The organism is Mesorhizobium sp. M2D.F.Ca.ET.226.01.1.1, from assembly GCF_004022705.2.
Classification (GTDB): domain Bacteria; phylum Pseudomonadota; class Alphaproteobacteria; order Rhizobiales; family Rhizobiaceae; genus Mesorhizobium.
This window is the reverse complement of sequence record NZ_RZOY02000010.1, coordinates 266699-313349: the sequence shown is the minus strand read 5'-3', so window position 1 is coordinate 313349 and position 46651 is coordinate 266699. Positions and strand designations below refer to the sequence as shown.

Sequence of the window (46651 nt, the reverse complement as noted above, 5' to 3'; positions counted from 1 at the left end):
ACCTGCAAGCTTCTGGCCCAAAAATGCTTCCGCCAGGCTCAACTGACCAGTCTGCTTCACCGCCATTGCGATTCCCTCCGAGCTTCCGTCTCAGAGAATCACAACCAGCCAATTACGCAACAGGCCCCTTGTGGGAGAAGGTGGCCTCGCTAAGCGAGGTCTGATGAGGGGTGTTGGAAGGATCACCGCGCGGCAAGATTAAACGCTTGAAGCATTTATTCTTTTTCGCCACATTCCTTCCGACACCCCTCATCCGTCTCGGCGCCGACGCGCCGATCCACCTTCTCCCACAAGGGGAGAAGCGAAGATGAAAATCTCCCCTTGACCTCAACCTATCTTGAGCTTGCAAACCGTCTCCGAGCCACCTGCCGGGCAAACCCCTTCCAAATGGAGATGGACAAGAAATGAGCACTGAAAATCACCATACTGGCAGCGTGTTCAGGGTCGATAAGTTCGTCGTGCCGGCCGAGGCGCGTGACGAAATCCTGAGCAGGGTCTTCATGACGCATGAATTGCTGCGCCAGCAAGAAGGTTTCGTGCAGGATTTCCTGCTCGAGCAGATCTCCGGCCCCGGCGAGTTCAACATCGTCACCATGGTGGAATGGGAAAGCCAGGCCGCGGTCGACAAGGTGGTGCCAATCATCAAGGCGGCGCATGAGCGCATCGCCTTCAACGCGCAGGAAACCATCGCGCGCCTCGGCGTCAAGGCCGACATCGCCAACTATCAGCGCGTGCCGGAGGTGTAAGAAGGCCATCCGGCTCCCGGCGCGGATACGGCGATGCTCAGCACCTGACCGGTGCGGGCGTCGCTCACCATGTTTTCGAACCCGCGCCATTCGGCGGCGAGGACGAACAGCGTCCTGCCGTCGGCACCGCCCAGCATGCAGGCAAAGCAACCGCGATCGACCTCGACCCGGTCGATTTTCTCGCCGCCTTCGCGCACCCTGACACAGTGCCGGTTCGGCACATCGGCATACCAGACGCAGCCTTCGGCATCGATGCAGATGCCGTCGGGATAGTCGTTGCCGAGATCGGCCCAGACGCGCCGGTTGGAAAGGCCGCCTTCTTCTGCAATGTCGAACGCGGTCAGCCGCCTGGCGTGGGATTCGGCGACGATCAAAGTCCGGTTGTCCGGCGTCGCGGCCATGCCGTTGGCGAAGGCAATATTGTCGGCCACTTGCCGTATCGCGCCGTCCGGCATGATCAGCACGATCGTGCCCGGTCCGAAATGCTCGCCCGGCGCCGGCGCCGGCCCTCCGCCATTGACGTAGATATTGCCGTGTCCATCGACGACGATTTCGTTCCAGGGACTCTTCGACAGTCGCCTGAGATCGGCATGGGTGACGAGCGTTCCGTCCGCTTCCTGCCTGAGCAGAAGGCCCTCCCGGCCGGAAACGACAAGCAATCGTCCATCCGGCAGCCAGTCGATCGAATAGGGCAGGACGGCCGGCACCCTGAGCATGACCTCGCTTTTGCCGCGCTCGTCCACGGCGACGACTTCGCCGGTGCCCCAGTTGCACAGCCAGACCCGACCATCATGCCAGCGCGGCGACTCGCCAAAGGCAAGGCCTTCTGCGATGAGATCGGCTTTCCTGCCGTTGCTGGATGACGACATCTGGCTGGCTCCCTAGGTGTTGTCCGGCATAGGACGAACGAGCGAATGGAATGCCGACATGGTCTTCAGACAATTTGAGTGGAGCTTATCGCGCAGCCGGGACCAACAAACCTGGCTATATTCGTGTTGGTTTCAAATCCATAGTCTGATGATATTGTCGCGTCGCAATTAACCACCTGCTTTTAGGGCGATGCGACGCCGCTGCAGGTAACGCCGCCGCTGGCGGTTGTGGTCGGTCGTTCAACAGTCGAACAGGCAAGCGACAGCCCCCTTGACCTCGTCATTGCCGTTGAGACGTTTGTCCATACTATGACCTCCGACGGGCTCTACCGCTTTCCGGAGATCAGCCAGAGGGCGATGCAGGTTTCTCATGCAAGCACGTACTCGGCTGAAGTGATGAATGGGGGCCATAGTCAATTCATCTACAATGCGGCCGAAGAAATCGATGACATGATTGCCAACGCCCGAGCGGGACTCATCGCTTGCGGTGCGAAGGGGCATTTGGTCACTCTCGAAAAGATGTCGGCCTGGATTGCCGAGCATCCTAATAAAGCCGCGGAACAAACAGGTTTCGAGGGTGGCCGCGATGACTTTCTGGATACGCTCGACGATGCCTTCTCCAAGGCCGATGAAGTTGAGCCGATGGAGAATTTTTTGGCGCGGTGGATTACGTCATGGCCAGATCTGCAGATCGTCGATGATGACGACTACAGCGATGTCATACACCGGCTGGTGATGGTCAACCCTCAACGCGAACGCAGGCTTCTTCATCGTTCGGTTAGCAAGCTGGTGAGCCAGATGATCGACTGGCGCACCGTCGGGATTGATCTCGCTTGTGCCAAGATATCGCCACCCGAGCTCAGAGTGGGGTTCGGAATAGCTAGGATGCTGCCCGTCGAGGGTGAGATGCAGATGGTTTTCCAACTGCGCACCACCGCGGAGCAGCCTCGGCTATGCGTCGCAACCCAGACGCACGCCGATATCTACATGACGCCTGCAGACCCACCGGATTCAGGTCAGAGTGACAATTCGATGGAAACTTCTGCACCACGAATTGGCATCCGGCTTGGTCGCGCCGAAGAGTCTGAGATAAAAACGGTTTTCGAACTGGCCGCAAAATACAATGCTCCGGTCGCTGTCGACCTTCTCTTGCGTAAAGCCGGATTCGATCCCACGCGCGCCATCGTTTCAGCCAATTCAGTAGTGCAACGGCGAACGGGCCGGCGGTGAATTGGGTAGTGCTGGCTTCTGGCGAGGACTTCCTCTTACGGTCCTCGGCGAATGGCAGTGTGCTCTTGCGTCGGAAAGATGACGAGAAGCTCGACGAGGCTACAACGCCTGAATTGGACGAGCACTTTGATCGCTACGCAGCAGCAGGCTAGTCCAACCTGCCTCCGACAATGGCATCCTCAGCAACCCGCCCCGTTCCTCCCCCATTGTTGCGTTGCGGGGAGGGGGGCTTTCCGCTATTGAGGCGCAACCTGAAACAGGACCGCCCCAAGCCCCATGACGCTTCTCGACTCGGTCAAGAATACGTTCGTTCCGATCCACCGCGAAGGCTATCCCTTTATCGCCGCCTTCGCCGCGGCGACGCTGTTTCTCGGCTATTTCTCCTCGATCCTGTTCTGGATCGGGCTGATCCTCACCGCTTGGTGCGTCTATTTCTACCGCGATCCCGAGCGCGTCACGCCGGTCGACGACCGGCTGGTGGTGAGCCCGGCCGACGGGGTGATCTCGGCGGTCGGGCCCGCCGTGCCGCCGAGCGAGCTTGGCCTGGGTTCCGGCGAGATGACCCGCATTTCGGTGTTCATGAACGTGTTTTCCTGCCACATCAACCGCGCTCCGGTGCGCGGCCGGATCACGCGCATCGAGCACAAGCCCGGCAAATTCCTCAATGCCGAGCTCGACAAGGCAAGTGCGGAAAACGAGCGCAACGGCCTGGTCATCGACAGCCCTAACGGCACGATTGCCGCCGTTCAGATCGCAGGCCTGGTGGCGCGGCGCATCGTCTGCTGGGCAGAGACCGGCGGCACGATCGCGATCGGCGAGCGTTTCGGCCTGATCCGCTTCGGCTCGCGCGTCGATGTCTTCCTGCCGTCGGGCGCCGTGCCGCGCGTCGCGGTCGGCCAGACGGCGGTCGGCGGCGAGACCGTGCTCGCCGAATTCGGCGGCACCGCGGTCACGCCCCTGGTCAGGGTTTCCTGAGCGTTGGGCGCGCCGTTCAAAAAGTTCGAGGCCCATGCCAGCGGCGGCCCGCGCATCCGCGAGATACCGATGCGCATGGTACTGCCCAATCTAGTCACGGTGCTTGCCATCTGCGCCGGCCTGTCCGGCATCCGCTTCGCCTTCGAGAACCGCTTCGAGATCGCCGTGGTCATGGTCCTGCTTGCCGCCTTCCTCGACGGCATCGACGGGCGGCTGGCGCGCATGCTGAAGGCGACCTCGAAATTCGGCGCGCAGATGGATTCGCTGGCCGACATCGTCAATTTCGGTGTCGCGCCCGCACTGGTGCTCTATGCCTTCCTGCTCGACCGCGCCGGCTCGCCGGGCTGGATCGCGGCACTTCTCTTCACCATCGCCTGCGGCATGCGGCTCGCCCGTTTCAACGTGCTGGCCGACGACACCGACCAGCCCGCGTGGCAGTCCGAATATTTCGTCGGTGTGCCGGCCCCGGCCGGCGCCGTGCTGGTCATGCTGCCGCTCTATCTGTATTTTTTGCGGCTCGGGCTGGAGCCGTCGCGGCCTGCCGCCTTCCTGGCCACCGGCTTCACCGTGCTGGTCGCGTTTCTGCTGGTGAGCCGCCTGCCGGTCTATTCGGGCAAAAGCGTCAAGGTGCCGGGCGACAGGGTGCTGGCGGTCATCCTGGCTGTAGTGCTCTATATCCTGCTCTTGATGGCCTATCCCTGGTACACGCTGACCGCCTCGGTTGCCGGCTATCTGCTCTTCCTGCCGTTCTCGGTCCGCGCCTACTCGAAACGGGCCATGCGCGAGGGCGAGAAAGTGCCACCGTCGGATATCGGGTAGCCGGTAATCTCCCCTTGAGGGGGAGATGTCGCCGAAGGCGACAGAGGGGGTCGCTGCGCGTGGAGCGCCAACGCCGCTCGCGGCGCGCAATGGCGTCGGCGTTCTACGCGCTAAGACCCCCTCTGGCCGCTTCGCGGCCATCTCCCCCACAAGGGGGGAGATTGGCGCTGGCGCGCTACGCCGCCACGTCCAGCCCCAGCCTATCAATCGCCAGCTTGCGCGCCGAGGTGTAGTCCGTCTTGCCCGAGCCCAGCACCGGGATCTCGTCCACCTTGATGATGTCGTTCGGGACCATCAGTTCGGCGGCACCCGCCTTCTTTCCGAACTGGCGCAGTTCCTCGGCACTGGCATCGTCGGCGGTGGTCACCAGCACGATACGCTCGCCACGCCTCTTGTCGGGCACGGCCACCGCGGCATGGCGCTCTTCCGGCCACAGCGACTGCACCAGCATTTCGACGGCGCCCAGCGACACCATCTCGCCGGCGATCTTGGCGAAGCGTTTTGCCCGGCCGCGAATGGTGATGAAGCCCTCGCGGTCGATCGAGACAATGTCGCCGGTGTCGTGCCAGCCTTCGAGCGGCTGCAATTCGCCCGGCCGGTCGGCGCTCATATAGCCCATCATCATGTTCGGCCCGTCGAGCCACAGCCGGCCGCCCTCGGCGATACCTTCGACCGGCTCCAGCTTCATGCGGATGGCCGGCAGCGGCCGGCCGACCGTGCCGTCGCGGCTATGGATCGCTGTGTTCACCGCCACCACGGGCGCGGCCTCTGTCAGTCCGAAACCTTCGACGATCGACGCCTGGAAGCGGTCGCGGTAGGTGCGCCGCGTCTCCTGCTTCACCGCCTCGGCGCCGGCCACGACGAAGCGCAGGCTGGAGAAGTCGCCGTCCTTGGCGGTGCGGGCATAATTGGCGAGGAAGGTGTCGGTGCCGAACATCACGGTCGGCTTCACCTTGCGGGCGATCTCCGGAATGATCTTGTAGTGCAGCGGCGAGGGATAGAGGAACAGCTTTATGCCCAGCACCAGCGGCAGGATGGTGCCGCCGGTGAGGCCGAAGGAATGGAACACGGGCAGCACGTTGAGCAGGATATCGGCCGGCGAGACAGAGACGCGCGCCTCGGCCTGCATGACATTGGCAAGCAGATTGCGGTTCGACAGCACCACCGCCTTCGGCGAGCCTTCCGAGCCCGAGGTGAACAGGATCACCGCCGGTTTGCCCGCCTCCTGCGGCTGCAGCGGCAGGCGCCACAAAAGTGCCGCGGCGAGCTTGTCCAGCGTGGTCACGCTGGCGCGCACATCCTCCAGCCACAGCATCTTGGCGCCACCCGCCTCGACCGCGGCGACGATGTCGTCGATGCCCGCCTTCTCGATGAAGGCGCGGGAGGACACCACGGTGCGGATGACGGCGGTGCGGATCGCCGCGGTTACGCTGGCCGGGCCGGCGGTGTAGTTGATCATCGCCGCCACTCTGGCCGCCGAGATCAGGCCGACGAAGGTGAGCACCACGCCATTGGCATTGGGCAAGAGCACGCCGACTGCTTCGCCCGGCGCCGTCACCGCCTCGAAATGGCGGCCGAGCACGCGCGCGCCGATGAACAGCTTGCGATAGCTGAGCGAGCCGGAGATCACATCCTCGATGATCGGATGCGATGGGCCGACGCGGTCGGCGGCGTCGCGCATGGCGAGGAACAGGCCCCGGTCGAGATTGGTGCCGTAGAGGCGTGCTTCGGCGAAACGGTCGAACAGCGCGTTGGTGTTGGAAGCCATGTCGGGATTGCGCGCCACCAGCTCGGCCACGGTCATCGGCTCCAGCACGCTAACCGACAGCCGCGGGAACCAGTGGCGAGGTGCCTTCTCCTTCGGCGTCAGCGACACAGGCAGGTCGCGCGTGCCGGCAACGAAGATCGGCACGATGCGCGCGTCCGCCTGCATGGCGATGCGGGTGATGGCGCGAAACAGCCGGAAGGATTTGACGTCCGGCTCGACATTGTCGGGCAGGTAGACGGCAAGCCGTCCCTTGCCCTTCAGCACACGCACCAGCCGGCGGCTGACGAAGACGTGCTCGGCATTGAAGGCAATGGTACGGGCAAGCTCGCGCCATGGTTCGAGCCAGGGCGAGCGCGCCGAAGCCTCGTCCAGAATATGCAGCGTGTCGTCGGGCAGCAGCGACAGCATCAGCGCCGGCTCGATGCGCGACTGGTGCGAAACCACATAGATGACCGGCGCCTTGGCGCTGCGGGCAATGCGCATGCGGTCGTCGGCGATGCGGTAGGCAAGCTTGAACGGCACATAGAGCAGCGCCTGGGTGAAACGCAGATCGAGCCGGAACCTTTCGATCACGGCGATCAGCAGCCAGGCAAAGACAAGGCCCGCCAGCAGCGCCAGGGTCAGGATCATGCCGCTCTCTCCCAGTCTCCTCCAGGGCGCGGCTCTTGAGCGGCCGCTTTGGTGGCAGAGGGTAGCGGAAGCGCGGGCCAGGTCAATGCGGAGTGATGCACGGCGTCCCCTTCTCCCTTGTGGGAGAAGGTGGCCGAGCGAAGCTCGGACGGATGAGGGGTGCTGGAAGGATCGCTGCGCAGGAGAGTAAGCTCCTCAAAGTATTAAAATTTTTTGAGGCCGTGTTCCTTCCAGTACCCCTCATCCGTCTCGGCGCTGCGCGCCGATCCACCTTCTCCCACAAGGGGAGAAGGGGAAGACGGCGCCTAGGCCGCCTTCAGCCTCCCGCTGATGAACCGGAACTCCTGGCTCTTGCCGCCATAGCCATAGGCCGCCGCCGGTACCTCATGCACGAGGGCATAGCTTTCCTCATGCACGCCGCCGAGCAGCCGGCCGAAAGCCTCGAAGATCGCCTTGAGATAGGCTTCCAGTTCCAGCTTGGTGTTGGTGCCGTCGACGACCTTGATGTCCAGCCAGAATGTGTTGGTGCCGTGCGCGGCCAGCGACTTGCCGCCGGCGAACCAGTGCTGTGGGTCGATGTAGTTGACCGCGACCGCGGTGATTGTCGGGTCCTTGCGCAGCAGCTTCGCGGTGATGTCCGTGGCTTCGCTGGCGATGGCGGCTGACAGCTTGGCGTCCGGCTTGCCTGTGATGCTGACATTGATGATCGGCATTTTTCTCTCCTTCGGGTTTGCGCCTCGCGCTTTCGATGGGAGGACAATGTCACGATGATAACATCAATAAAATCGAATTGTTTTTCACGAACACTTCGATATCATCGAACTATGGAAACGCTCGATCCCGACTTGCTGAAAACCTTCCTCGCTTTCGTCGATGGGGGCTCACTTGCCAAGGCCGCGTCCACTGTCGGCCGCACGCCGTCGGCGGTGACCGCGCAGATGCAGCGGCTCGAAGAGATCGTCGGCGAGCCGTTGCTCACCCCCCAGGGCAGGGGGCGCGGGCTGACACCGGCCGGCGAGGATCTTGTCGGCCATGCCCGGCGCATTCTTGCCGTCCACACCGAGGCCTGGCTGGCGCTGAAGGGCGCGCGCGCCGGCGGCCGCATCGCCATCGGCACGACGCAGGATTTCGCCGACCAGGGCCTGCCGGACCTGCTCAGGGCCTTCGCCGCCAGCCATCCGCGCGTGCGGATCGAACTGCGCGTCGGCCGCTCCCTGGAGCTCGGCTCGGCGCTGCAGGCGGGCCAACTCGACCTCGCAATCACCATGCGCCATGCCGCATCGCCGGACGAAGCGGCCGTGATCAGCGAGCCGATGCTGTGGCTCTGCTCGGAAAAAGGCCTGGCGACGCGGCAGGAAGCGCTGCCGCTGGCGCTGCTCGATCCTTATTGCGGCTTCCGCGAGGCCGCGCTCAACGCGCTCGACGCCGCCGGCCGCCGCTATCGCATCGCCGCCGGCAGCGCCAGCCTCGCCGGCCTGCGCGCCGCGGTCGATGCCGGCATCGCGCTGACGCCGCGCACCCGGCGCTTCGCCCATTCCGGCATCGTGGAAGCGTCTTCAGAGTTAGACCTCCCGCCATTGCCCATGGCCGATTTCGCCATCCGGCTTGGCCGTGAAGCTCCTCGCTCGGCACGCGATCTGGCGGAGCTGCTGGGCAGCGGTCTGGCCTTGCCGTCCTGAACGCCCCGTTTCCAGCAATCCAAAGAAAAAGCCGACCTTTTTGCGGGTCGGCTTCTAGTCGGACGGGTCGAGGGGTTTGGGGGGACTTGGGGGTGACCCGTCGATCTAACAATGCCTGAGTCGGATGATGGTTCCGTGACTGGCAAAATATTTTTACGAACGCGCCGATTTCGCCTTTAGCCAGTCGCGTCCGGCATGGACGAAAACCGCGCAAAGCACGATGGCGCCGCCCACAACGCTGGCCAATGGCGGGGCCTCGCCAAGAAACAGCAAGGCAAACAGGATGGCGAAGGGCACCTCGGCCGAGCCGAGTAGGCCGGCTTCGGCGGATGGGATGAGCCGCGAGCCTTCCGTCCACAGGATCGAGGCCATGGCGAAGGAGCAGCCGAAGGCCCCAAGCAGCACCACGTCGCGGGCCGACACGGCGAGCGGATCGGTGACGAACCAGCCGAGCACGAAAAGCAGGAAGGCTGACACGGCGCCGGCCCAGACGACCGGGGAATCGCGAAAAGCGCGCACCATGATCATGTAGAGCGCACTGCCGGCGGTCATCAAAAGCGCCAGCCCGTCGCCGAATAGGTGCCCGCTGCCGAGGCCGGCGCCCACCATGATGGCGACGCCGCACATCGACACCGCGGCAGCAACCATCGTCTGCAGCCGGATTCTCTCGCGCACCAGAAGGAAGGCAAGAAGCGCGGCGATGAAGGGCGAAGTGGCGTAGATCACCGCGACATTGGCCACATAGGTGAATTTGAAGGCCGAGATGAAGGCGATGCTGGCGGCCGCACCTTCGATCGCCAGCAGCCAGCCGCGCCAACCCAATCTCAGGCTTTCGCGCCCGGCCGAGCGGCGACGGCGCCACAGCACATAGAAGGTAATCAGGATCGAACCGACGAAGCCGCGCCAGCAGGTGATGGTCAGCGGATCGGCTTGGATCGATTTGGTCAGCACGCCGGTGAGCGCGAAGGCGATGGCGGAGGCCGATACCAGGATGATGCCGAGCGTGCGCTCGGCTGCCACGTCGGCGGCGGCAGGCGAGAGCTTTTCCGGCATGTGGAGCGTGTCGGTCATGGCGTCATCCTATGCTGTTGCTCCTGACAGCCTTCCGTCATGAGGCCTGCTCCCGCTTGCGGAAACGCTCGTTGCCGACGACAAGCAAGCCGGCGCCGATGATCAGCGCCGCGCCCATGAACACTTCCGCGCGCGGCACGTCGCCCCAGATGCCGTAGCCCAGCGCGAAGGCCCATACCAGCGAGGTGTATTCGAACGGCGCCACGATCGACACCGGCGCGCGCTTCATGCCTTCGAACAGCATGTATTGCGCCACGCCGCCGAGCGCGCCGACGCTCAGCAGCAACAGCAGTTGCGTTCCGTCAGGCATGCGCCACCAGATCAGCGCCGGCACCGCCGAGAAGAGCAGGAAATAGAAATTATTGAGCACAAGCTGGATCATGGTGCGCTCCTGCATGGCTGTCTTGCGCAAGAGCACCACGGCGATGCCCCACAGCACCGCGGCGGCCAGCACCAGAATCACCGGCACGGAGAGGCCGAGCCGCGTCGGATCGCAGGCGATGAAGACGCCGGCGAAACCGATGAAGACCGCGATCCAGCGCAACAGCGGCACCGTTTCCCCCAGGACTAGCACCGACAGCACGGTGACGATGATCGGCGCGGCGTAATAGATGGTGGTGAGCTCGGCGAGCTGCAGCGAGCGCGCGGCATTGTAGTAGCAAAGCCAGGCGGCCAGCGTGAAGGCGCTGCGCACCAGCATCGGCCTGACGATCGGCGAGGCAATCGTAGCGGCAAACAGCCGCTTCCCGCCGATCGCGCCGCAGGCGACAAGCACCGTGATCGAGCGGAAGAACATGATCTGCCACACGGTCATGCCGGCGACCAGAAGCTTGATCGAGGCATCCTGCGCCGAAAACAGGAAATAGGCGGCAGCGGTGAACAGGATGCCGGCCAGCACCCTTTCGCGGCTTTCGAGGACGACGACATCGGCCATGGTATCGATCTGCTTGCCCGGAGGTGGCCCGTCCGACCGGTACCACACCCGCAGCTATACGAGTGAAAACAAGGGCAGCGCTGCGCCAGCAGGGCGCTTGCGTTGGCGCAGGGATGGCAATCCCTGCACCGGATGATAGCGTGGCGAAGGCTGGGGGAGGGGCATCGGTGAAAGCAGTCTTTGTAGCGGGCGCAATGCTGATCGCGAGCGCGGATATCTCCGGCGCCGAAACCGTTTACAGCTACGAGCACGGCCCTTCGACGATGTGCGGCATCCACGGTGGCGACACGGCGGATTTTCTCAGGCAGGTGCGGGCGAGCCTCCGTCAAGCTCCGGCATCAGACCGCTTCGACTTATTCGTCGCCGGCGACGGGGTGACGCAATGGGTTTTTACAAAGCCCTCCGAGAAGGCCTATCCCGCCGTCACCTGCCGGTGGCTGGACAAGGACCCGCAGGGCCATTGGATCCTAAAACGGAAAATCCGCTGCGAGGCCAACCGCGCCGCCTGTGAAAGGTTGGCCGACGAATTCGCGAGTCTCGACGATCAGCTGCGGCGCTCGCTGGCGGACAAGAAGTAAGGTGTTCGCATGACCTATGACCGCGCCTGGCTCGAAGAAGCCGTCCGCTCCAAATCGCGCCCGCGCCTGCTGTTCTACTGGGGCCACCAGCCCTCGAAGGACGGCAGCATTACCGCATCCTGTTTCAGCCAGTGGTGGCCGGCGCCCTTCATCGTGGCCGGCTCACGCTATGCGACGGCCGAACACTGGATGATGGCGTCCAAGGCGCGCCTGTTCGGCGACGAAGAGATGGTGGCGCGGATATTGGAGGCCGGCAGCCCCAAGCAGGCGAAGGAATTGGGCCGCAAGGTCAAGGGCTTCGACGGCGCGCTGTGGGACCGCGAGAAGAACGATATCGTCGCCGAGGGCAGCTTTCAGAAATTCAGTCAGAACAAGGATTTGGGCGCATTCCTGCTCGCGACAGGCGACAAGGTCCTGGTCGAGGCAAGCCCTGTCGACCGCATCTGGGGCATCGGCCTTGCGGCCGATGACGAGAAGGCCGCCAATCCGTTGCTGTGGCGCGGCGAGAACCTGCTCGGCTTTGCCCTGATGCAGGCGCGAGACCGCCTGCGAGGGAAGGCAGCCTAGCACTCACTGCGTCGCCTGATAGAGCTCCGAGGCCGCGTCCTTCAACGCGCGCCGCCCGTCCGGCCGCAGATACATCATGTGGCCGCCTTCGACGACGTCGAGCCGGATCGGCTTGGCGTCGGCGAGCGAGGGGACCTGGTCCACCAGATAGCGCGAGGCGAGATAGGGCGTGACGAGGTCGGTATAGCCATTGACGATGACGACACCGAGGGCAGGGTTGAGCGAGCGCGCCCGCTGCAAATCGTTCATGACGCCGGCATAGCCCTGGCCCGAGGTGCCGTAGTCCCAGTTGCGGGTGACCTCGCCATTGAGCAGCCGGTAGCTGACATCGGTGCGGTAGTTGAGTTCGTCGCGGGCATAGGCGACGAAGGCCGAGGTCAGCGCCGGAACGCTGCGGTCGAGCACCGGATCGGGGCCGGCGTCGCGCGGGCTTTGCGGCGCGATGTCGGAAGTGCCGATGGAAGCGTCATAGGGGCTGAGCACCTTGCCCGTGGCGCGCTGGAATTCCTTGGCGAAAAGGCCGGTCGGGATGCGGGCAAAGTTGCGCTGGACGAGCTCGAGCGGCAGGCCGGTAATCTCGGAGACGCGTCCGCTGGCGAGCTTGCCGCCTTGCTCCAGCCCGCTGTTCAACGCAGTCAGGTAATCGCCGAGCGCGTAATGCTCGACCTCGGCCAGCCTGTCGCGCAGCGCGTCGCCGCTCACGCCGTCGCCCTTCAGCCGCGTCGCCGCCAGCGACGGCAGCTCGAGCGCCCAGTGCAACTGGTCGAAGTGATCGGGCCGCACCAGCATGAACTCCAGCGCCGGCGAGATCAGCACGATGCCGCTGGGGCTCAGGCCCACATCCTCCTGCAGCGTGCGGGCAAGCAGCGCGGCGCGGAAACCGCCATAGCTTTCGCCGGCGAGGAACAGCGGCGAGCCGGTGCGCCCGTTCTGCGCCAGATAGAGCCGGATAAAGGCGCCGACCGAACTGGCGTCGGCATCGACGCTCCAGAATTCCTTCGGCTCATGCCCCGGCGCTTCACGGCTGTAGCCGGTTCCGACCGGATCGACGAAGACGAGATCGCTCATGTCGAGCCAGCTGTCGGGATTGTCGATGAGCTTTTGCGGCGGCCGCAGGAATTCGCCGTCGGCGGCGGTCTCGACGATGCGCGGCCCGATCGCGCCGAGATGCAGATAGGCCGACGCCGCGCCCGGCCCGCCATTGAAGACGAAGGTGATCGGCCGCTCCTTCGCCGGAGCGGGCGACTGCTGCGTGTAGGCGACATAGAAGATCTCAGCCGTGACTTCGCCCTTGCCCGACAGTAGCGACAGCGTGCCGGCCTTGGCCTGGTAGTCCAGCTTGCGCCCGCCAAGCGTGATCGAATGCTCGGTGACCTGCGGCGCCGGCAGCAGCGACAGCACGCCGCCTTGGGGGGCGGGCCGCTCGGGTGCTTCCGCGGCGAGGGCTGGCTGGGCGAAAGCGGCAAGCGCCAGGAAAGCGAAAGAGATGAGCTTGGATCGCATGAAGGCTCCACGCGGCATGACATCGCAAAGGTATGGCCGGAACGAAGGAAGTCAAAGAAACTATTAGCAAACGTCGAGTTCCTTCGCGCCCCCCTCTGGCCTGCCGGCCATCTCCCCCACGAGGGGGGAGATCAGATGTCGCGTCGGCCTTCGCCAATCTCCGACGTTGACGAAAGGGCGCCGCCGGAGAAGCTGCCAATCTCCCCCCAAGTGGGGGAGATGTCCGGCAGGACAGAGGGGGGCGCTGTCCCGCCAGCACAACAGTGCTATCAAGATGTCAAAGACGTATCGGAAGGACAACCCAATGGACGCCACCGCACTTAAGGCCATGCAGGCGCCGCTGAAGGAAGCCTATCGCGACGATGCGGCACGAGCGCTGATCACGCTCAGAGCCCGAGGCACGCTCGACGATCAGTCGATCGCCTGCAAGGTTGAGACGGGCAGGGCGCTTGCCGTCGCCGGGCTTCATCCGGCCACCGGCGGCTCGGGGCTCGAGCTATGCTCCGGCGATATGCTGCTGGAGGCGCTGGTCGCTTGCGCGGGCGTAACGCTGAAAGCGGTAGCGACGGCGCTGGAGTTCAAGCTCGGGAACGTCACCGTCGAGGCCGAGGACGACCTCGATTTTCGCGGCACGCTCGGTGTCGCCAGGGACGCGCCGGTCGGTTTTCGCGAGATAAGGCTGAAATTCGACCTCGACACCGACGAGCCGCCGGAGCGCATCGATGCGCTGTTGAAGCTCACCGAGCGCTACTGCGTGGTGTTCCAGACGATCAACAACAAGCCGGCGCTGAGCGTGAGCGCCAACTGATCTCCCCTCTTGAGGGGGAGATGTCGCCGAAGGCGACAGAGGGGGGCGCTGCGCGTGAAGCGCCAACGCTTTCGTATGACGAGAGGGGGCCTCGGCGTTCTATGCGAAACGACCCCCTTCTGGCCGCTTCGCGGCCATCTCCCCCTCAAGGGGGGAGATTAGCCCCGCTACTGCGCCGACGGCGTCTCCGCATCGCCCTCATCGGTGAACGGCGAGGCGCTCGGCACGCATTGCACGGCCCAGCCCTGCGGGGTCGGCTGCTTCTGATATTCGGTGATGGCGTTGGTGCACTGTTCGCGGGTGTCGAAGGTGCTGGGCAGCACCACCATGCCGCCCTGCGGGCCGGCGATCACCAGATACCAGACCAACGCTACGCTGGGGGTGGCAGCCATGGATATTCCTCACTTTGCTCAAATGTCGGAGTCGAACTGACTCTAGCAACTCCCTCAGGAAGGCGAAAGCAGGGCGGCGGCACACGCTTCCACCGCCTCGGTCACAGACCCGTGAAAAGAGTGATTGGGCCTTGGCTCACTCGACCGCGCCAGGCGCCCGGGCTTTTATTCCGGCTGCCGGTAGGCGACGAAGCGGTTGTGCTTGGCCTGGAAGATCAGTCCGGTTTCCTTCAGCTCCGGACTTGCCAGGGGCACGATGCGTTTGGCGACCTCGGACGGATGCGGCAGCGTCTCCGGATCCTCGCCGGGCATGGCCTGCGCGCGCATCGCGGTGCGGGTCGCGCCGGGGTCGGCAGCATTGACCCTCAGCGGCAAGGTCTCGGTCTCATGCGCCCAGGATCGCATCATCGTTTCGACCGCGGCCTTCGATGCCGCGTAGGGCGCCCAGAAGGCGCGCGCCGAGTGCGCTGCATTGGACGACAGGATGATGGCGCGGCCGGCATCGGAGAGCCTCAGCAGCGGGTCGACCGAACGGATCATCCGCCAGGTCGAGGTGACGTTGACGGTCATCACCTTCTCGAAGGTCTTGGCCTCGACATGGCCGATCGGCGAGATCACGCCGAGCACGCTGGCGTTCGCCACCAGGATGTCGAGCTTGCCCCAGCGCTCGTGGATGGCGCCGCCCAGCCGGTCGATGCCGGCCATGTCGGTCAGGTCGAGCGGCGCCAGCGTCGCCTGGCCGCGGCCATCGGCCTTGATCTGGTCGTCAAGCTCTTCCAGCCCGCCGACGGTGCGCGCCACCGCGATCACATGCGCGCCGGCCGCCGCCAGTTCTCTGGCGATGAAATAGCCGATGCCGCGCGAGGCGCCGGTAACGACCGCCACGCGGCCGGAAAGGTCGAGGGTCATGTGAAAGCTTCCGTAAGATAGACCGGCTTACGATCCGCTCGACGCCAGCAGCGACAGCGTGCGCACATTGTCGTGGCCTTCGAAGTCGAGCAGCCGGGTGGGGTACTGTCCGGTGAAGCAGGCATCGCAGAATTGCGGCTGGTCGGTGTCGCGGCGCGCTTCGCCGACGGCGCGGTAGAGCCCGTCGATCGACAGGAAGCCGAGCGAGTCGACGCGGATGAACTCGGCCATCTCCTCGACCGACATGCGCGAAGCGAGCAGCTTCGACTTCTCGGGCGTGTCGACGCCGTAGAAGCAGGACGCGCTGGTCGGCGGCGAGGCGATGCGCATATGCACTTCCCTCGCGCCGGCGTCGCGCACCATCTGCACGATCTTCTGGCTGGTGGTGCCGCGCACGATCGAATCGTCGACCAGCACCACGCGCTTGCCCTCGATCATGCGGCGGTTGGCGTTGTGCTTGAGCTTCACGCCCATATGGCGGATGGAATCGCCGGGCTGGATGAAGGTGCGGCCGACATAGTGGTTGCGGATGATGCCGAGTTCGAAGGGAATGCCCGCAGCCTGCGAAAAGCCGATCGCCGCCGGCGTGCCGGAATCCGGCACCGGCACGACGATGTCGGCCTCGACCGGGTTTTCCTGAGCCAGTTCTGCGCCGATGCGCTTGCGCACTTCATAGACGTTGCGGCCCTCGACCGACGAATCCGGGCGCGCGAAATAGACATATTCGAAGATGCAGAAGCGGGTCTTCTGCGGCTCGAACGGGAACAGGCTCTCGATCCCCTTGGAGGTGATGACCACCATCTCGCCGGGCTTGATGTCGCGCACGAAGCGGGCACCGATGATGTCGAGCGCGCAGGTCTCGGATGCCAGGATCCAGGCGCCGTCGAGATCGCCCAGCACCAGCGGCCGAATGCCCAGCGGATCGCGGCAGCCGATCATCTTCTTGGCCGTCATGGCGACCAGCGAGAAGGCGCCTTCGACCTGGCGCACAGCCTCGATGAAGCGGGAATTCAGATCGCGCTCCTTGCTGGTCGCGACCAGGTGCAGCAGCGTCTCGGTGTCGGAGGTCGAGGAGAAGATCGAGCCCTGTTTCTGCAGCGCGCGTTGCACGGTGAGCGCGTTGGTGAGGTTGCCGTTATGGGCGACCGCCAGGCCGCCCTCGGCAAGCTCGGCGAAGAACGGCTGGATGTTGCGCAGGCCGGCGCCGCCGGTGGTGGCGTAGCGTGTGTGGCCGATGGCGCGATTGCCCTGCAGGCTGTCGATGACGCGCTGCTTGGTGAAGGTGTCGCCGATCAGGCCGACATGGCGCTCGACATGGAACTGGCTGCCGTCATAGGAGACGATGCCGGCCGCTTCCTGGCCGCGATGCTGCAGGGCGTGCAGGCCGAGTGTGACGATGGCCGCCGCGTCCTGCCGGCCGAAGATGCCGAACACGCCGCACTCGTCGTGGAAATGATCATCGGCCTCGGCGGAAAGGACTTTGCCTCTATCTGCCGTTGAGTCTGCCATCTGGTGCTCAAGCTCCGCTAAAGCTGCCATATAGGGCCATCGCTCGCCGAACGCAACGCATGCCTTCAGGCGGTAGTGGGTCAGTTTGAAATTCCGGGGCCACGCTGGGAGCGAAGCATAAGGCGGGCGAATTTGGAAATGTAATGACCGACTGCGTAGAACCCGCACAGGAAGATCAGCGAAAAATCAGGGTAGCCGAAGTGCGTGAACCGCAAGAGATCAGCTAACGCGAAAAGACCGATTAGGGCCGCAACGCCACGAAACATGATCCCGAAAATTCGCGCGAAATTGAAGAAAACCCGGAACCAAATCTCTTCCGTCATTGCCCGTACTCCTAACCAATCAAGCCGCACTGCGTTTTTGCGTAAGGACCGCGTTTCCGATCCGCCTGCGCTTCGTTAGCCTCGATCAGCGCGACAATATCACCGATTTCCCAAAGCTTGTCAGTCACGCCAGCGGCCATGGCAGGGGTAACGCGCAGCGCCTTATGGATGCGGACGAAGTTGTAGTACATGAAGTGCAGAGCGACCGCGTTGGCGTGAGCCTCCACCTTTTTCGAAAAGCCGTTGGTCAGACGGGTGAAGCGGCGCATGTGCATCCGCATCGTAAGGTTCTGGCGTTCGGCAAAAGACGTGCTGACGTGCTTGAGGTCGGGATTGCCTTCGATGGTCTCTTTGCGTGCGCCAGTGCATTCGGCGGGACTGTAGCGGCCCTTGGTGCTGTCCGGCGACGTGCCGTAAATCTTGACGAGCATGGCGTAATCAACGTCGCCACCGAAGGCGCCTTCGACCGCTTCAAGATAGGCCCTGTGGCCGTCACTGGTCAGTTGCACGCGGTTGTTGAGACGGCGGGAAAGATCGTCAATGAAGGCCATGGCGTATTCGCTATCACGGCCGCCGACCAGCCACGACATGACAAGCTTGGTGTCGGCATCGATGGCCGTCCAAGTCCAGGTATCGCCAGCCCATTCCGGCGCAGCCTTGGCGGCCCGCACGTTCTTTTCCTTGGCGTAGGTGAAGCTCCATATTTCGTCTACCTGAATGCGCTTGCTGGTCAGGTTGCGCAGGGCTTCGTCCTGATAGGCCGCGCACACCGCGCCAGCATCCGAAAGCAGCTTAGCGACGGTGTTCTTGCTCATGCCCATAACGCGGGTGATGGCACGGATCGACTGGCCTTCGCAGAGCAGGTGCAGGATTTGCGAGCGGGTTTTGGTGTCGAGCTTGTTCATACCCGCACCCTCGCAAACTTCAAATCGACAGTCAAGCATAAGGGTCAGTTTAACGCATGGCGTTCATCCGTTTATTGACGCGTAAGTGTTTGGCGTGTAGAGTGATTCCGCATGAGGATCGTGTTCGCGGACAAAGACCTTGCGCGCATATTGACAGAGGAGGCCCACAAGCTCGGGCTTCCGATCGCTGTCATCAAGGCGGCCCGCAACAAGCTCGTGCAGTTGGAAGCAGCACCGGACGAGCGAACCTTGAGAAACCTTAAAGGGCTTAATTTCAAAAAACGGCAGGGCGTCGATGACGGCGTTCGGTCGATACGTGTCAATGACCAGTATCGCATTCTATTCACGATCTCAGACGGGGATCGTCCACCCGTCGCGACGATCCAGGCAATTGGCGACACGCACTAGAGGAGGTTCGGTATGACCATCGCATCTAGCCTTATTGACGTGCCGCACCCCGGCGAGTTCATCCGCGAGGAGCTTGATGCGCGCGGCTGGTCTCAGCGCGACCTCGCTTACATTCTTGGAGTGCAGGAGCAGGCTATCAACCCGATCATTTCGGGAAAGCGAGGCATCAGCCCCGAGATGGCCAAGGCACTTGGTGACGCGTTCGACGTGTCGGCTGAGTACTTCGCGAATTTGCAGCAAGCATACGAAATGGCGAACGCGCACGCGCCGGACCCCGGTGTGGCACGGCGCGCTCATCTACAAAACGTATATCCGATTAGGGAAATGATCAGGCGGGGATGGTTGGAGGATACCGGTATAGGTCTTCTTGAAGCGCAATTGATGCGGTTCTTTGGTAAGAACGATCTGTCGGACATCCCGTATTTGGATCACGCCGCGAAGAAGGCTGACTATTCCGAAGACACTCCTACGCAAATGGCATGGCTTTTTCGCGTCCGGCAGCTTGCATCGGAAATGGTCGTGGAAGGCTACTCTGAAACCAGGCTGCGAGCGTTGGCGCGTGATCTCTATCGCTTCATGATTGATCCTGAGGATGTCCGGCGAGTTCCCCGCGCGCTTGCGGAATGCGGTGTTCGCTATGTAATCGTCGAGACGCTTCCGAAGGCAAACATTGACGGCGTTTGCTTCTGGCTTGACGACGCGTCTCCCGTGATTGGCATGACAACGCGATTTGATCGGATCGATAATTTCTGGTTCGTCCTACGGCATGAGATTGAGCACGTGCTGAACAGGGACGGGCGCGGCAGTCTTAGGCCAGAGATCGTAGATATCGAACTAGAAGGAGAGCGGGCCGGAACTGGCGAAAATCTCACAAAAGAAGAACGCTTGGCCAATCAGGCGGCAGCCGATGCCTGTGTTCCTTCCAGTGATTTGGAATCCTTCTTCCTTCGGAAGTTCCCCTTCATTTCGGAGCGAGACATGCTCGGGTTCGCCCGTCGAGTGCAGAGGCACCCCGGAATTGTAGTCGGGCAGCTCCAGCGCAAAATGGATCGATATGACTGGCTCGCACGATACAAGGTGAAAATACGGCAGTTTCTGATTGGCAGCGCTTTGATTGATGGGTGGGGAAACGCTGCCCCGTCTACTCTCTAGGAGTTCCCACAATGGCGAAATACAAAGAGACATTACAGCGCATCTGGCACCAATACGAAAACGAGCACGGTCACGTTCCCGCTTCGACCCGTGAAGCGGTGCAGTGGGGCGTTTCGCGTGGAATGATCCAGGCACCGGAAGTGGACCCGCTTGCGAAGCTGGTTGAAGACATGTCCGATGCCCTTCGCGAAGAATATGCTATCGACGCGGAGGGCCGCCGCTATAGAGTGAACCATGCGGTCAGGGTCACCCGTGCCGGGGTGCAGTACACCCTCTGGGGCGTAATGAAGGATGCGCCGCGTGAGCACATGCAGAAGGCGTTCATTCAGCGCCGCGAGCAAATCGTTGGCGATTGCGTGCAGCTAGCGACGGACGTTGACGCCTACAATGCAATGAAGACCGACCAGCCGCGTATTCAGATGGTCTTTGACTTCCGAGATGACATTGCAGAGCGCTTCGCGCTCGACGAACCAAGAGCCGCCTAGCTCTTCTTCCATCGTGCCTCGGCAGCGATCCGCGCTATTTCGGATCGCTGTTGCGGGGTCAAAGCTTTCATCCGAGCTTTGGAGCCTTTCAAACCACCCTTGACCGCACTGGCGAGCGGTTTCTTATCCTCGGCCTCGCCTGTGGCGAGCGAGACAATCGACTTCGCCAACTGGTTAGGATCGCGCGGGCGCTTTGGGTGCTTCGTCATGGCTTGAAGATGGCATGCGCTTCCGCCTATTTCCAGACAGAGCGGAGGCGAAAGCACCTATTGTGATCGGGGCGAAATTTCAAACTGACCCACTACCCTTCAGGCAATAACAAATAGCGCGACGGGCAGGCCGCGAGAGCCTGCCAAATCAGTTTGCCGGCGCAGGTGCTGGCGCTGGCGCCGGAGCGGGCGCAGGCGTGGCCGGCTCGTTGTCGGCCGGAGCCTCGCCCTCGCTGTCGTCGGGCGCCGTCGCGTTGTCGTCGCCGGGTGCCGGCGGCTCCGCCGCGGGCTGGTCGCCCGTTGCCGGCGCGCCGGCCTGCGGCGTGCCCTTATGCGTGTATTTGTTGACCAGTTCCTCGGTGTTTTCCGGCAGCACGCTTTCGAGCTTGGCGCCGATCGACTCGAGCAGCGGCCGCGACTTGGCATTGGCGACCCAGGCGGGAGTCTTGGCGCCGGCCAGCCAGTTGAAGAACAGGAGCGCCACCGCGACCACCAGGATGCCGCGCGCCGCGCCATAGAGGAAGCCGAGCGTGCGGTCGAGCGCGCCGATGCGCGAATCGATGATCCAGTCGGCAAGCTTCATGGTGATGACCGAGACGACGATCAGCGCGATGACGAAGACGACGCCCGCGGAAGCGGCCATCGCGATCTTGTCGTTCTCGATATAGGGCTGAACGTAAGGCAGGACCGGCTTGTAAAAGAAGAACGCCGCCGCAGCCGCCGCTGCCCAGGAAACCACCGACAGAACTTCGCGCGAGAAACCGCGCACCATGGCGAGCATCGCTGAAACCAGGGTGAAGCCGACGAGAATTCCGTCAAGCAGCGTAATCGGCATGTCCTCGCCCCACTTCCTGTCTTACGGCTTGATGAGCCGCGTCACTCATCGTCGCCGGCACGGCCGCGCCGTGAGCCGGCTATGCGCGCCACAAGGTCGGCAAGCTCGGTGGGCTGGAACGCGCCGGCCCCGATCCCCCCGGCAATTTCCTCGCTGCCGAGCGGCAGTACCGCGCTACCGAAACCCAGCTTTTCGGCTTCTTTGAGACGCTGCTGCGCATGCGCAACCGGCCTCACCGCGCCCGATAGGCTGATTTCGCCGAAATAGACGCAATCGGCGGGAAGGGCAAGACCGGTGAGCGATGAAACCAGCGCGGCGGCGACCGCCAGATCGGCCGCCGGTTCCGAGATCCGGTAGCCGCCGGCGACGTTGAGATAGACATCGTGCTGGCCGAAGCGGACGCCGCAATGCGCTTCGAGCACGGCAAGCACCATCGACAGCCGCGCGCCGTCCCAGCCGACGACGGCGCGGCGCGGCGTGCCGAGCGAGGAGGGCGCGACCAGCGCCTGGATCTCGACCAGCACCGGCCTGGTGCCTTCCATGCCGGCGAAAACCGCGGCGCCCGGCGATTTTGCATGGCGTTCGCCAAGGAAAAGCTCGGACGGATTGGAGACTTCGCGCAGGCCCTTGTCCGACATCTCGAAGACGCCGATCTCGTCGGTCGGCCCGAAGCGGTTCTTCACCGTGCGAAGGATGCGGAAGTGATGGTTACCTTCGCCTTCGAAGTAAAGCACGCCGTCGACCATGTGCTCGACCACGCGAGGGCCCGCGATCTGGCCCTCCTTGGTGACATGCCCGACGAGCACGATCGCGGCGCCTGTGGATTTCGCGTAGCGGATCATCGCTTGAGCAGCGGCGCGCACCTGGGTGACGGTGCCCGGTGCCGAATCGGCAAGGTCGGTCCACAGCGTCTGGATGGAATCGAGGATGACGAGGTCCGGCCGCTTGCCGTCGGCGATGGTGGCGAGAATGTCCTCGACATTGGTTTCGGCGGCAAGCTCGACCGGCGTCGAGGCGACGCCGAGGCGCTGCGCCCGCAGCCTGATCTGCGCCACCGCTTCCTCGCCCGAGACATAGACGATGCGATGGCCTTTCGAGGCGAGTGCCGCCGCCGCTTGCGTCAAAAGCGTCGACTTGCCGATGCCGGGATCGCCGCCGACCAGCAGCGCCGAGCCGCGCACGAAGCCGCCGCCGGTGGCGCGGTCGAGCTCGCCGATGCCCGACACGATGCGCGGCGCGTCCTCGATGTCGCCGGAAAGGCTGGTGAGCACCACGGCGCGGCCTTTGCGGGCGTTGCGCGTGTTCGCCGGCCCCGAGCCGATGCCGCCGGACGTGCCTTCCTCGACCAGCGTGTTCCACTCGCCGCAGGCATCGCATTTGCCCGCCCAGCGCTGATGCACCGAGCCGCAATTCTGACAGATGAACTGAACGCGCGATTTGGCCATTAGACGCGGCCCGATATTGGATAGGCTGGCGGGACAGCGCCCCCAGGGGGGCGACGGAGTGAGGCGTTTCCCAAAAGCTACTCAAACCTCTCCGGCAGATGGTGCTCTTCGGCCAGATCGGAGAACCGCGTGAACTCGCCGTGGAAGGCGAGGCTGACGGTGCCGGTCGGTCCGTGGCGCTGCTTGGCGACGATGCACTCGGCCTTGCCGCGCGCCTCGTTCATCTCGTTTTCCCACTTGACGTATTCTTCGGTGCCGAGCTTCGGCTCGCGGTTCTTGAGGTAGTATTCCTCGCGATAGACGAACAGCACCACGTCGGCGTCCTGCTCGATCGAGCCGGATTCGCGAAGGTCGGAGAGCTGCGGGCGCTTGTCGTCGCGGCTTTCGACCTGACGCGACAGCTGCGATAGCGCGATGATCGGCACGCCGAGCTCCTTGGCCAAAGCCTTCAAGCCCGTGGTGATCTCGGTGATTTCCTGCACGCGGTTCTGCGAGGCGCGCGCGCTCGATCCCTGCATCAGCTGGATATAGTCGATGACGATCAGGTCGAGGCCGCGCTGCCGCTTCAGCCGGCGCGCTCGCGCCGAAAGCTGCGCGATCGAGATGCCGCCGGTCTGGTCGATGAACAGTGGGATCTTCTGCATCGTCTGCGAGCAGGCGACGAGTTTTTCGAAATCCATCTCGGTGATCTCGCCGCGGCGGATCTTCGAGGAAGAAATCTCGGTCTGCTCGGAGATGATGCGGGTGGCGAGCTGCTCCGACGACATTTCCAGCGAGAAGAAGCCGACGACGCCGCCATTGGCCGCCTTGAAGGTGCCGTCGGCCTGCTGCGCCGGCCGGTAGGCTTCGGCGATGTTGAAGGCGATGTTGGTGGCCAAGGACGTCTTGCCCATGCCGGGACGTCCGGCGAGCACGATCAGGTCGGAGGGCTGCAGGCCGCCCATGCGGCGGTCGAGGTCGCGCAAGCCGGTGGAGATGCCGGACAGATGGCCGTCGCGCATATAGGCGGCGTTGGCCATGTCGACGGCGGTCTTGACCGCATCGTTGAAGCTTTCGAAGCCGCCGTCATAGCGGCCGGTTTCGGCGAGCTCGAACAGCCGCCGCTCCGCGTCCTCGATCTGGTCGGAGGGCGACATGTCGACCGGCGCGTCATAGGCGATGTTGACCATGTCCTCGCCGACGGTGATCAGCGCGCGGCGCGTGGCGAGGTCGTAGATGGCGCGGCCATAGTCGGTGGCGTTGACGACTGTGACTGCTTCGACGGCCAGCCGCACGACATATTGCGCCACCGTCATGTCACCGACCTTCTCGTCGGCCGGCAGGAAGGTCTTCAGCGTGATCGGCGTCGCGATCTTGCCCATGCGGATCAGCTCGGACGCGACTTCGAAGATCCGGCGGTGCAGCGGCTCGTAGAAATGAGCGGGCTTGAGGAAATCGGAGACGCGGTAGAAAGCGTCGTTGTTGACGAGAATGGCGCCGAGCAGCGCCTGCTCGGCCTCGATGTTGTTCGGTGCCTCGCGATAAAGCGGCGTCTCCGCCGCGCCGAATTTTCTCGCCGCCTCTGCCATGATGTCCCCGATTTCGATCCCGCCTTCCTCGATATCAGAACGGGAAAATTCAGTGCTGACCTTTCTGCAACAGTACGATTCTGACTAACCTTGATGCTCGCGATTCACAGCCAAAATTTTCTGGTGGAAAAAATCGTCATTGACTCGAATCGAAGAGGCAGAAAGATAGCTCTTCAAACGAGAACAAAACAAGAAAATTCCTATCGCAGCTTATCGCCCCAGTCCGCCCGCCGCGCGGCCTTGAACACATCGCCGTCGCGCTTACTGAACAACTGATCGCCGGCGCTGCCATCGGGCTGGCAGAGTTTCAGCACCACCTTGCCGGAGCCGCCCTTCGGCGGCGCGATCACCCGTGCGGGGCGCGCCGGCGCCGGCCGCCTGGAGGCTGCGAGATAGATGAATTTTTCGTCTTCCCACGGCACCTCGGCCTCCTTGACCAGGCGATGCAGGCGCGAGCGGGCGACGCGCCGCGCGAAATGGCACCAGTCGGGCGGCGCGAGCGGGCAGGGCGCCTCATGCGGGCACGGCGCCAGGACATGCGCGCCGTCCGCGATCAGCTGTTGCCGCGCGGCAAGGATGCGCTGCCAGCCGGCGGGCGTGCCGGGCTCGACGAGGAGAATTGTGTCGGCCGTGAGCCGCCAGAGCCGGTCGATGAGCTTCGGCAGCGATAAAGGCACGATCTCGTCCAGCACATAGGCGGCGCTGACCAGGTCTGCGGGCTCCATGCCGTCAAGATCGATGGTGGCGTCGCCGGCGATCCAATCGGTGCGGGCTGCAATCGCGCCTTGCGCCAGCGACTGCCCGGCCCTGCGCACGGCAGCACTTGCCTCGACCAGAACCGCCCGTTCCAGCTCGGGCCAGGCATCAATCGTGGCCCAAAGCATGGTGCCAGGGCCCGCGCCGATATCGAGCAGGCTTGCCGGCCGGAAATCGGGGCGGGCCTCCCCCAGCGCATCCAGGCTGGCGCGGATGGCGGCGTAGGTCGCGGGCAGCCGCGTTGCCAGATAGGCCTTGACCGCCATGTCCTCGCCCATGTGCAGGCGGCCGTCGCGCAGCTCGGCGCGGTAGCGCTCGGAAAGCGTCCTTGCGGCCTGCTTCAGCGCCGGAAGCGGCACTTTTTCCAGCAGGCTGTCGACGCCTTGGCGGAGCGGGGCGGGGAGTTCCATCGCTCAGGCCCCGCGCGGCGCAAGCAGGATGACGGAGGCCCCGACGATACAGAGCGCCGCGCCCGCCAGATCCCAGCGGTCGGGACGCACGCCTTCCACCAGCCACAGCCAGCCGAGCGAGGCGGCGATATAGATGCCGCCATAGGCGGCGTAGGCGCGGCCGGCGGCGTTGGTGTCGACCAGCGACAGCAGGAAGGCGAACAGCGCCAGCGAGACGAGGCCGGGAAGAAGCCAGAGTGCTGACTTCTCCAGCCGCCACCATGCCCAGAACGAAAAGCAGCCGGCGATCTCGGCGAGGGCGGCTGCGACATAGATGAGGTAGGTCATGAAAAAGGTCCCGCGAACGAGACCTTTTTCGTTGCGCCAGGCCGCAATGGCAAGCGGCAATGCGTGCCTATTCCACCGCCTTGCGCCTGCGCGTCGGCTGGGCCGGCTGGGCGGCGGGCGCTTCAGGCTCCGGATGGTCGTGGTCGCGCAGCTCCAAGGCTTTCTCGCACTTGGCGATATAGTCGCGCGTCACCGGTAGCGTGTCGTTCCTCTTGGCGATCTGGAACTGGAAGATCACCAGGTCCTGCCAGCGGAAGGCGGCTTCCGAGGCGGCGAGATAGAACTCCCACATGCGGCAGAAGCGCTCGTCATAGATCGCCTTGGCCTTGTCGCGGTTGGCGGCGAAGCGTGCGCCCCAGTGCTTCAGCGTATCGGCGTAATGCAGCCGCAGGATTTCTATGTCCGTCACCACCAGGCCCGACTTCTCGATCGCCGGCATCACTTCCGACATCGCCGGGACGTAGCCGCCCGGGAAAATGTATTTGCGCACGAAGGCGCTGGTCGCCCACGGCACGCCGGAACGGCCGATCGTGTGGAGCAGCATAACGCCATCCGGCTTGAGCAGCGTCGCCGCCTTGTCGAAGAAGGTTCGGTAATGATTGACGCCGACATGCTCGAACATGCCGACCGAGACGATGCGGTCGAAGCGCTCGTTGATGTGCCGATAGTCCTTGAGCTCGAAATGCGCGCGGTCCTGCAGGCCTTGCGCATGCGCGCGGTCGGTGGCGACGCCATGCTGCTCGGTCGAAAGCGTCACGCCCTGCACGTCGACGTCGAAGGCCTTGGCGAGATAGAGGCCGAGCCCGCCCCAGCCGGAGCCGATGTCGAGCACGGTCTGGCCAGCCTTGAGCCTGAGCTTGGCGGCGATGTGGCGCTTCTTGGCAAGCTGCGCTTCGTCCAGCGTCATGTCGGGCTGCTCGAAATAGGCGCAGGAATACTGCATGTCCTCGTCGAGGAAGAGCTTGTAGAGCTCGCCCGACAGGTCGTAGTGGCGCTGCACATTGCGGCGCGAGCGTGCTGCGGTGTTGATCTGCTGCAGCCGGCGGAAGGCATGGCGCAGACCCTCGATCGCCTTCGACCAGGACACGTCGATGCCGCTCGAGCCCATGTTCTGGAACGCGATGCGCATCAGCCCGAGAACGCCGCCCTCGAGCACATCCAGCTCGCCGTCCATATAGGCTTCCGGCACCGCCAGCATCGGATCGAAGCTGATGGCGCGCTCGGCATGCAGGGTCTTGATGTGGATATGCACCGGCTCGCCGCTGCCGTCGCCGAACTTGTGCGTGGTGCCCTTCGGCCCGGTCACCTTGAGGTCGCCGGCCCGCACCAGGCGCTCGAGAACGTGCTTCAACAGGATATTCATGACCACATGTCCCCTCAGTCGGATCACCCGCAATCGGACTGGAATGCCAAAGTGCCACAGCGCGTCGCCCGCGTCCAATCGACGCGCCACGCTGTAATGTGCACAAGATATAGGGTGTCGAAAAGTTCCGTTTGGCACAAAAAAGCCCGGGTCTGAGACCCGGGCGTTAGTCCAGAAAATTCTGGAGGATCGTGAACCGAAGCGACGCCTCGGTTGTGTGGTCGATCAGGCGTTCTCTTCGCCGCCCTCGAACTCGGCGTTCGGGTCGAAGAAATTCTCCGGCCGGGCGTTGTCGTTGATGTCGTCGCCATAGATGGCTTCGGCGGTGGTCAGCGTCTCGCCCTTGGCCTGGCGCTCCGCCTCGTCGGCCGAACGGGCGACGTTGAGCGTCACGGTGACCTCGACTTCCGGATGCAGCGCGATCGCCACGTTGGAGAGGCCGATGGTCTTGATCGGCTGGTTGAGCTCGATCTGGTTGCGGCTGACGGTGAAGCCCTCGGCGGTGAGCAGCTCGGCGATGTCGCGGGTCGACACCGAGCCGTAGAGCTGGCCGGTCTCGCCGGCCGAGCGCACGACGATGAAGCTCTTGCCGTCCAGCGTCTCGGCGATCTTCGAGGCCTCCGACTTACGCTCCAGGTTGCGGGCTTCGAGCTGGGCGCGCTGGCCCTCGAACTTCTTCTTGTTGGCTTCGTTGGCGCGCAGCGCCTTGCCCTGCGGGAGCAGGAAATTGCGGGCGAACCCGTCCTTGACCTTCACGGTCTCGCCCATCTGGCCGAGGCGGGAAATGCGCTCGAGGAGGATGACTTCCATGGTTTCGTTCCTTCGTCTGGGCGTCGATCGTCCGATCGGCGCTGAATGAATTGGAACAGGTCAGGAAGCTTTGGCGCGGCGTCGCCGCTCTTGTCGCTGTCCTGCCTGTCTGGGCAGTTAGAGGCAATTGGCCCCAACTCGGGATTTTGATCGAGACCCAGCGGCGCCCGTCGCCATGGGTGAAAGAAGCGGGCGGCGAGCCGCCCGCTTCGGAAATCCTAGCGAACCACGTAGGGCAGCAGGCCGAGGAAGCGGGCGCGCTTGATCGCCTTGGCGAGCTCACGCTGCTTCTTCTGGCTGACGGCGGTGATGCGCGACGGCACGATCTTGCCGCGCTCGGAAATGTAGCGCTGCAGGAGACGCACGTCCTTGTAGTCGATCTTCGGAGCGTTGGCGCCGGAGAACGGGCAGGTCTTGCGGCGGCGATGGAACGGACGCCGGGTCGGGATCTGGTTGATGTCGACCATTATTCTGCACCCCCTTCAGAGCTTTCGCGCGGACGGCGCGGACCACGGTCGCCGCCGTCACGGTCGCCGAACGAACGCGGACCACGGTCGCCGCGGTCGCGGTCGCCGAAGGAACGCGGACCACGGTCGCCGCGGTCGCGGTCGCCGAAGCCGCCGCGCTCGGAGCGCTCTTCGCGCTTCTGCATCATCGCCGAAGCGCCTTCCTCATGCGCCTCGACCTTGACGGTGAGGAAGCGAAGGACGTCTTCCGACAGGCCCATCTGGCGCTCCATCTCGTTGAGCGCGGCCGGCGGGCAGGTGATGTCCATCAGCGTGTAGTATGCCTTCCGGTTCTTCTTGACCCGGTAGGTGAGGGACTTCAGTCCCCAGTTCTCGATCCGGCCGACCGAGCCGCCATTCGCGGTGATGACGCCCTTGTACTGTTCGACAAGCGCGTCAACCTGCTGCTGCGACAGGTCCTGCCGGGCAAGAAACACATGTTCGTAAAGAGCCATTATGTTTTAGTGCCTTTCTTCGTTTCTCCGTCCGGCCCTCGCGGCTAAGCCTCTGCAACTTGTCCGACCCGATCATCGAGAGCGGGGAAGAAAGGAGCATCGCGAGACGGTCGAGAGCGGAGACACGGGAGGCTGGAAGCGCATCTGGCTTCGTGTCGCGACCTTCGAAAAGGCCACGGCCCTCCGTTCAGCCCCCAGCAAGGACCGGCAGATTGGGGCGGGTCTATACAGCAATTTCCAGCGAAGGCAAGGCCCCGCCGGCGTCACCAATGCCGCGGGCCTGCAGCGGGGGTCCTTCCTCCGCGCCGGCCAGGCAGGTCTTTCTTAACTAACAAACGTGCCCGGTTATCTCAGGAGCGCTCGTGAACTCCATATTTATTAGTAATCGCATACGGTCGGTTGAAGGGCGAACGCAGCCATTGAGGGGGGGGCGGCTTTGGCGTCGATTGAGAATTTCTGGCGCTCGAAGAGCGGCAATTTCGCGTTGGTGCTGGCGCTGGGCGTGCCGGCCATCCTGGCCTCGGTGGCGTTTGCCACCGATGTCTCGACGCTGATGCGGGCCAGGAGCAATCTTCAAAGCGCCCTCGACGCCGCGAACCTCGCCTCCTCGCATCTGGGCGATGCCGAAGTGACCCGCAATGACGCCTTCGACCGCTATTTCCAGGCCAATGTCGCGAGCCACGGCGAATTGTCGAATGCGCAGGCGACGCTCACCGTCGACAAGGGCATCAACTATGTCAGGACCAAGGCCTCCGCCAGCGCCGACGTGAACCTCAACTTCGCCTTCCTGTTCGGCGACGAGAGGCACATTAGCGTCGAAGCCGGCGCGGTCGAATCCAACAACCAGCTCGAAGTGGTGCTGGTGCTGGACAACACAGGTTCCATGGCCGGCGCCCGCATCACGGCGCTCAGGCAGGCAACGACGTCGGTGCTCGACTATCTCGAAGCGGTCAAGTCGCCGACCCGTCCGGTGCACGCTTCGCTGGTGCCCTTCGTCACCGCCGTCAACGTCAACGGCCCTGAATTCGATCCCGCCTGGATCGACATGGACGGGCAGTCGTCGACCAACGGCGTCAATTTCGAACCCGTCGACGGCAAGCGTCCCGACCACATGACGCTGTTCAGGGAGCTGGAGGAGGACGTGCCGGTGTCGAAGCGCACCGGCTGGAACGGCACCGGCTGGAAGGGCTGTGTCGAGGCGCGTCCGGGCGCGCTGAACATCGCCGACACGCCGCCGGACCCGTCGAAGCCCGACACGCTGTTCGTGCCTTATTTCGCGCCCGACGATCCCGACGTCGCCAAGAAGCCTTCCGCCGCCTACGGCAATTCGGCGAGCGGCTACAACAACTCCTATCTCGACGACACCGTCGACAAGGTGAAGCTGGCGAATTCGAAAACCAAGCTCGTCGGCAAGAACGCCGACAAGGTTGCCAAATACCCGGCCTCGACCAACAAGCTGATCACCGAGACCGGCAGCGCGATCACCATCGGCCCGAACCGCGCCTGCCCTACGCCGATCATTCCGCTGACGGACGATTTCGACAAGCTGCGCCAGGCGGCCGCCCAGATGAGCGAATGGAACGGCTCCGGCACCAATGTCTCGGAAGGTCTGGCCTGGGGCCAGCGGGTGCTGTCGCCGCAGCCGCCTTACACCGATGCCGCCCCCTGGAAGACGCAAGGCGTGAAGAAGGTCGTCATGCTGCTCACCGACGGCGAGAATGTCGTCTATGGCGCGAGCGGCCAGCAGACCAAGTCCGACTACACGTCCTACGGCTATCTCGCCGGCGGCCGCTTCGGCACGGACAACCAGACGGCGGCGGCGCGCAAGGTCGACGGCTGGACCAAGGATGTCTGCACGCAGCTGAAAAGCGAAGGCGTGGAACTCTACACGATGGTCCTGCAGGCCGACACGCCGGCCAACCGCGCGCTCTACAGCGCCTGCGCCTCCGACCCGAGCGACTATTACGCCGTCGAGGACCCGGCGAAGCTCCCCAACGTCTTCCAGACGATCGCCAACAAGTTCTCCAGGCTGCAGCTCACCAACTGACGAGGCCTGGCGCGGCCGCATGAGAACGGTCGTGGCAAGATGAATCCGCCATGACCCGCTTTTCAATCCCCTTCGGTTCAAATGAGCCGGCGCCAGCCTGACAGTACCGCCACTGCCAACTCAGCTCGTATGCGCGATGAGCTTGTCCACTGTCTCGGGAAGTCCGGCGTTCGACCAGATGCCAGGGCGCGTCGTGATGCTTCGGAAACAGTGCATTCATCGCAGCGCTAAGTCCGACGCAAGTCGTTCCGCTGCTGCGAAAGGCGATCGACGTGTTCGCCCTGGGTGGCTTTCATTGAACCCACCGCGACCGCCACCGGGCCTCCAACGTCGAATACAGGGCGCCGACTGATCAGCCCAACTGTCCAGTGGGCTTGGATTGCCGTCACCTCAGCTCGTATGCGCGACGAGCTTGTCCACCGTCTCGGGGAAGAAGTCGGGCGCCGAGTGGCGCTTGCCGAACATCATGTCGTACTGGATGAGCCGGAAATCGTTGATCTTCGGATCGATCTGCTTTTGCCGCGCCCAATCCGGCGTCGCTTCGCCCGCGGGCGACAAAAGCAGGTTGCGGTCGACCACGCGGTAGTGTTCGCGCAGCGCGCCGAGGAACCCGGTGTAGTAGGGATGCGTGATGCCGGCCGTGGTCAGGATATGGTAGGGCAGGAAGGCCGGGCTGACGGCGCCGAGATGTTCCACCGGGCCGGACCGGTTCGACCAGATGACCAGAGGCGTGTCGTGATGCTCGAGCGCGGCGTCCGCTGTCGGTTCCTTGCGCGGCGCGACATTATCCTTGAGGAAGCCGGTCTCGACATAGACGGGGCCCAGCGGCGGCAGGTGGTCGCCGAAGAAGGCGATGATGGTCGGCCGCTGGCGCTTCTTCGCCCAGTCGATCAGCCGCTGCAGGCCGTGGTCGGCATCGGCCGAGCCCTCGGCATAGGAAAGCAGCGATTCCCGCGCCCAGGAGCTGATCGACGCGTCGACCGAATGCGTCGGGTTATAGTAGCGATAGGGTTCGTACGGACCGTGGTTCTGCAGGCTGACGGCGAACAGGAAAACCGGATCGTCGCCGGTGTCGGCCTCGCGGATGATCTCGTCGGTCATCGCCGCGTCAGAGGCGAGCGGCCCGCGTTTTTCCATCGGCGGCAGCGTCTCTTCGGAGCGGAAGTCGCTGAAGCCGAAATCGGCATAGACGGCGCCGCGGTTCCAGAACCAGTTGGTGCCCGGATGAATGGCGCGCGCCCGGTAGCCTTCGCTCTTCAGGAAGGTCGCCAGCGAGGGCGTCGGCGTGCGCACATATTGCTGGTAGGGGATCGAGCCTGCCGGCAGGAAGGCGTTGGAAAAGCCGGTCAGCGCCTCGAACTCGATATTGGCGGTCATGCCGCCGAACTCGGGCGAGAACATCGAGCCGGAGCGCAACGCGCGCACTGTCGGGATCGGGTCCGGCTTGATGGTGACACCGGGCAGCATGGTCGGATCCCAGAAGGATTCACTCATCACCACGATGATGTCAGGCTTCTCCTCCGGCACCGAAGCGGTGACGTCGGGCCGCTGGATCGCGGCCATCGTCTTGTCGGAATAGCCGGGCGGCGCCGAGACATGCGCCATCGGCACGTTCATCGCGAAGGCCAGCGCAAAGCCGTTCGAGGCGTAGTTTTCCTTCTGGTCCCACATGATCGGGATGATCTGCAGCCGGTCGCGCGTCCACGAAAAGGTGGCGTAGTCCATGATCGAGACGAAAAAGGCGAGCAGCGGCACGGCAAGCGCCAGTCGCGCCACGCGGCCCTTGCGGCTGAGGATCGGCACCCGCCGGCGCCAGCTCCGCCAGCCATAGACGAGCAGCGTCAGGCCGCCGACGATGCCGGCGGCCAGCATGACGGCGGTCCACGGGCGCTCGCGCACCAGCAGCGGCATCAGGGCCATGATCTGGCGGGCAAACAGGAAATCCGTCGGATAGAGCGGGTCGCCTAGATAATGCGATTTCTGGTGGCCGACAAAGGCCAGCGCCAGTGTCAGCGGCGCCACGATCATCAGGTTTTGATGGCTGCGCCCGAGTATGGCGTCGAGCCCGACCATGACCAGCGCGAAGAGGATGATGGTGGTCCAGCCCGGTTTGAACGGTTGCAGGAAGAAATCGACCGTGCCGAAGAAATCGCCGCGCACGATCCATTCGATCGCGAATACAAGCAGGGCCGCGGCAAGAAGTGTCGCCAGGCCGTAGCGTACAGTCGGCCAGGGTCGCCCCGGCAGATAGCCGGTGGACGGATCGTCTTCCAAAAATTGAGGCACGGGTTTGGCCGCGCCTTTCCTGATCCTTGCCACTTTACTTCCCCCGGCCCACGCAACACGCCTTCCACGCGCGTCATGGTTTTGTCATTGAAGTGTCACGCAAAGCTAGCGCCTGTGGCGGAAATAAGAAGAGCCAGCAAACTAAACGTGAGCGGTTTTCATCAGGTGTGATCGCCAAAAAGCCTTTTGGAACAGGGAGTCACCGTGGTTTTCCGGCTGAAATGTACCGCGAACGGCCGCCCGCGGGCTTGACTTGGCCGTCCGCCTTGCGCCAGAGGCAGGGAAAAACCAGCCTCTGGAGAGACCAAAAATGGCCGTCGCATTCACCTTTCCGGGCCAGGGCAGCCAGGCCGTCGGCATGGGCAAGGACCTCGCCGACCAGTTCCCCGAAGCGCGCCACGTCTTCGAGGAAGTCGACGCCGCGCTCGGCGAAAGCCTGTCGAAGCTGATCTGGGAAGGCCCGGAAGAGACGCTGACGCTGACCGCCAACGCCCAGCCGGCGCTGATGGCGGTGTCGCTGGCGGCGATGCGGGCACTCGAAGCGCGCGGCTTCTCGCTGAAGGACAAGGTGGCCTACGTCGCCGGTCATTCGCTGGGCGAATATTCCGCGCTTGCCGCGGCCGGCTTCGTTTCGGTCGGCGACGCTGCGCGGCTGCTACGCACACGTGGCAATGCGATGCAGGCGGCGGTGCCGGCCGGAGAGGGCGCCATGGCCGCGATCATCGGGCTGGAGCAGGCCGATGTCGAAGCCGCCTGCACCGAGGCCGCGAAAGGCTCGGTCTGCCAGATCGCCAACGACAATGGCGGCGGCCAGCTGGTGATTTCCGGCGCCAAGGCAGCGGTCGAGCTGGCAGCGAAGCTCTGCACTGAAAAGGGCGCCAAGCGGGCGCTGATGCTGCAGGTTTCGGCCCCCTTCCACTCGGCGCTGATGGCACCGGCGGCCGACATCATGCGCGAGGCGCTGGCGGGCGTGGCCAAGCAGGCGCCGGTGGTTCCGGTCGTCTCCAACGTCACCGTCACGCCGACCAGCGATCCGGACGAGATCGCCCGCCGCCTGGTCCAGCAGGTGACCGGCCGCGTGCGCTGGCGCGAGACGGTCGAATGGTTCGGCGCCAATGGCGTGTCGACGCTTTACGAGGTCGGCGCCGGCAAGGTGCTGTCGGGCCTGGCGCGCCGCATCAACCGCGACATCGCCACCGGCGCGGTCGGCACGGCGGCGGATGTCGAGGCGGCGCTGGCGGCACTTGGTTGATAGGCCTGGGCTGACAGGTTTGGGCTGACAGGCTGGCGATTTGGCTGCACCTGTGCGAAGGGTGCGCTCTGAGATCAGGAGACAACAAATGTTCGAACTGACCGGCCGCAAGGCGCTCGTCACCGGGGCATCGGGAGGCATCGGCGAAGCGATCGCCAGGGTGCTGCACAGCCAGGGCGCTATCGTCGGCCTGCATGGCACGCGCGTGGAGAAGCTCGAGGCGCTCGCCGGCGAACTCGGCGATCGGGTAAAGCTCTTTCCGGCGGATCTGACGAACCGCGACGCGGTCAAGGCGCTCGGGCAGAAGGCGGAAGCCGATCTCGAGGGCGTCGATATCCTGGTCAACAATGCCGGCATCACCAAGGACGGTCTGTTCGTGCGGATGTCGGACGCCGACTGGGATTCCGTGATCGAGGTGAACCTCACCGCCGTGTTCCGGCTGACCCGCGAGCTGACCCATCCGATGATGCGCCGCCGCCATGGCCGCATCATCAACATCACCTCGGTGGTCGGCGTCACCGGCAATCCGGGCCAGACCAACTACTGCGCTTCCAAGGCCGGCATGATCGGCTTTTCCAAGTCGCTGGCGCAGGAGATCGCCACCCGCAACATCACCGTCAACTGCGTCGCCCCGGGCTTCATCGAATCGGCGATGACCGACAAGCTCAACGACAAGCAGAAAGAGACGATCATGGCCGCGATCCCGACCCGGCGCATGGGCACCAGCGCCGAGGTCGCGTCCGCCGTCGCCTACCTCGCCTCCAATGAGGCGGATTACGTCACCGGCCAGACCATTCATGTGAATGGCGGCATGGCGATGATTTGACGGGCGACAATCCGCGACCGGACGCCTGTGAAAACAGCCATTTCGGCTTGGACGCCCGTGATTTTTCGTGTAATGCGGCCCGCAACCCGGCGGTTCGGGCAAAAACCGGTCCTGGGGCGTTGCGTTGCCCGCAAGACCATCTTTCAGCTTGATTAGCGGCATTCCGCCCGCTAACGAAGATAGACAACTTAAGACGAGGATTGCCCCAAATGAGTGACACCGCAGAGCGCGTCAAGAAGATCGTCATCGAGCATCTCGGCGTCGATGCCGACAAGGTGACGGAGCAGGCGAGCTTCATCGACGATCTGGGCGCGGACAGCCTCGACACGGTCGAACTCGTCATGGCGTTCGAAGAAGAGTTCGGCGTCGAGATTCCGGACGATGCCGCCGAGACCATTCTGACGGTCGGCGACGCCGTGAAGTATATCGACAAGGCCTCGGCCTGAGTTTTTTCGCAGGCATGACTGGGGAGGACCTGCGATGAGGCGTGTCGTCGTCACGGGCCTTGGCCTGCTTTCGCCGTTCGGCATGGGCGTCGAGCACAGCTGGCGGGAACTGCTCTCCGGCCGCAGCGCCTGCCGGCGCGTCACCGAATTCGAGGTGGACGATCTTGCGTGCAAGATCGCCCACATCATCCCGCGTGGCGACGGCTCGAACGGCACCTTCAATCCGGAGGCCGTGCTCGAGCCGAAGGAATTGCGCAAGATCGGCGAGTTCATCCTGTACGGGATCGCCGCCGCCGACGAGGCGCTGGCCGATTCCGGCTGGAAGCCTGAGACGCATGGGGACCAATGCGCCACCGGCGTGCTGATCGGTTCCGGCATCGGCGGCATCGACGGCATCGCCGAAAACGCGATGATCCTCAAGGAGCGCGGACCGCGCCGCATCAGCCCCTTCTTCATTCCCGGGCAGATCATCAACCTGGTTTCGGGCCAGGTTTCGATCCGCCACGGCCTGAAAGGCCCGAACCATGCGGTGGTCACTGCATGCTCGACCGGCGCGCACGCCATTGGCGACGCAGCCCGGCTGATCATGTGGGGCGATGCCGACGTCATGGTGGCGGGCGGCACCGAGGCGCCGATCACCCGGCTGTCGATCGCTGGCTTCGCTGCATGCCGCGCTTTGTCAACCGAGCGCAATGACTCGCCCGAGACCGCGTCGCGTCCCTATGACCGCGACCGCGACGGCTTCGTCATGGGTGAGGGCGCCGGCGTCGTCATCCTGGAAGAGTTGGAGCACGCCAAGGCGCGCGGCGCCAAGATCTATGCCGAAGTCACCGGCTATGGCCTGACGGGCGACGCTCATCACATCACCGCGCCGGCCGAAGACGGCGATGGCGCATTCCGCTGCATGACGGCGGCGCTGAACCGGGCGAAGCTTTCGCCGGCCGACATCGACTACATCAACGCGCACGGCACCTCGACCATGGCCGACACGATAGAGCTCGGCGCGGTCGAGCGCCTGGTCGGCAATGCCGCCTCGAAGATTTCGATGTCATCGACCAAGTCGTCGATTGGCCATCTGCTTGGCGCGGCGGGTGCCGCGGAAGCGATCTTCTCGATCCTCGCCATCCGCGACAACATCGCGCCGGCGACGATCAACCTCGACAATCCGGAACGCGAGACGGCGATCGATCTTGTGCCGAACAAGCCGCGCCAGCGTCAGATCGATATCGCGCTGTCGAATTCCTTCGGCTTCGGCGGCACCAACGCCTCGCTCGTGTTCCAGCGTTACAATGGCTGAAAGATCCCAGGGAACCGCGCGCAGCCGTTTTCGACCGGGATTGCTCAGAGACGGATAACCGGCCGGCAGTCCCGCCACCTGCCGTCATTTTTGCCAAATTCTCCCCTAGCCTGTAACTGGGGGATTCGTTGCAAGATCAGACGGTAGGGCGCCATGAGCACAAATCCGGGGAACACCAATCCGGGCGAAGGCGGGGATTTCGGACGGCAGGGCACGAAGGGTCCGATCGTGCCCAAGACGGCCGCCGAAGCGTTGCGCCCGGAGGCCGGCACGCCGCCGCCGTCGAAACGCTCGCGCGCCTCGCGCAGCCAGGTCGTCGTTTTCCTGAATTTCTTCCTCTCCGTGGTGATCCTGCTCGTGCTCGCCTCGGGCGCGGCGCTCTATTTCGGCATGCAGGCTTTCGTCGAGCCCGGCCCATCCGCCAATGGCGACACTTTCATGATCAAACCGAACACCGGCGTGCAGGAGATCGCGGACCAGCTCGAACGCCGCAACTTGATCAGCGATGCCCGCATCTTCCGGCTCGGCGTGCGCGCCACCGGCAACGAAACCGCGCTGAAGGCCGGCGAATACGCCATCAAGCCGCGCGCCTCGATGCGAGACATCATGGAGCTGTTCAAGAGCGGCAAGTCGGTGATGTACTCGCTGACCATTCCCGAAGGGCTGACGGTCGAGCAGGCGCTGCAGCGCGTCGCCGAGCAGGATGCGCTCACCGGCGACATGCCGGCGACCTTGCCGCCCGAGGGCAGCATTGCCACCGACACCTTGCGCTTCACCCGCGGCGCCACCAGGCAGCAGATGGTCGACAAACTGGTCGCCGACCAGAAGAAGCTGGTCGAGGAGGTCTGGTCGCATCGCGCGCCCGACCTGCCGATCGCCAACATCGATGACTTCGTCACGCTTGCCTCGATCGTCGAGAAGGAAACGGGCAAGAGCGACGAGCGTTCGCGCGTCGCTGCGGTGTTCCTCAACCGCCTGGCCAAGGGCATGCGGCTGCAGTCCGACCCGACCATCATCTACGGCCTGTTCGGCGGCAAGGGCAAACCCGCCGACCGGCCGATCTACCAGTCCGACATCGACAAGCAGACGCCCTATAACACCTATCTGATCAAGGGCCTGCCGCCGACGCCGATCGCCAATCCCGGCCGCGCGGCGCTCGAGGCGGTCGCCAATCCGTCGAAGACCGACGACCTCTATTTCGTCGCCGACGGCAGCGGTGGCCACGTCTTTGCCGCGACGCTGGAAGAGCACAATCAGAACGTCGCCCGCTACCGGACGCTGCAGAAGAAGCAGGCGGATGCCGCCGCCAAGGCTTCCGGCCAGACGACGGCGCCAGCCGCTCCCGATGGCAACGCCGACGGCAATGACGCCGGCGACGGCGGCGAGAACGGTGACGCCGGCGGCGACGCGGCGCAGTAGGCGCAATGCATGTCGCCCAAAAGTGCGTAGCGGTTTTGGGATAACGACATGCATCAGACAGGAGCATGTCGCCCAAAAGTGCGTAGCGGTTTTGGGATAACGACATGCATCAAACGGAAACTCGCGTCCTTTGACGCGGGGCCATATTCATGTTTTGAGGGGACGCCGGTAGATCGTCCGGCGATTTTTGGGATGCGCGGCGCCGGGCCTTACGCCTGGGCTGCGACAGGGGGACGACAGGGCAATGAGCCTGCAGAGCATGACCGGCTTCGCGCGGTGCGCCGCCGAAAGCGAAGGCACCTCGATCGCCTGGGAGGTGAAATCGGTGAACGGCAAGAGCGCCGAGGTAAGGCTGCGGCTGCCGCAGGGTTTCGACCGGCTGGAGACCGCGGTTAGGCAGACCGTTCAGAAGCGCTTCGCGCGCGGCAATTTCCAGGCGACGTTGACCGTTGGCCGCGCCGCCGCAAAGCAAACTCAGCCGGTGGTCAACGAGGCGTTCCTCAAGGACCTGGCGGGACTCGCCAAGCGCTTGCAGGAGCAGTTCGACACCGGGCCAGCCACCGCCGACGGCCTGCTCTCGCTGCGCGGCGTGCTCGACATTCCCGAGGCGATAGAGACCGAGGAGGAGCGGGCGACGCTTGATGCCGCGATCCTGTCGGCGCTCGAGACGGCGCTCACCGGCCTGGAGCAGGCGCGCCGCGGCGAGGGCGCGGCGCTCGGCGCACTGCTTTCCGGCCATGTCGACATCATCGAGGCGCTGACGCTGAGGGCGGAAGCCGACCCGTCGCGCGAGCCTGCGGCAATCCGCGAGCGCATCGCCGATCAGGTGCGTCTCCTGATGGACTCCTCGGCCAATCTCGATGTAGTCCGGCTGCACCAGGAAGCCGCCTTCCTCGCCACCAAGGCCGACATCCGCGAGGAGATCGACCGGCTGAAGACGCATGTCGCATCCGCTCGGGCGCTGCTCAAAAGCGGCGGTGCGGTTGGCCGCAAGCTCGATTTTCTGGCGCAGGAATTTAACCGCGAATCGAATACCCTATGCTCCAAATCGAACGCCGCCGCGGTCACCGCGATCGGGCTGGAGCTCAAGGCGGTGGTCGACCAGTTTCGCGAACAGGTCCAGAATCTGGAGTGACGGGAATGGTTGCCAAGGAGCCGACGGCTGCCAGGGATCTGGGGTCCCGCATCCGCCGCCGCGGATTGATGCTGGTGCTGTCGTCGCCGTCGGGCGCCGGCAAGTCGACGATCGCGCGCAACCTTCTCGAAAGCGATGGAAGTCTCGAACTTTCGGTCTCCGTCACCACGAGGCCGCGCCGCGGCTCGGAGATCGAGGGTGTCCACTATCATTTCCGCACCATGCGCGAGTTCGAGCGGCTGCGCGATTCCGATGCGCTGCTCGAATGGGCCGAAGTGCACGGCAACTGCTATGCGACGCCGCGCGAGCCGGCGGAAATCGCGCTGGCCGAAGGCCGCGACATGCTGTTCGATATCGACTGGCAGGGCGCCCAGCAGCTCAAGGAGAAGATGCGCGCCGACATCGTCTCGATCTTCATCCTGCCGCCGTCGATGAAGGAATTGAAGGCGCGCCTGAAGCGCCGCGCCGAGGATCAGGAATCCGTCATCGAGACCAGGCTGAAGAACGCCCGTCTCGAGATCGAGCATTGGAAGGAATACGACTTCGTCATCGTCAACGACGATCTCGACCGCGCCTTCGCCGAGGTCCGCGCCATCGTCACGGCGGAGCGGCTTCGGCGCGACAGGCGGCCTGGCCTGTTCGACTTCATTTCGGGATTGCTGGACGAGAAGACGCAGTGAGCAAGGCGCCGTGGCGTCGCCAAACCGAACAAACTGTATCAGCAGTCTTGCAGATCGTCTGGCCAACGCTGTGCTCCATGAAGCACGCGCAGGATTCGAATCCTACCCTCGGTGAGTTGGTAGGCTGCTACGTATGGTGTCCCAACGATGACAAGCTCCCGTGTCCCTGAGAGTCTGCCGGTCCGGCCGCTTTCGGGAAAGTCTCGAAGGCGGCTGACGGCGGCGACAATCCGCTCATCCACGGCGATCGCGGCAGTAGGGTTGTCGGCTTCAATATGGGTAAAAATGCCGTCGCGGTCGGAACGCGCGAATGGCGACCAGACAATCTTCAAGATTTTTGTTCACCAGCCTTGCGGCGTGCCGCCGCGCGTCGCTCGGCAAAATGGGCCTCGACGTGTTCGTCCGAAATATCGGGCCGAGTGTCGTCGAGCGCCTCGCGCACTTTGGCGCGAAACCACGCGTCGTACGCCTCGTTGTTTGTGACCAGATCGATGGGAAGCACACCCTCATTGGCAGTACGGGTGAGCAGTATGCGAACCGCATCAGAGACCGTCAGCCCCATGCTTTCGAGCACCGCGGAAGCCCGATCCCGGATCTCGGCGTCTATACGAGTCTGGACAAGTGCGTTCGTTGGCATGATAGCCTCCTTTGCCATAAATGTAATGCGTCTGAATGACAAATGCTACCCTTGTCATGTACTGAACAAGCCCTCGACCAGAATGAGGTTGCGGCTCAGCGCTGTATCGCGAACCTCGAGTGCGGCTGCGTATTCGTCAGAGCGGTACCAGCGCCGCGCGGTTTCGATATCAGGAAATTCAACGACGATCAGCGGCCCGGGTCGCCAATCGCCCTCCAATGTCTCCACGTCGCCGCCCCGGACCAGATAGCGTCCGCCATGCGCGGCGATAGAGGCCGCGGCGCGGGTTCGATAGGCTTCGAACGCTTGCCGGTCGCGGATCGTAACGTCGGAAATGATATAGGCGGGCATTGCAGGCTCCAGGCGGTTTCGCCCGCCTATCTATGGCGCCGTCTTGTGGGTTCCAGTGGTGGCGCCGGCAATCAAACGGCGTTGGTCAGCCGCACGAACTCTTCCACGCTCAGCGTCTCGGCCCGCCGTGTCGGGTCGATGCCGGCTCGCGTCAGCAACGCTTCGCCGCCCAGGCTCTTCACGCTTTGCCTGAGCATCTTGCGGCGCTGGCCGAAGGCGGCCTCGGTGACGCGGCCGAGCTTTCTGCCGTCCACCGGCAGGGGAGACGGGCGCGGCACCAGATGCACCACGGAGGAGGTGACCTTCGGCGGCGGCGTGAACGCCTGCGGCGGCACGTCGAAGGCAATCCTCGCCTCGGTGCGCCAGCCGGCCAGAACGCCGAGCCGGCCATAGGCATCGCTGTCCGGGCCCGCGGTGATGCGCTCCGCCACCTCGCGCTGGAACATCAGCGTCATCGACTGGTAGAAGGGCGGCCAGTCGGCCACGGTCAGCCAGCGGATCAGAAGCTCGGTGCCGATATTGTAGGGCAGGTTGGCGGCGATCTTCACCGGCCCTCCGTTTGCCGTGCCGGCGAGTGCTGAAAAATCCGTTTTCAGCGCATCGCCGGGGATGACCTCGAGGCGTCCGGGATAGTGGCTGGAGACCTCCGCCAGCGCCTCTAGGCAGCGCTCGTCACGCTCGATGGCGATCACGCGCCGCACGCCGTTGAAGAGCAGCGCCCGCGTCAACCCGCCGGGGCCTGGACCAACCTCGATCACCGTCGCCTCGCCGAGATCGCCGGCGGCGCGGGCGATCTTGCTCGTCAGGTTGAGGTCGAGCAGAAAATTCTGCCCGAGCGCTTTCTTGGCCTGCAGGCCGTGTCGCTCGATCACCTCGCGCAGCGGCGGCAATCCGTCGATCGTGGTGCGCCCGTTCAACTGAGCCTCACGCGGCGGCCGAATGCCGGCCGCTGTCGGCCAGCCGCCGCGCCAGCCTCAGCGCGGCGATCAGGCTGTCCGCGCGCGCAATGCCTTTGCCGGCGATGTCGAAAGCGGTGCCGTGGTCGGGCGAGGTGCGGATGAAGGGCAGGCCCAGCGTGACGTTGACCGCCTCGTCGAAGGCCAGCGTCTTGGCCGGGATCAGGGCCTGGTCGTGATACATGCAGAGCGCCGCGTCATACGAGGCGCGTGCGCGCGGATGAAACATCGTGTCGGCCGGCAGCGGCCCGATCGCGTCGATGCCTTGCACCCTCAACCTCTCGACGGCCGGAGCGACGATCGCGGCATCCTCCAGGCCCATGGCTCCGCCTTCGCCGGCATGCGGATTGAGCCCGGCGATTGCCAGCCTCGGCCGGGCGATGCCGAAGCGGCTCTTGAGATCGGCGGCGGTGATGCGCGCGGTGTCGAAGATCAGCTCCGTCGTCAGCACCTTCGGTACTTCGGCCAGGGGGATGTGGATGGTCACCGGAACCGTGCGAAGATCCGGCCCGGCCAGCAGCATCACCGCTGTCACATCCTTGCCGGCGTAGCGCGAAGCCAGGTGCGCCAGATATTCGGTGTGGCCGGGAAAGCCGAATCCCGCGTCGTACAGCGACTTCTTGGCGATCGGGCAGGTGACCACCGCGGCGGCGCGGCCGGCGAGACAGTCGGCAACGGCGCTGTCGATGGCTTCGATGGTGCCGGCGGCATTGGCCGGGTCCGGCTCTCCCGGGCTGTCGACATGACGCGCTTGCAGCGGCACGATGGGCAGGGCGCGGGCAAAATGATGCGCTGCCTGTCCCGGCAGCGTCTCGGCAATCGCCAGATTCGCGCCGATAAGGCGGGCGCGGGCTTCGATCAGGGCAGGGTCGGCGAGCAGGTAGAAGGGCGGCACGCCGGCGCTGTCGCCCGCCTGCCAGGCGGCGATGGCGATCTCCGGCCCGACGCCCGAGGGATCGCCGACGCTCAGCGCCAGCGGCGCGTCAGTCCTGTGCGCGCTCATGCGGAGGGTTGGCTACGGTATTGCACGCTTGTTGCCCGGAGCATGATGCCGAAAAGTGTGCAGCGGTTTTCGGACAACATCATGCTCGATTCTTTGATTTAGAGACGGATTCAGATTTCAGGTCAATTCGACCTGAAATCATCTGTCTCTAGCGCTCGACGATTTTGGCCTTCTGGCGCAGCTCGGCGACATATTTCTTGCTGAGCTCGTCGGCGTCCTTGTCGTTGCTGCCTTCGGCCTGAAACACCATCTGCGCGGCCTTGTCGTCGGAAACCTCGCGCGAGGAACAGATACCGATGAATTCGATGCCGCGCTCGGTCTCGCGCGTCGGCGTCGCGCCGCCGACCTTGGTCGCCTTGATTTGCTCGGCCCAGTCGGACGGCAATTGCGGCGCCAGCACACGGCCGAGGTCGCGCACGGTGACGTCGAGCAGGCCCTTGGCGAATTCGCGGGTGGTGGCGCAGCCGTTGAAGCGGGCGCGCATGGCGTCGGCCTCGCGCTTGCGTTTGGCGAGCGTGGCGGAGCGCTCGGACGCCGGCACCACGAAGATCACCTGCTGCAGCATATATTCCATTGCTGTCGGCTTGGATCCGCCCTTGTCGAGCATACGACGGACCGCATCCTGTTCGGTTACCGAGCCACCTTCGCCGGAGCGGTAACGCGCGCCGAGCGCCTGGTTCCAGGCCATCTGGGCGCGAATGAATTCCTTGAAATGTTCCTTGGTGACGCCCGACTGCGCCATGATCGCGTCGAGTTTGGCGAGCGGCATCTTGTTGCCCGAGGCGAAGCGCTGGTAGGCGGCGTCGACCTGCTGATCGGTGATGCGGATGCCGAGCCGCTTGGCCTCGGCCAGCCGCAGCGTCTGGTCGATCATCTCCTCTTTGGCATCGCCTTTCTTATGCTGCAGCTTGAAGAAGGCGGCGCGGTGGGCGATGTCACCGGTGGTGATCGGGATGCCGTTGACGACATACTTGATCTCCGCGGCGAAAGCAGGCTGCACGACAGCGGTGACCGGAACCGAGGCGGCCGCCACCAGAAGCGCCAATCCTGCCGAAACCAGGTATTTCCTCATCTTATCTTCCCAATTTGCCCACCACGACGGCGCCGCGCGCCCTCCGAGCGCCTGCGCATGCGGTCGACCCCCATGCCCGTCCTATACGGCGAAACGATGTCGCCCTCGGAATCAGCGCATTTTCGAGGGTTCACGCCCCAAATCAAGACCAAAGCGCCATCGGCGGCCCTAAAGCGCGTCGCGATCTTTCAGATTTGCCCTGTGCGCTTTAGGTTTTCGATTTTGCGCATCTCTTTGTCGCGGAACCGGTTACCACTTTCCGGAGACATGCTTCAACGACGCACGGCTCCAGGCCGTGCGCCTGCCCTCACTGGATGGTGTCGACCGCGCTTGTCGACGAGCCGAAATCACCGAGCGTGCGGAACGACAGGTTGAAGCCGATGCTCTGCGACAATTCCTTAGTGATGGAATCACGCGTCTGCGAATACGTCATGATGTAGGTGAAGCAGGAATCGTTGTAGGCGAAGCCGACACCGTCCTTGACCAGCACATTCTGCTCGATGTCGTAGGTGCCGGTTCCGAACAGCCGCCAGTTCTGCGCCAGATGCGTCGAGGCGCCGAGCGTGACCTCGTGGCGGTCGGTGGTGAAGCCATAGAGCGGCTGCGCCTCGATGAAAGCGTATTTGGCGCTGAGCGATATCGGCAGCCCGGAATAGGCGGCCTTCACTTCGGCGCGCCTGACCTCGAAAGTCTGCTCGTCGAAACGCCCGCTTACGGACCCGGAGAAGCCGCTCGGGCTGTTGAAACCGATCAAGCCGACATAGTCCGAGGTCGGCTTGTCCAGGCCGGATTCGGCGGCGACATTGACGAAATCGGGTGCGGTGAAGGAGTTTTGGCCCGCGAGCTGATAGGACTGGCCGAAGATAGCATTCGTGGCCCAGCCGTTGTCGTAGGCGCCCGAGTAGCGGAAGCCGACATTGGCGCGCGTGCCGCCTTCGATACGGTCATAGCCCGAGAACTTGTCACGCTCGAACAGCGTGGTGGCGTCGAAGACGAAGCTTTGCGCGTCTTCGTTGGGAACGGCCAGTCCGCCGACATATTGCTCGTTCGGACGCACAAAGACCTGAGCGGTCGGCTCCAGCACATGGCTGGAGTTGGCCATTGAAAAAAGCAGCGGCCAGCGCGCCTCTAGGCCGAGAGTGGCCATGTAGCGGGCAAGCGAGGAGCGCGTATCGACATCTTCACCGAGATTCGTCCCCATCTGGTTGACGGCGGCGAGCGAGGCCGAATTGGCGTTGACATAGCCGGTGTCGCCGCGGAAGGCGAGCAGCGGCGTCAGTTGCAGGCCATCATCGGTGGTGAAGGTGCGCTTCCATTCGGCTTCCGCCGTCAAACGGCTGGATTGGCCCTCTATGCCCGGAACGCGCAGAACCGAACCTCCGTCGAGAGTTTGGTCCAGCCGGTCGCGGCTGATGACGCGCGCATTGACGTTGAATGACAGCTGGCCGCCGGCCAGCGGCGTGTCCGGAATATAGGCGTAGTCGAAGGACGGCAGCACCCAGGGCTGCTTGGACGCGCGCGCGGTCGGGTCGCTGGAGAGCGTGTTCTCCTGGACCTCGAAGCGCATGGCGCGAACGTCGAAATAATTGCGGTTGCTCAGGCCCGTCAGATAGATCGACGACTGGTGGACGAGGTCGCTGTAGCCGTCGATGCTGTAGGTGCGCGAGAAGCTCTTGTCGGTCTGAAGCAGCACGTCCCAGCCGAAATTCCAGCGCTCATTGATCGCGAACTGGCCCTTGGTGCCCATCATGCCGCGGAACTTGTTCGGATCGTTGGCCGGTCCCGAATTCACGTTGTAGCCGCTGGAATCGACGAACGCGCCGGGATCCTGCTGATTGATGCCTGCGATCTTCAGCGTGTACTGGCCGTTGTTGAAGCGCTGGCGCCACTCGGCCTCGCCGAGGAAACCCTGCTTGGTGTAGCCGGTGCCGGTGACGGTCAGGTCATAGGTCGGAGACAGCGCGAAATAGTAGGGGACTTTGACGCCGACGCCGAGATCGCTGTTGTAGGCGACGCCGGGGATCAGGAAACCGCTCTTGCGCTTCACCGTCGGGTCGGCGATCTCGAAGGCCGGCAGGTAGGCAAGCGGGAAGCCGAAAAATTCGAAATTCGAGTTTTCGAAGCGAACCGTCTTCTTCTCGCCGTTCCAGATGATCTTCCTGGCCTTGACGCGCCAGGTCGGCGCTTTGTCCGGCTGGTCCTCGCAGGGCTCGCAGGCGGTGTAGACACCGTTGTGGAAGGTGGTGAGCACGCCACCCATGCGCTCGGCGCTCTCGGCGGCGAAATAAGCCTTGTCGATC

At 64.0% G+C, this 46651-nt stretch carries 47 protein-coding genes (1 of these 47 only partly in view); 19 read left to right on the top strand and 28 right to left on the bottom strand.

The annotated features are described in order from the left end of the window. Nucleotides 1-404 precede the first annotated feature (404 nt). Nucleotides 405-746, top strand: coding sequence for an antibiotic biosynthesis monooxygenase (locus EN869_RS23945; protein WP_127228442.1), 342 nt, complete (start codon nt 405-407; stop codon nt 744-746). Here the strand turns inward: EN869_RS23945 and EN869_RS23940 are convergent. Continuing rightward, nucleotides 725-1615, bottom strand: a complete 891-nt coding sequence (locus EN869_RS23940) for an SMP-30/gluconolactonase/LRE family protein (RefSeq protein ID WP_127228441.1) — start codon at nt 1613-1615, stop codon at nt 725-727. The genes EN869_RS23945 and EN869_RS23940 overlap by 22 nt on opposite strands. A gap of 309 nt (nt 1616-1924) precedes the next feature. On the opposite strand from EN869_RS23940, the gene EN869_RS23935 reads away from it, so the two are divergent. From EN869_RS23935 to EN869_RS23925, 3 genes are all read left to right on the top strand, one after another. Then, the gene (locus tag EN869_RS23935; RefSeq protein ID WP_127228440.1) at nt 1925-2845 is read left to right on the top strand and encodes a DUF4375 domain-containing protein; all 921 of its coding nucleotides are present in this window, start codon (nt 1925-1927) and stop codon (nt 2843-2845) included. A gap of 276 nt (nt 2846-3121) precedes the next feature. Next, nucleotides 3122-3820, top strand: coding sequence for a phosphatidylserine decarboxylase (locus tag EN869_RS23930; protein ID WP_127228439.1), 699 nt, complete (start codon nt 3122-3124; stop codon nt 3818-3820). Nucleotides 3821-3895: 75 nt separating this feature from the next. After that, nucleotides 3896-4639, top strand: coding sequence for a phosphatidylcholine/phosphatidylserine synthase (locus EN869_RS23925; RefSeq protein ID WP_245489600.1), 744 nt, complete (start codon nt 3896-3898; stop codon nt 4637-4639). A gap of 175 nt (nt 4640-4814) precedes the next feature. Here EN869_RS23925 and EN869_RS23920 read toward each other — a convergent pair whose 3' ends face one another. Together EN869_RS23920 and EN869_RS23915 are read right to left on the bottom strand one after the other, a co-directional pair. Continuing rightward, the gene (locus EN869_RS23920) at nt 4815-7037 is read right to left on the bottom strand and encodes an AMP-binding protein (protein ID WP_127228437.1); all 2223 of its coding nucleotides are present in this window, start codon (nt 7035-7037) and stop codon (nt 4815-4817) included. A gap of 305 nt (nt 7038-7342) precedes the next feature. Then, nucleotides 7343-7750 (bottom strand): 4-oxalocrotonate tautomerase family protein, encoded by a 408-nt coding sequence (locus tag EN869_RS23915; RefSeq protein WP_127228436.1) that lies wholly within the window; start codon nt 7748-7750, stop codon nt 7343-7345. A 111-nt stretch (nt 7751-7861) separates the two neighbouring features. Between EN869_RS23915 and EN869_RS23910 the strand changes: the two genes are divergently transcribed. Further along, nucleotides 7862-8716 (top strand): LysR substrate-binding domain-containing protein, encoded by an 855-nt coding sequence (locus tag EN869_RS23910; RefSeq protein ID WP_127228435.1) that lies wholly within the window; start codon nt 7862-7864, stop codon nt 8714-8716. 153 nt (nt 8717-8869) lie between these two features. Here EN869_RS23910 and EN869_RS23905 read toward each other — a convergent pair whose 3' ends face one another. Beyond that, nucleotides 8870-9787 carry a DMT family transporter gene (locus EN869_RS23905; RefSeq protein WP_245489590.1) on the bottom strand — a complete coding sequence of 306 codons (918 nt, stop codon included), beginning with the start codon at nt 9785-9787 and terminating at the stop codon, nt 8870-8872. 37 nt (nt 9788-9824) lie between these two features. Then, entirely contained in the window at nt 9825-10721 is an 897-nt protein-coding gene (locus tag EN869_RS23900) for a DMT family transporter (protein WP_127228434.1), read from the bottom strand. Between the two features lie 194 nt (nt 10722-10915). Here EN869_RS23900 and EN869_RS23895 point away from each other — a divergent pair, with 194 nt between their 5' ends. Then, nucleotides 10916-11299 (top strand): hypothetical protein, encoded by a 384-nt coding sequence (locus tag EN869_RS23895; protein ID WP_127228433.1) that lies wholly within the window; start codon nt 10916-10918, stop codon nt 11297-11299. A 9-nt stretch (nt 11300-11308) separates the two neighbouring features. Beyond that, the gene (locus EN869_RS23890) at nt 11309-11866 is read left to right on the top strand and encodes an NADAR family protein (RefSeq protein WP_127228432.1); all 558 of its coding nucleotides are present in this window, start codon (nt 11309-11311) and stop codon (nt 11864-11866) included. Between the two features lie 3 nt (nt 11867-11869). Here the strand turns inward: EN869_RS23890 and EN869_RS23885 are convergent, their stop codons facing one another. Beyond that, on the bottom strand, nt 11870-13369 hold the full coding sequence (locus EN869_RS23885; RefSeq protein ID WP_167507109.1) for a peptidase S10: 1500 nt from the start codon (nt 13367-13369) through the stop codon (nt 11870-11872). Between the two features lie 304 nt (nt 13370-13673). Between EN869_RS23885 and EN869_RS23875 the strand changes: the two genes are divergently transcribed. Further along, entirely contained in the window at nt 13674-14177 is a 504-nt protein-coding gene (locus tag EN869_RS23875; protein ID WP_127228430.1) for an OsmC family protein, read from the top strand. Between the two features lie 167 nt (nt 14178-14344). Here the strand turns inward: EN869_RS23875 and EN869_RS23870 are convergent, their stop codons facing one another. The 5 genes from EN869_RS23870 to EN869_RS23850 all read right to left on the bottom strand — a co-directional run bounded on the left by EN869_RS23870 (nt 14345) and on the right by EN869_RS23850 (nt 18215). Further along, entirely contained in the window at nt 14345-14569 is a 225-nt protein-coding gene (locus tag EN869_RS23870) for a hypothetical protein (RefSeq protein WP_041008353.1), read from the bottom strand. 165 nt (nt 14570-14734) lie between these two features. Further along, entirely contained in the window at nt 14735-15478 is a 744-nt protein-coding gene (locus EN869_RS23865; protein ID WP_127228429.1) for an SDR family NAD(P)-dependent oxidoreductase, read from the bottom strand. 27 nt (nt 15479-15505) lie between these two features. Then, the gene (gene purF / locus EN869_RS23860) at nt 15506-16987 is read right to left on the bottom strand and encodes an amidophosphoribosyltransferase (protein WP_127228428.1); all 1482 of its coding nucleotides are present in this window, start codon (nt 16985-16987) and stop codon (nt 15506-15508) included. 80 nt (nt 16988-17067) lie between these two features. Then, nucleotides 17068-17310, bottom strand: a complete 243-nt coding sequence (locus tag EN869_RS23855; protein WP_127228427.1) for a hypothetical protein — start codon at nt 17308-17310, stop codon at nt 17068-17070. 11 nt (nt 17311-17321) lie between these two features. After that, on the bottom strand, nt 17322-18215 hold the full coding sequence (locus tag EN869_RS23850) for a helix-turn-helix domain-containing protein (RefSeq protein WP_127228426.1): 894 nt from the start codon (nt 18213-18215) through the stop codon (nt 17322-17324). A gap of 111 nt (nt 18216-18326) precedes the next feature. Between EN869_RS23850 and EN869_RS23845 the strand changes: the two genes are divergently transcribed. Genes EN869_RS23845 through EN869_RS23835 form a run of 3 tightly spaced genes read left to right on the top strand, consistent with a single transcriptional unit; the run spans nt 18327 to nt 20260 of the window. Then, entirely contained in the window at nt 18327-18623 is a 297-nt protein-coding gene (locus EN869_RS23845; protein ID WP_127228425.1) for a type II toxin-antitoxin system RelE/ParE family toxin, read from the top strand. A gap of 12 nt (nt 18624-18635) precedes the next feature. After that, a complete protein-coding gene (locus EN869_RS23840; protein WP_127228424.1) occupies nt 18636-19775 on the top strand; it encodes a HigA family addiction module antitoxin in 1140 nt (379 codons plus the stop codon). An 11-nt stretch (nt 19776-19786) separates the two neighbouring features. Further along, nucleotides 19787-20260, top strand: coding sequence for a hypothetical protein (locus EN869_RS23835; RefSeq protein ID WP_127228423.1), 474 nt, complete (start codon nt 19787-19789; stop codon nt 20258-20260). Between the two features lie 357 nt (nt 20261-20617). Here the strand turns inward: EN869_RS23835 and EN869_RS23825 are convergent, their stop codons facing one another. From EN869_RS23825 to rpsF, 9 genes are all read right to left on the bottom strand, one after another. Continuing rightward, complete coding sequence (locus EN869_RS23825; RefSeq protein WP_127228421.1) at nt 20618-21304, bottom strand: CvpA family protein; 687 nt, start codon at nt 21302-21304, stop codon at nt 20618-20620. Nucleotides 21305-21345: 41 nt separating this feature from the next. Then, nucleotides 21346-22749 (bottom strand): DNA repair protein RadA, encoded by a 1404-nt coding sequence (gene radA / locus EN869_RS23820; RefSeq protein WP_127228420.1) that lies wholly within the window; start codon nt 22747-22749, stop codon nt 21346-21348. Nucleotides 22750-22826: 77 nt separating this feature from the next. Continuing rightward, the gene (locus EN869_RS23815; protein WP_127228419.1) at nt 22827-24317 is read right to left on the bottom strand and encodes a replicative DNA helicase; all 1491 of its coding nucleotides are present in this window, start codon (nt 24315-24317) and stop codon (nt 22827-22829) included. Between the two features lie 200 nt (nt 24318-24517). Further along, the gene (locus EN869_RS23810) at nt 24518-25483 is read right to left on the bottom strand and encodes a small ribosomal subunit Rsm22 family protein (RefSeq protein WP_127228418.1); all 966 of its coding nucleotides are present in this window, start codon (nt 25481-25483) and stop codon (nt 24518-24520) included. Nucleotides 25484-25486: 3 nt separating this feature from the next. Next, entirely contained in the window at nt 25487-25810 is a 324-nt protein-coding gene (locus EN869_RS23805; RefSeq protein WP_127228417.1) for a YnfA family protein, read from the bottom strand. A gap of 67 nt (nt 25811-25877) precedes the next feature. Next, nucleotides 25878-27173 carry a cyclopropane-fatty-acyl-phospholipid synthase family protein gene (locus EN869_RS23800; RefSeq protein ID WP_127228416.1) on the bottom strand — a complete coding sequence of 432 codons (1296 nt, stop codon included), beginning with the start codon at nt 27171-27173 and terminating at the stop codon, nt 25878-25880. Between the two features lie 225 nt (nt 27174-27398). Continuing rightward, nucleotides 27399-27983: a 50S ribosomal protein L9 gene (gene rplI / locus EN869_RS23795; RefSeq protein ID WP_040984793.1), complete on the bottom strand. Its 585-nt coding sequence runs from the start codon at nt 27981-27983 to the stop codon at nt 27399-27401. Nucleotides 27984-28201: 218 nt separating this feature from the next. Further along, the gene (gene rpsR / locus EN869_RS23790) at nt 28202-28450 is read right to left on the bottom strand and encodes a 30S ribosomal protein S18 (protein WP_006203718.1); all 249 of its coding nucleotides are present in this window, start codon (nt 28448-28450) and stop codon (nt 28202-28204) included. After that, nucleotides 28450-28944, bottom strand: coding sequence for a 30S ribosomal protein S6 (gene rpsF / locus EN869_RS23785; protein WP_127228415.1), 495 nt, complete (start codon nt 28942-28944; stop codon nt 28450-28452). The genes rpsR and rpsF overlap by 1 nt, the downstream gene beginning before the upstream one ends. Before the next feature lie 436 nt (nt 28945-29380). On the opposite strand from rpsF, the gene EN869_RS23780 reads away from it, so the two are divergent. Beyond that, nucleotides 29381-30991 carry a pilus assembly protein gene (locus EN869_RS23780; protein WP_245489591.1) on the top strand — a complete coding sequence of 537 codons (1611 nt, stop codon included), beginning with the start codon at nt 29381-29383 and terminating at the stop codon, nt 30989-30991. A gap of 390 nt (nt 30992-31381) precedes the next feature. Here EN869_RS23780 and EN869_RS23775 read toward each other — a convergent pair whose 3' ends face one another. Beyond that, entirely contained in the window at nt 31382-33310 is a 1929-nt protein-coding gene (locus EN869_RS23775; RefSeq protein WP_127228414.1) for an LTA synthase family protein, read from the bottom strand. A 277-nt stretch (nt 33311-33587) separates the two neighbouring features. On the opposite strand from EN869_RS23775, the gene fabD reads away from it, so the two are divergent. The 7 genes from fabD (at nt 33588) to gmk (ending at nt 40332) form a co-directional block, all read left to right on the top strand. After that, nucleotides 33588-34529 carry an ACP S-malonyltransferase gene (gene fabD, locus EN869_RS23770; protein WP_127228413.1) on the top strand — a complete coding sequence of 314 codons (942 nt, stop codon included), beginning with the start codon at nt 33588-33590 and terminating at the stop codon, nt 34527-34529. 88 nt (nt 34530-34617) lie between these two features. Next, nucleotides 34618-35355 (top strand): 3-oxoacyl-[acyl-carrier-protein] reductase, encoded by a 738-nt coding sequence (gene fabG, locus EN869_RS23765; RefSeq protein ID WP_127228412.1) that lies wholly within the window; start codon nt 34618-34620, stop codon nt 35353-35355. Nucleotides 35356-35564: 209 nt separating this feature from the next. Then, a complete protein-coding gene (locus tag EN869_RS23760) occupies nt 35565-35801 on the top strand; it encodes an acyl carrier protein (protein WP_006203723.1) in 237 nt (78 codons plus the stop codon). Nucleotides 35802-35835: 34 nt separating this feature from the next. After that, entirely contained in the window at nt 35836-37098 is a 1263-nt protein-coding gene (fabF, locus tag EN869_RS23755; RefSeq protein WP_127228411.1) for a beta-ketoacyl-ACP synthase II, read from the top strand. Between the two features lie 153 nt (nt 37099-37251). Next, nucleotides 37252-38517, top strand: a complete 1266-nt coding sequence (gene mltG / locus EN869_RS23750) for an endolytic transglycosylase MltG (RefSeq protein ID WP_127228410.1) — start codon at nt 37252-37254, stop codon at nt 38515-38517. 244 nt (nt 38518-38761) lie between these two features. Next, nucleotides 38762-39652 carry a YicC/YloC family endoribonuclease gene (locus EN869_RS23745; protein ID WP_127228409.1) on the top strand — a complete coding sequence of 297 codons (891 nt, stop codon included), beginning with the start codon at nt 38762-38764 and terminating at the stop codon, nt 39650-39652. A gap of 5 nt (nt 39653-39657) precedes the next feature. Further along, nucleotides 39658-40332: a guanylate kinase gene (gene gmk / locus EN869_RS23740; protein WP_127228408.1), complete on the top strand. Its 675-nt coding sequence runs from the start codon at nt 39658-39660 to the stop codon at nt 40330-40332. 38 nt (nt 40333-40370) lie between these two features. Here the strand turns inward: gmk and EN869_RS23735 are convergent, their stop codons facing one another. From EN869_RS23735 to EN869_RS23705, 7 genes are all read right to left on the bottom strand, one after another. Further along, the gene (locus tag EN869_RS23735) at nt 40371-40664 is read right to left on the bottom strand and encodes a type II toxin-antitoxin system RelE/ParE family toxin (protein WP_127228407.1); all 294 of its coding nucleotides are present in this window, start codon (nt 40662-40664) and stop codon (nt 40371-40373) included. Then, nucleotides 40661-40969: a type II toxin-antitoxin system RelB/DinJ family antitoxin gene (locus EN869_RS23730; protein WP_127228406.1), complete on the bottom strand. Its 309-nt coding sequence runs from the start codon at nt 40967-40969 to the stop codon at nt 40661-40663. Before EN869_RS23730 ends, EN869_RS23735 begins: the two co-directional genes overlap by 4 nt. Nucleotides 40970-41023: 54 nt before the next feature. Next, nucleotides 41024-41320, bottom strand: coding sequence for a DUF1330 domain-containing protein (locus EN869_RS23725; protein WP_127228405.1), 297 nt, complete (start codon nt 41318-41320; stop codon nt 41024-41026). A gap of 71 nt (nt 41321-41391) precedes the next feature. Beyond that, the gene (rsmA, locus tag EN869_RS23720; RefSeq protein ID WP_127228404.1) at nt 41392-42237 is read right to left on the bottom strand and encodes a 16S rRNA (adenine(1518)-N(6)/adenine(1519)-N(6))-dimethyltransferase RsmA; all 846 of its coding nucleotides are present in this window, start codon (nt 42235-42237) and stop codon (nt 41392-41394) included. A gap of 7 nt (nt 42238-42244) precedes the next feature. Beyond that, on the bottom strand, nt 42245-43279 hold the full coding sequence (pdxA, locus tag EN869_RS23715) for a 4-hydroxythreonine-4-phosphate dehydrogenase PdxA (RefSeq protein ID WP_127228403.1): 1035 nt from the start codon (nt 43277-43279) through the stop codon (nt 42245-42247). A 148-nt stretch (nt 43280-43427) separates the two neighbouring features. Further along, nucleotides 43428-44351, bottom strand: coding sequence for a peptidylprolyl isomerase (locus EN869_RS23710; RefSeq protein ID WP_127228402.1), 924 nt, complete (start codon nt 44349-44351; stop codon nt 43428-43430). A 307-nt stretch (nt 44352-44658) separates the two neighbouring features. Further along, nucleotides 44659-46651, bottom strand: partial view of an LPS-assembly protein LptD gene (locus EN869_RS23705; RefSeq protein ID WP_167507108.1) — the 3' portion only. Its footprint extends 407 nt past the window's final position; only the last 1993 of its 2400 coding nucleotides appear in the window; its start codon lies beyond the right edge, outside the window; its stop codon occupies nt 44659-44661.

Coding starts and splice junctions, on each gene's coding strand:
- EN869_RS23815 (WP_127228419.1), bottom strand. CDS start 24,317: ATGGCAGAGGCGGCGAGAAAATTCGGCGCGGCGGAGACGCCGCTTTAT.
- radA (WP_127228420.1), bottom strand. CDS start 22,749: ATGGCCAAATCGCGCGTTCAGTTCATCTGTCAGAATTGCGGCTCGGTG.
- fabD (WP_127228413.1), top strand. CDS start 33,588: ATGGCCGTCGCATTCACCTTTCCGGGCCAGGGCAGCCAGGCCGTCGGC.
- EN869_RS23800 (WP_127228416.1), bottom strand. CDS start 27,173: ATGAATATCCTGTTGAAGCACGTTCTCGAGCGCCTGGTGCGGGCCGGC.
- rpsF (WP_127228415.1), bottom strand. CDS start 28,944: ATGGCTCTTTACGAACATGTGTTTCTTGCCCGGCAGGACCTGTCGCAG.
- EN869_RS23925 (WP_245489600.1), top strand. CDS start 3,896: ATGGTACTGCCCAATCTAGTCACGGTGCTTGCCATCTGCGCCGGCCTG.
- EN869_RS23850 (WP_127228426.1), bottom strand. CDS start 18,215: ATGAACAAGCTCGACACCAAAACCCGCTCGCAAATCCTGCACCTGCTC.
- fabG (WP_127228412.1), top strand. CDS start 34,618: ATGTTCGAACTGACCGGCCGCAAGGCGCTCGTCACCGGGGCATCGGGA.
- EN869_RS23915 (WP_127228436.1), bottom strand. CDS start 7,750: ATGCCGATCATCAATGTCAGCATCACAGGCAAGCCGGACGCCAAGCTG.
- EN869_RS23730 (WP_127228406.1), bottom strand. CDS start 40,969: ATGCCAACGAACGCACTTGTCCAGACTCGTATAGACGCCGAGATCCGG.
- EN869_RS23810 (WP_127228418.1), bottom strand. CDS start 25,483: ATGGAACTCCCCGCCCCGCTCCGCCAAGGCGTCGACAGCCTGCTGGAA.
- mltG (WP_127228410.1), top strand. CDS start 37,252: ATGAGCACAAATCCGGGGAACACCAATCCGGGCGAAGGCGGGGATTTC.
- EN869_RS23935 (WP_127228440.1), top strand. CDS start 1,925: ATGACCTCCGACGGGCTCTACCGCTTTCCGGAGATCAGCCAGAGGGCG.
- EN869_RS23710 (WP_127228402.1), bottom strand. CDS start 44,351: ATGAGGAAATACCTGGTTTCGGCAGGATTGGCGCTTCTGGTGGCGGCC.
- EN869_RS23930 (WP_127228439.1), top strand. CDS start 3,122: ATGACGCTTCTCGACTCGGTCAAGAATACGTTCGTTCCGATCCACCGC.
- EN869_RS23900 (WP_127228434.1), bottom strand. CDS start 10,721: ATGGCCGATGTCGTCGTCCTCGAAAGCCGCGAAAGGGTGCTGGCCGGC.
- EN869_RS23910 (WP_127228435.1), top strand. CDS start 7,862: ATGGAAACGCTCGATCCCGACTTGCTGAAAACCTTCCTCGCTTTCGTC.
- rplI (WP_040984793.1), bottom strand. CDS start 27,983: ATGGAAGTCATCCTCCTCGAGCGCATTTCCCGCCTCGGCCAGATGGGC.
- EN869_RS23940 (WP_127228441.1), bottom strand. CDS start 1,615: ATGTCGTCATCCAGCAACGGCAGGAAAGCCGATCTCATCGCAGAAGGC.
- pdxA (WP_127228403.1), bottom strand. CDS start 43,279: ATGAGCGCGCACAGGACTGACGCGCCGCTGGCGCTGAGCGTCGGCGAT.
- EN869_RS23875 (WP_127228430.1), top strand. CDS start 13,674: ATGGACGCCACCGCACTTAAGGCCATGCAGGCGCCGCTGAAGGAAGCC.
- EN869_RS23890 (WP_127228432.1), top strand. CDS start 11,309: ATGACCTATGACCGCGCCTGGCTCGAAGAAGCCGTCCGCTCCAAATCG.
- EN869_RS23905 (WP_245489590.1), bottom strand. CDS start 9,787: ATGACCGACACGCTCCACATGCCGGAAAAGCTCTCGCCTGCCGCCGCC.
- purF (WP_127228428.1), bottom strand. CDS start 16,987: ATGGCAGACTCAACGGCAGATAGAGGCAAAGTCCTTTCCGCCGAGGCC.
- EN869_RS23855 (WP_127228427.1), bottom strand. CDS start 17,310: ATGACGGAAGAGATTTGGTTCCGGGTTTTCTTCAATTTCGCGCGAATT.
- EN869_RS23805 (WP_127228417.1), bottom strand. CDS start 25,810: ATGACCTACCTCATCTATGTCGCAGCCGCCCTCGCCGAGATCGCCGGC.
- EN869_RS23745 (WP_127228409.1), top strand. CDS start 38,762: ATGAGCCTGCAGAGCATGACCGGCTTCGCGCGGTGCGCCGCCGAAAGC.
- EN869_RS23835 (WP_127228423.1), top strand. CDS start 19,787: ATGGCGAAATACAAAGAGACATTACAGCGCATCTGGCACCAATACGAA.
- EN869_RS23870 (WP_041008353.1), bottom strand. CDS start 14,569: ATGGCTGCCACCCCCAGCGTAGCGTTGGTCTGGTATCTGGTGATCGCC.
- EN869_RS23885 (WP_167507109.1), bottom strand. CDS start 13,369: ATGCGATCCAAGCTCATCTCTTTCGCTTTCCTGGCGCTTGCCGCTTTC.
- EN869_RS23840 (WP_127228424.1), top strand. CDS start 18,636: ATGACCATCGCATCTAGCCTTATTGACGTGCCGCACCCCGGCGAGTTC.
- fabF (WP_127228411.1), top strand. CDS start 35,836: ATGAGGCGTGTCGTCGTCACGGGCCTTGGCCTGCTTTCGCCGTTCGGC.
- gmk (WP_127228408.1), top strand. CDS start 39,658: ATGGTTGCCAAGGAGCCGACGGCTGCCAGGGATCTGGGGTCCCGCATC.
- rpsR (WP_006203718.1), bottom strand. CDS start 28,450: ATGGTCGACATCAACCAGATCCCGACCCGGCGTCCGTTCCATCGCCGC.
- EN869_RS23725 (WP_127228405.1), bottom strand. CDS start 41,320: ATGCCCGCCTATATCATTTCCGACGTTACGATCCGCGACCGGCAAGCG.
- EN869_RS23825 (WP_127228421.1), bottom strand. CDS start 21,304: ATGCCGATTACGCTGCTTGACGGAATTCTCGTCGGCTTCACCCTGGTT.
- EN869_RS23920 (WP_127228437.1), bottom strand. CDS start 7,037: ATGATCCTGACCCTGGCGCTGCTGGCGGGCCTTGTCTTTGCCTGGCTG.
- EN869_RS23895 (WP_127228433.1), top strand. CDS start 10,916: ATGCTGATCGCGAGCGCGGATATCTCCGGCGCCGAAACCGTTTACAGC.
- EN869_RS23845 (WP_127228425.1), top strand. CDS start 18,327: ATGAGGATCGTGTTCGCGGACAAAGACCTTGCGCGCATATTGACAGAG.
- EN869_RS23760 (WP_006203723.1), top strand. CDS start 35,565: ATGAGTGACACCGCAGAGCGCGTCAAGAAGATCGTCATCGAGCATCTC.
- EN869_RS23945 (WP_127228442.1), top strand. CDS start 405: ATGAGCACTGAAAATCACCATACTGGCAGCGTGTTCAGGGTCGATAAG.
- EN869_RS23865 (WP_127228429.1), bottom strand. CDS start 15,478: ATGACCCTCGACCTTTCCGGCCGCGTGGCGGTCGTTACCGGCGCCTCG.